This is a genomic window from Erwinia rhapontici (assembly GCF_012271765.1).
Classification (GTDB): domain Bacteria; phylum Pseudomonadota; class Gammaproteobacteria; order Enterobacterales; family Enterobacteriaceae; genus Erwinia; species Erwinia rhapontici.
On sequence record NZ_VRKO01000013.1, the window covers coordinates 1 to 56,769 of the forward strand.

Annotated in this window: 55 protein-coding genes, 1 tRNA gene and 1 pseudogene (1 of these 57 only partly in view); 32 read left to right on the forward strand and 25 right to left on the reverse strand. The window is 54.4% G+C overall.

The features are described from left to right. The 4 genes from FVB43_RS10985 to btsR all read left to right on the forward strand — a co-directional run. Positions 1-794, forward strand: a 794-nt coding sequence (locus tag FVB43_RS10985; RefSeq protein ID WP_167864011.1) for a FecCD family ABC transporter permease, incomplete at its 5' end; no start/stop codon positions are given. Further along, complete coding sequence (locus FVB43_RS10990; RefSeq protein ID WP_133843588.1) at positions 791-1,576, forward strand: ABC transporter ATP-binding protein; 786 nt, start codon at positions 791-793, stop codon at positions 1,574-1,576. The genes FVB43_RS10985 and FVB43_RS10990, both read left to right, overlap by 4 nt. Positions 1,577-1,732: 156 nt before the next feature. Further along, the gene (locus FVB43_RS10995) at positions 1,733-3,418 is read left to right on the forward strand and encodes a sensor histidine kinase (protein ID WP_133843586.1); all 1,686 of its coding nucleotides are present in this window, start codon (positions 1,733-1,735) and stop codon (positions 3,416-3,418) included. Next, complete coding sequence (gene btsR / locus FVB43_RS11000) at positions 3,415-4,134, forward strand: two-component system response regulator BtsR (protein WP_133843584.1); 720 nt, start codon at positions 3,415-3,417, stop codon at positions 4,132-4,134. The genes FVB43_RS10995 and btsR overlap by 4 nt, the downstream gene beginning before the upstream one ends. A 1-nt stretch (position 4,135) precedes the next feature. On the opposite strand, the gene yjiA is transcribed toward btsR, so the two are convergent. The 5 genes from yjiA to FVB43_RS11025 form a co-directional block, all read right to left on the reverse strand. Then, positions 4,136-5,095: a GTPase gene (gene yjiA / locus FVB43_RS11005; RefSeq protein ID WP_167864012.1), complete on the reverse strand. Its 960-nt coding sequence runs from the start codon at positions 5,093-5,095 to the stop codon at positions 4,136-4,138. A 29-nt stretch (positions 5,096-5,124) separates the two neighbouring features. After that, the gene (locus tag FVB43_RS11010) at positions 5,125-5,328 is read right to left on the reverse strand and encodes a YbdD/YjiX family protein (RefSeq protein WP_133843580.1); all 204 of its coding nucleotides are present in this window, start codon (positions 5,326-5,328) and stop codon (positions 5,125-5,127) included. A 65-nt stretch (positions 5,329-5,393) separates the two neighbouring features. Continuing rightward, the gene (locus tag FVB43_RS11015) at positions 5,394-7,547 is read right to left on the reverse strand and encodes a carbon starvation CstA family protein (RefSeq protein WP_167864013.1); all 2,154 of its coding nucleotides are present in this window, start codon (positions 7,545-7,547) and stop codon (positions 5,394-5,396) included. Positions 7,548-7,828: 281 nt separating this feature from the next. Continuing rightward, positions 7,829-8,314, reverse strand: a complete 486-nt coding sequence (locus FVB43_RS11020; RefSeq protein ID WP_167864014.1) for a GNAT family N-acetyltransferase — start codon at positions 8,312-8,314, stop codon at positions 7,829-7,831. 73 nt (positions 8,315-8,387) lie between these two features. Next, complete coding sequence (locus FVB43_RS11025) at positions 8,388-8,699, reverse strand: chorismate mutase (RefSeq protein WP_167864015.1); 312 nt, start codon at positions 8,697-8,699, stop codon at positions 8,388-8,390. 257 nt (positions 8,700-8,956) lie between these two features. Here FVB43_RS11025 and FVB43_RS24880 point away from each other — a divergent pair. Together FVB43_RS24880 and FVB43_RS11035 are read left to right on the forward strand one after the other, a co-directional pair. Continuing rightward, positions 8,957-10,537: pseudogene (locus FVB43_RS24880) on the forward strand (DUF4034 domain-containing protein). Positions 10,538-11,256: 719 nt separating this feature from the next. Continuing rightward, positions 11,257-12,060, forward strand: coding sequence for a DUF4225 domain-containing protein (locus tag FVB43_RS11035; RefSeq protein WP_167864016.1), 804 nt, complete (start codon positions 11,257-11,259; stop codon positions 12,058-12,060). Positions 12,061-12,108: 48 nt separating this feature from the next. Here FVB43_RS11035 and FVB43_RS11040 read toward each other — a convergent pair whose 3' ends face one another. Next, the gene (locus FVB43_RS11040) at positions 12,109-12,480 is read right to left on the reverse strand and encodes a hypothetical protein (protein WP_167864017.1); all 372 of its coding nucleotides are present in this window, start codon (positions 12,478-12,480) and stop codon (positions 12,109-12,111) included. 465 nt (positions 12,481-12,945) lie between these two features. Here FVB43_RS11040 and FVB43_RS24625 point away from each other — a divergent pair, with 465 nt between their 5' ends. The 3 genes from FVB43_RS24625 to FVB43_RS11055 all read left to right on the forward strand — a co-directional run bounded on the left by FVB43_RS24625 (position 12,946) and on the right by FVB43_RS11055 (position 17,476). Continuing rightward, positions 12,946-14,223: a lysozyme inhibitor LprI family protein gene (locus tag FVB43_RS24625; protein ID WP_242462143.1), complete on the forward strand. Its 1,278-nt coding sequence runs from the start codon at positions 12,946-12,948 to the stop codon at positions 14,221-14,223. 296 nt (positions 14,224-14,519) lie between these two features. Then, entirely contained in the window at positions 14,520-15,794 is a 1,275-nt protein-coding gene (locus FVB43_RS11050) for a putative bifunctional diguanylate cyclase/phosphodiesterase (protein ID WP_167864018.1), read from the forward strand. 95 nt (positions 15,795-15,889) lie between these two features. Next, positions 15,890-17,476, forward strand: coding sequence for a methyl-accepting chemotaxis protein (locus FVB43_RS11055; RefSeq protein ID WP_159338617.1), 1,587 nt, complete (start codon positions 15,890-15,892; stop codon positions 17,474-17,476). A 56-nt stretch (positions 17,477-17,532) separates the two neighbouring features. Here FVB43_RS11055 and FVB43_RS11060 read toward each other — a convergent pair whose 3' ends face one another. Beyond that, positions 17,533-18,333 carry an isocitrate lyase/PEP mutase family protein gene (locus FVB43_RS11060; protein ID WP_167864019.1) on the reverse strand — a complete coding sequence of 267 codons (801 nt, stop codon included), beginning with the start codon at positions 18,331-18,333 and terminating at the stop codon, positions 17,533-17,535. A gap of 92 nt (positions 18,334-18,425) precedes the next feature. On the opposite strand from FVB43_RS11060, the gene FVB43_RS11065 reads away from it, so the two are divergent. Further along, positions 18,426-19,316, forward strand: a complete 891-nt coding sequence (locus FVB43_RS11065; protein WP_167864020.1) for a LysR family transcriptional regulator — start codon at positions 18,426-18,428, stop codon at positions 19,314-19,316. 450 nt (positions 19,317-19,766) lie between these two features. Here the strand turns inward: FVB43_RS11065 and FVB43_RS11070 are convergent, their stop codons facing one another. The 4 genes from FVB43_RS11070 to FVB43_RS11085 form a co-directional block, all read right to left on the reverse strand. Next, complete coding sequence (locus FVB43_RS11070) at positions 19,767-20,030, reverse strand: immunity protein (protein WP_133843546.1); 264 nt, start codon at positions 20,028-20,030, stop codon at positions 19,767-19,769. Between the two features lie 131 nt (positions 20,031-20,161). After that, positions 20,162-20,425, reverse strand: coding sequence for an immunity protein (locus tag FVB43_RS11075; RefSeq protein WP_167864021.1), 264 nt, complete (start codon positions 20,423-20,425; stop codon positions 20,162-20,164). Further along, the gene (locus FVB43_RS24745; RefSeq protein WP_277950372.1) at positions 20,425-22,401 is read right to left on the reverse strand and encodes an S-type pyocin domain-containing protein; all 1,977 of its coding nucleotides are present in this window, start codon (positions 22,399-22,401) and stop codon (positions 20,425-20,427) included. The genes FVB43_RS11075 and FVB43_RS24745 overlap by 1 nt, the downstream gene beginning before the upstream one ends. A gap of 129 nt (positions 22,402-22,530) precedes the next feature. After that, positions 22,531-23,709, reverse strand: a complete 1,179-nt coding sequence (locus FVB43_RS11085) for an aminotransferase class I/II-fold pyridoxal phosphate-dependent enzyme (protein ID WP_133843542.1) — start codon at positions 23,707-23,709, stop codon at positions 22,531-22,533. Positions 23,710-23,925: 216 nt separating this feature from the next. On the opposite strand from FVB43_RS11085, the gene FVB43_RS11090 reads away from it, so the two are divergent. Genes FVB43_RS11090 through FVB43_RS24885 form a run of 8 tightly spaced genes read left to right on the forward strand, consistent with a single transcriptional unit; the run spans position 23,926 to position 31,255 of the window. Beyond that, positions 23,926-24,732, forward strand: coding sequence for a MetQ/NlpA family ABC transporter substrate-binding protein (locus FVB43_RS11090; RefSeq protein ID WP_133843540.1), 807 nt, complete (start codon positions 23,926-23,928; stop codon positions 24,730-24,732). 8 nt (positions 24,733-24,740) lie between these two features. Continuing rightward, positions 24,741-25,754, forward strand: a complete 1,014-nt coding sequence (locus tag FVB43_RS11095) for a methionine ABC transporter ATP-binding protein (protein ID WP_167864022.1) — start codon at positions 24,741-24,743, stop codon at positions 25,752-25,754. Then, on the forward strand, positions 25,747-26,415 hold the full coding sequence (locus FVB43_RS11100; RefSeq protein WP_133843536.1) for a methionine ABC transporter permease: 669 nt from the start codon (positions 25,747-25,749) through the stop codon (positions 26,413-26,415). The genes FVB43_RS11095 and FVB43_RS11100 overlap by 8 nt, the downstream gene beginning before the upstream one ends. Before the next feature lie 34 nt (positions 26,416-26,449). Then, entirely contained in the window at positions 26,450-26,905 is a 456-nt protein-coding gene (locus FVB43_RS11105) for an S-ribosylhomocysteine lyase (RefSeq protein ID WP_133843534.1), read from the forward strand. 6 nt (positions 26,906-26,911) lie between these two features. Beyond that, on the forward strand, positions 26,912-27,673 hold the full coding sequence (locus tag FVB43_RS11110) for an SDR family NAD(P)-dependent oxidoreductase (RefSeq protein WP_133843532.1): 762 nt from the start codon (positions 26,912-26,914) through the stop codon (positions 27,671-27,673). Then, complete coding sequence (locus FVB43_RS11115; protein ID WP_242462144.1) at positions 27,673-30,006, forward strand: molybdopterin-dependent oxidoreductase; 2,334 nt, start codon at positions 27,673-27,675, stop codon at positions 30,004-30,006. Before FVB43_RS11110 ends, FVB43_RS11115 begins: the two co-directional genes overlap by 1 nt. A 24-nt stretch (positions 30,007-30,030) precedes the next feature. Further along, positions 30,031-31,095: an iron-containing alcohol dehydrogenase family protein gene (locus FVB43_RS11120; RefSeq protein ID WP_167864151.1), complete on the forward strand. Its 1,065-nt coding sequence runs from the start codon at positions 30,031-30,033 to the stop codon at positions 31,093-31,095. A gap of 1 nt (position 31,096) precedes the next feature. Beyond that, entirely contained in the window at positions 31,097-31,255 is a 159-nt protein-coding gene (locus FVB43_RS24885) for a TonB family protein (RefSeq protein WP_133843530.1), read from the forward strand. Between the two features lie 44 nt (positions 31,256-31,299). Here FVB43_RS24885 and FVB43_RS11130 read toward each other — a convergent pair whose 3' ends face one another. Together FVB43_RS11130 and FVB43_RS11135 are read right to left on the reverse strand one after the other, a co-directional pair. Continuing rightward, complete coding sequence (locus tag FVB43_RS11130) at positions 31,300-32,448, reverse strand: glycosyltransferase family 9 protein (protein ID WP_167864023.1); 1,149 nt, start codon at positions 32,446-32,448, stop codon at positions 31,300-31,302. Between the two features lie 374 nt (positions 32,449-32,822). Next, complete coding sequence (locus FVB43_RS11135; protein ID WP_167864024.1) at positions 32,823-35,204, reverse strand: beta-glucosidase family protein; 2,382 nt, start codon at positions 35,202-35,204, stop codon at positions 32,823-32,825. A 188-nt stretch (positions 35,205-35,392) separates the two neighbouring features. Between FVB43_RS11135 and FVB43_RS11140 the strand changes: the two genes are divergently transcribed. Beyond that, on the forward strand, positions 35,393-35,878 hold the full coding sequence (locus FVB43_RS11140) for a nucleotidyl transferase AbiEii/AbiGii toxin family protein (RefSeq protein WP_259151115.1): 486 nt from the start codon (positions 35,393-35,395) through the stop codon (positions 35,876-35,878). A 251-nt stretch (positions 35,879-36,129) separates the two neighbouring features. Here the strand turns inward: FVB43_RS11140 and FVB43_RS11145 are convergent. Next, positions 36,130-36,205, reverse strand: a tRNA-Phe gene (locus FVB43_RS11145). A 275-nt stretch (positions 36,206-36,480) separates the two neighbouring features. On the opposite strand from FVB43_RS11145, the gene FVB43_RS11150 reads away from it, so the two are divergent. From FVB43_RS11150 to FVB43_RS11170, 5 genes are all read left to right on the forward strand, one after another. After that, a complete protein-coding gene (locus FVB43_RS11150) occupies positions 36,481-37,713 on the forward strand; it encodes a SpoIIE family protein phosphatase (protein ID WP_133846140.1) in 1,233 nt (410 codons plus the stop codon). A gap of 29 nt (positions 37,714-37,742) precedes the next feature. After that, a complete protein-coding gene (locus FVB43_RS11155; protein WP_133846141.1) occupies positions 37,743-38,297 on the forward strand; it encodes a SiaB family protein kinase in 555 nt (184 codons plus the stop codon). Between the two features lie 17 nt (positions 38,298-38,314). Beyond that, the gene (locus FVB43_RS11160; protein ID WP_133846142.1) at positions 38,315-38,713 is read left to right on the forward strand and encodes a DUF1987 domain-containing protein; all 399 of its coding nucleotides are present in this window, start codon (positions 38,315-38,317) and stop codon (positions 38,711-38,713) included. Further along, positions 38,710-39,441 carry a GGDEF domain-containing protein gene (locus tag FVB43_RS11165; RefSeq protein WP_133846143.1) on the forward strand — a complete coding sequence of 244 codons (732 nt, stop codon included), beginning with the start codon at positions 38,710-38,712 and terminating at the stop codon, positions 39,439-39,441. The genes FVB43_RS11160 and FVB43_RS11165 overlap by 4 nt, the downstream gene beginning before the upstream one ends. A gap of 434 nt (positions 39,442-39,875) precedes the next feature. After that, positions 39,876-42,017, forward strand: a complete 2,142-nt coding sequence (locus FVB43_RS11170) for an ornithine decarboxylase (RefSeq protein ID WP_159337575.1) — start codon at positions 39,876-39,878, stop codon at positions 42,015-42,017. Between the two features lie 269 nt (positions 42,018-42,286). On the opposite strand, the gene FVB43_RS11175 is transcribed toward FVB43_RS11170, so the two are convergent. Beyond that, positions 42,287-42,937 (reverse strand): TetR/AcrR family transcriptional regulator, encoded by a 651-nt coding sequence (locus tag FVB43_RS11175; protein ID WP_133846145.1) that lies wholly within the window; start codon positions 42,935-42,937, stop codon positions 42,287-42,289. Positions 42,938-43,203: 266 nt separating this feature from the next. Here FVB43_RS11175 and FVB43_RS11180 point away from each other — a divergent pair, with 266 nt between their 5' ends. The 4 genes from FVB43_RS11180 to FVB43_RS11195 all read left to right on the forward strand — a co-directional run bounded on the left by FVB43_RS11180 (position 43,204) and on the right by FVB43_RS11195 (position 46,030). Next, complete coding sequence (locus FVB43_RS11180; protein ID WP_167864025.1) at positions 43,204-44,424, forward strand: Tm-1-like ATP-binding domain-containing protein; 1,221 nt, start codon at positions 43,204-43,206, stop codon at positions 44,422-44,424. 2 nt (positions 44,425-44,426) lie between these two features. Then, positions 44,427-45,257 carry a phosphoenolpyruvate hydrolase family protein gene (locus FVB43_RS11185; protein WP_133846147.1) on the forward strand — a complete coding sequence of 277 codons (831 nt, stop codon included), beginning with the start codon at positions 44,427-44,429 and terminating at the stop codon, positions 45,255-45,257. A gap of 138 nt (positions 45,258-45,395) precedes the next feature. Then, the gene (locus FVB43_RS11190) at positions 45,396-45,671 is read left to right on the forward strand and encodes a type II toxin-antitoxin system HicA family toxin (RefSeq protein ID WP_133846148.1); all 276 of its coding nucleotides are present in this window, start codon (positions 45,396-45,398) and stop codon (positions 45,669-45,671) included. Continuing rightward, positions 45,668-46,030 carry a type II toxin-antitoxin system HicB family antitoxin gene (locus tag FVB43_RS11195; protein ID WP_133846149.1) on the forward strand — a complete coding sequence of 121 codons (363 nt, stop codon included), beginning with the start codon at positions 45,668-45,670 and terminating at the stop codon, positions 46,028-46,030. Before FVB43_RS11190 ends, FVB43_RS11195 begins: the two co-directional genes overlap by 4 nt. A 47-nt stretch (positions 46,031-46,077) precedes the next feature. Here FVB43_RS11195 and mltC read toward each other — a convergent pair whose 3' ends face one another. Genes mltC through mutY form a run of 3 tightly spaced genes read right to left on the reverse strand, consistent with a single transcriptional unit; the run spans position 46,078 to position 48,569 of the window. Then, positions 46,078-47,157 carry a membrane-bound lytic murein transglycosylase MltC gene (mltC, locus tag FVB43_RS11200; protein ID WP_133846150.1) on the reverse strand — a complete coding sequence of 360 codons (1,080 nt, stop codon included), beginning with the start codon at positions 47,155-47,157 and terminating at the stop codon, positions 46,078-46,080. 54 nt (positions 47,158-47,211) lie between these two features. After that, positions 47,212-47,484, reverse strand: a complete 273-nt coding sequence (locus FVB43_RS11205) for an oxidative damage protection protein (protein WP_133846151.1) — start codon at positions 47,482-47,484, stop codon at positions 47,212-47,214. Then, positions 47,484-48,569, reverse strand: a complete 1,086-nt coding sequence (gene mutY / locus FVB43_RS11210; RefSeq protein ID WP_133846152.1) for an A/G-specific adenine glycosylase — start codon at positions 48,567-48,569, stop codon at positions 47,484-47,486. The genes FVB43_RS11205 and mutY overlap by 1 nt, the downstream gene beginning before the upstream one ends. A gap of 321 nt (positions 48,570-48,890) precedes the next feature. Here mutY and trmB point away from each other — a divergent pair, with 321 nt between their 5' ends. From trmB to FVB43_RS11225, 3 genes are all read left to right on the forward strand, one after another. Further along, positions 48,891-49,610: a tRNA (guanosine(46)-N7)-methyltransferase TrmB gene (gene trmB, locus FVB43_RS11215; RefSeq protein ID WP_133846153.1), complete on the forward strand. Its 720-nt coding sequence runs from the start codon at positions 48,891-48,893 to the stop codon at positions 49,608-49,610. Then, positions 49,610-49,936, forward strand: coding sequence for a YggL family protein (locus FVB43_RS11220; protein ID WP_133846154.1), 327 nt, complete (start codon positions 49,610-49,612; stop codon positions 49,934-49,936). The genes trmB and FVB43_RS11220 overlap by 1 nt, the downstream gene beginning before the upstream one ends. A 152-nt stretch (positions 49,937-50,088) precedes the next feature. Beyond that, positions 50,089-50,805, forward strand: a complete 717-nt coding sequence (locus tag FVB43_RS11225; RefSeq protein ID WP_133846155.1) for a YggN family protein — start codon at positions 50,089-50,091, stop codon at positions 50,803-50,805. Positions 50,806-50,907: 102 nt separating this feature from the next. Here the strand turns inward: FVB43_RS11225 and hemW are convergent, their stop codons facing one another. The 4 genes from hemW to FVB43_RS11245 all read right to left on the reverse strand — a co-directional run bounded on the left by hemW (position 50,908) and on the right by FVB43_RS11245 (position 54,046). Next, positions 50,908-52,044 (reverse strand): radical SAM family heme chaperone HemW, encoded by a 1,137-nt coding sequence (gene hemW, locus FVB43_RS11230; RefSeq protein WP_167864026.1) that lies wholly within the window; start codon positions 52,042-52,044, stop codon positions 50,908-50,910. Beyond that, entirely contained in the window at positions 52,037-52,630 is a 594-nt protein-coding gene (gene rdgB / locus FVB43_RS11235) for an RdgB/HAM1 family non-canonical purine NTP pyrophosphatase (RefSeq protein WP_133846157.1), read from the reverse strand. Before rdgB ends, hemW begins: the two co-directional genes overlap by 8 nt. A 154-nt stretch (positions 52,631-52,784) precedes the next feature. After that, positions 52,785-53,324 (reverse strand): YggT family protein, encoded by a 540-nt coding sequence (locus FVB43_RS11240; RefSeq protein ID WP_133846158.1) that lies wholly within the window; start codon positions 53,322-53,324, stop codon positions 52,785-52,787. A gap of 8 nt (positions 53,325-53,332) precedes the next feature. After that, positions 53,333-54,046 carry a YggS family pyridoxal phosphate-dependent enzyme gene (locus tag FVB43_RS11245; protein WP_167864153.1) on the reverse strand — a complete coding sequence of 238 codons (714 nt, stop codon included), beginning with the start codon at positions 54,044-54,046 and terminating at the stop codon, positions 53,333-53,335. 15 nt (positions 54,047-54,061) lie between these two features. On the opposite strand from FVB43_RS11245, the gene FVB43_RS11250 reads away from it, so the two are divergent. After that, on the forward strand, positions 54,062-55,054 hold the full coding sequence (locus tag FVB43_RS11250; protein ID WP_133846159.1) for a type IV pilus twitching motility protein PilT: 993 nt from the start codon (positions 54,062-54,064) through the stop codon (positions 55,052-55,054). 90 nt (positions 55,055-55,144) lie between these two features. On the opposite strand, the gene ruvX is transcribed toward FVB43_RS11250, so the two are convergent. The 3 genes from ruvX to gshB form a co-directional block, all read right to left on the reverse strand. Continuing rightward, positions 55,145-55,567, reverse strand: a complete 423-nt coding sequence (ruvX, locus tag FVB43_RS11255; RefSeq protein WP_191933856.1) for a Holliday junction resolvase RuvX — start codon at positions 55,565-55,567, stop codon at positions 55,145-55,147. Then, a complete protein-coding gene (locus FVB43_RS11260; RefSeq protein ID WP_133846161.1) occupies positions 55,567-56,130 on the reverse strand; it encodes a YqgE/AlgH family protein in 564 nt (187 codons plus the stop codon). Before FVB43_RS11260 ends, ruvX begins: the two co-directional genes overlap by 1 nt. Positions 56,131-56,220: 90 nt before the next feature. Then, positions 56,221-56,769: the 3' portion of a glutathione synthase gene (gene gshB / locus FVB43_RS11265; RefSeq protein ID WP_133846162.1), read on the reverse strand. Its footprint extends 396 nt past the window's final position; only the last 549 of its 945 coding nucleotides appear in the window; its start codon lies off the right edge, out of view; the stop codon is at positions 56,221-56,223.

The window sequence follows — 56,769 nt, forward strand, 5'->3', positions numbered from 1 at the left end:
CGCTGGGGGCGGGCGGGGCACAGATGCAAACCCTGCTGAATAACCCGATGGCCAGCCCTTATACCCTGGGGATGGCGGCGGCGGCAGGCTTTGGCGCGGCGTTAAGCCTGGCCTTTGGCGGCTTTGGGTTGAATCCCATGATTGCTGTGCCGATTGGCGCTTTTATCTTCTCCATGCTGGCGGCACTGTTCCTGTTTATGCTGGCCTCAATGCGTCGGGTGCGTACCGAAACCATCATTTTGGGCGGCATCGCGCTGCTGTTTCTGTTCCAGTCGATGCTGTCGCTGATCCAGTTCCTCTCCTCCCCGGAGTTGTCGCAGCAGATTTTATTCTGGCTGTTTGGCAGCCTGACGAAAGCGACCTGGCCCACGCTGACGCTGACGGCGGCAGTCACGCTGGTGTGCTGCCTGCTGTTGATGGCGGACTCGTGGAAGCTGGCTGCGCTGCGTATGGGGGAAATGCGTGCGCTCAGCCTGGGGGTTAACGTGCGGCAACTGCGGATGAAAGTGCTGGTGATTGTCGCGGTCATGACCGCCACAGCCACCAGTTTTGTCGGTGTTATCGGGTTTATCGGGCTGGTGGCACCGCACATTGCACGCATGATGGTGGGGGAAGATCAGCGATTTTCCCTGCCGATGTCGGTGCTCAGTGGCGCACTGATGCTGTCAGCGGCGTCGGTGCTGTCTAAATCCATCGTGCCCGGTGCGCTGTTCCCGGTCGGGATCGTCACCGCCATTGTCGGCGTGCCTTTCCTGCTATGGCTGATTTTTTCTCCCCGGAGGAGCGCCCTGTGATCCAGCTTGATAATGTCTCTGTTCATCGCCAGGGACGGCCGATTATTGATGCAGTGAGCGCCGGGCTGGAAGCCGGTAAAATCCATGTGATTATCGGCCCGAACGGCACCGGAAAAACGACGCTGTTGAGTGCCATCTTTGGTGAGCTGGCGCTGGCATCCGGGCAGATCGGCTGTGGTGGACATCATCTGGCGGCAGGAAAACAGCCTGGCCGGGTGCTGCATGCCTGGCGTGAGATCTTCGCGTATTTACCGCAGGACAGCAGCGCCGATATTGGCCTGACGGTGCTGGAAGTGGTGGTACTTGGGCGGCTGGGCAAACTCTCGCTGCATATTGATGATGAAACGCTGGAAGCTGCCATGCAGCGCCTGGCGCAGGCCGGAATTGCCCATCTTGCCGGGCGCGACATCGCTTCGTTAAGCGGCGGTCAGCGCCAGATGGTGCTGTTTGCTCAAGTCATGATGCGTGAGCCTCTGGCGATGTTGCTGGATGAGCCGGTCAGCGCACTGGATCTCAAGCATCAGCTGGCGCTGCTCGACCTGGTCCGGCGTGAAACCCGGGCACGGGGTTGGGTGACGGTGATTGTGCTGCACGATCTTAACCTGGCCTGCCAGTATGCGGATAACCTGCTGGTGGTCGCGCAGGGGAAAATTCAGGCTGCCGGGAATCCGCGTGATGTGGTGACCGCCGAACTGATTGCCGCCACGTACGGCGTTGAGGTTGAGATCTTGCGCGATCGTGCAGGTAATCCGGTGATCCAGCCGCTCAGCACGGCGGTGTGATAAATCCTCAGGCAAGGGCACGGTGATCCTTTCGTGCCGCTGTCTGAGGTATTTTTAAAAAAATTCAGTACCAGCTCGCATTTCAAGGAATGATGGAGGGAAAGATCGCTCCGTCCGGTGTACGCTGCTCCCACAGGAGAATGTGGATTACAGGGCATGTACGAATTTACGTTGATTTTATTGTTACTACAGCAGATGTGTGTGTTTCTGGTCATCGCATGGCTGATGAGTAAAACCCGTCTGTTCATCCCTCTTATGCAGGTTACGGTGCGTCTGCCCCATAAGCTGCTGTGCTATATCACCTTCTCCATTTTCTGCATTATGGGCACCTATTTCGGTCTGCATATTGAAGACTCGATTGCTAACACGCGCGCCATTGGTGCCGTGATGGGCGGCCTGCTAGGCGGCCCGGTGGTCGGCGGTCTGGTGGGGCTGACGGGCGGATTGCATCGCTATTCTCTGGGCGGCATGACGGCGCTCAGTTGCATGATCTCCACGATCGCCGAGGGGCTGCTGGGCGGCCTGATGCACAGTTTTTTGATCAAACGCGGACGCAGTAACAAAGTCTTCAGCCCGCTGACGGCGGGCGTCATTACGTTTGTCGCTGAACTGGTGCAGATGGCGATTATCCTGCTGATTGCCCGACCCTTCCAGGATGCTTTGCATCTGGTGCAGAGCATTGCGGCACCCATGATGGTGACCAATACCGTGGGGGCAGCGATGTTTATGCGCATCCTGCTGGATAAGCGGGCGATGTTTGAGAAGTACACCACGGCGTTTTCGGCCACGGCGCTGAAGGTGGCTGCCTCGACCGAGGGGATATTGCGCCAGGGGTTTAATGAAGAGAACAGCATGAAGGTGGCGCAGGTGCTCTACAAAGAGCTGGATATCGGCGCCGTGGCCATCACTGACCGTGAACGCCTGCTGGCCTTTACCGGCACCGGTGACGATCACCATCTGCCGGGCAAGCCGATCTCCTCCTCCTATACCTGGCGTGCTATCGACAGCGGAGAAGTGGTCTATGCCGACGGTAACGAAGTGCCTTACCGCTGTTCGCTGCACCCCAATTGCAAACTTGGCTCGACGCTGGTGATCCCGCTCAGAGGCGAAAACCAGAAGGTGATCGGCACGATAAAGCTGTATGAACCGCGCAACCGCCTGTTCAGCTCCATCAACCGTACGCTGGGCGAAGGCATCGCGCAGTTGCTGTCTGCGCAGATCCTCGCCGGGCAGTATGAACGTCAGGAAGCGCTGCTGGCCCAGTCCGAAATCAAACTACTGCACGCTCAGGTAAACCCCCATTTTCTGTTTAATGCGTTGAATACGCTGATGGCGGTGATCCGCCATGACAGCGAAAAAGCCGGGCAACTGGTGCAGTATCTCTCCACGTTCTTCAGGAAAAACCTGAAGCGTCCGTCGGAGGTTGTCACGCTTGCGAATGAAATCGAACATGTGAACGCCTACCTGCAAATTGAGCAGGCGCGTTTTCAGTCGCGACTGAGCATCCGGTTGTGGGTGCCGCAGGAGCTGGCTTACTACCAGCTTCCTGCCTTTACCCTGCAACCGATTGTGGAAAATGCAATAAAACACGGCACCTCACAGCTGCCTGGCATCGGTGAAATTACCCTGAAGGCCAGCCGTGACGGGCAGCATCTGGTGCTGGATATTGAAGATAACGCCGGGCTTTATCAGCCCAAAGAGAGCGGTGGTGGGCTGGGGATGAGCCTGGTGGATAAACGTTTGCGCGTGCGATATGGCGACGCTTACGGTATCACCGTCACCTGTGAACCGGATTGTCTCACCCGCATTACACTGCGGTTACCGCTGGAGGAGCCCCTATGATCAGCGTATTGATTGTCGATGATGAACCCCTGGCGCGCGAGAACCTGCGCGTCATGTTACAGAAAGAGCCGGATATCGAAATTGTCGGCGAGTGTGGAAATGCTGTTGAGGCGATCGGCATGGTGCATAAACTGCGCCCTGACGTACTGTTCCTCGATATCCAGATGCCGCGCATCAGCGGCCTGGAAATGGTCAGTATGCTTGACCCGGAGGACCGTCCCTGGATTGTCTTCCTCACCGCCTATGATGAGTTTGCGGTGCAGGCATTTGAAGAACATGCTTTTGACTACCTGTTGAAACCGGTGGAGGTTCCGCGACTGGAGAAAACGCTGATGCGCCTGCGTCAGGATCGCCACGGGCAGGATGTCTCCGTGCTGCCGGATAATCAGCAGGATCTGAAGTTTATTCCCTGCAGCGGTCAGAGCCGTATCTATCTGTTACAGATGCAGGACGTGGTATTTGTCAGTAGCCGCCTGAGCGGGGTGTATGTCACCAGCCAGGAAGGGAAAGAGGGCTTTACCGAGCTGAAGTTACGCACGCTGGAAAATCGCACACCGCTGCTGCGATGCCACCGTCAGTTTCTGGTGAACATGGCGCATCTGAAAGAGATCCGCCTTGAGGATAATGGCCAGGGAGAGCTGTTACTGAGCAGCGGTCACACCGTGCCGGTGAGCCGCCGCTATCTGAAAAGCCTGAAGGAGGCCGTGGGCTTGTAAGCTACGGTTTTAAGCCGGCAAAGGCCGCACGGATTTCCTCTTCCGGTAGCTCAATGCCGATAAATACCAGCGTGCTGGCAGGCTGTTCATCAGCCTGCCACTCGCGATCCCAGTCAGCACTGTACAGTCGCTGTACGCCCTGGAACAGCAGGCGGCACGGCTGATCGGCAATCCACAACATCCCTTTGTAGCGCAGCAGCTTATCGGCAAAACCGGCCAGCAGATCCTCCATCACTTTCGACACCGCCTCCAGTGCCAGCGGGTAGTCCAGCTCCAGCACTATGGAGGAGATGGCATTCTGCTGCTGTGGGATAAATTGAAAACGCGGTTTTGGCGTGACGATCGCCTCTTCCAGCATAAATCCCCGGGTATCAAACAACAGCGCCAGGTCAATATCGCCATGGATCACCGGGTAAATCGGTGCACGCGCATTGATGCGTTGCAAACGCTCCATCAGCTCCGGCGGCGTGCCACTGATATCCGTCTTGGTCAGCAGAATGCGGTCGGCGTAGCCTATTTGCGACTGCGCCAGAGTAAACTGATCCATCTGCTGCCCGGCATGTACGGCATCAACCAGCGCGATCACGCCGTCCAGCAGATAGCGCTCGCACAGGATCTCATGGGAGAAAAAGGTCTGAATAATCGGGCCAGGATCGGCCATGCCGGTGCATTCGATGATTAAGCGATCGAAGGTGATGTCGCCGTTATCCCGGCTGTCCAGCAGGTCGAGCAAGGCGGTTTCCAGCTCCCCGGAACGGGTACAGCAAATACAGCCGTTAGTAAGGGTAGTGATTTGCGTGGCGCGATCGCCAAGTAGCTGATTATCGACGGCGACGGCACCAAACTCATTCTCAATCACCGCAATTTTGTAGTCCTGCTGTTCATGCAGAATATGACGTAACAGCGTGGTTTTTCCCGCGCCGAGAAAACCGGTCAGTACCGTGACAGCAATGGGGGTCATAGGTTATCTACCTTGATAGTCGTCTTGCATCAGCAGCAGCGCATGCCGCCTTTTCCATCTCCGCCATAGCGCGCCTGCTGGCGCTCTCGGAAGAACTCTTTATAGGTCATCACCGGTTTATCCGGGTGATTGGTCTGCATGTGTTCAACGTAGGTATCGTAATCAGGAATGCCGACCAGCATACGCGCCGCCTGGCCGAGGTATTTCTTCGCCGCGCCTAAGTTATCGAACATGATGTATTCCCTGTTGTACAGATCGGAGTAGGGGCGAGGCATGCCTCGCCCGTCTTTTAACAGGGTTAATGGCCGGATGACACCTTAACCCCTTCTTTCGGCACCGGAACGTAAGCGGTTTCCGTATCGGTTGGTTCACTGGACTGGCGTGCGTTCAGCCAGGCTTTAATGCCGTAGAAGATAATACTGTACACCACTATGAGGAACAGAATACTCAGACCCGCGTTAGTGTAGTTGTTGATCACAATATGATTCATATTGCTCACCTGTTGAGCCGTCAGCTCAGCGCCTCCGGCGGCCACTTTGGCTTTGTACTCGCTGGCCATATAGAAGAAACCTTCCATCTGCGGATTGGTGCTGAACAGCTTGAGCGCCAGCGCCCAGGTGGTACAAATCAGCAGCCATACAGCAGGTAGCATCGTCACCCAGATGTATTGCGTACGCTTCATCTTAATCAGCACCACGCTCGCCAGTACCAGCGCCACCGCGGCCAGCATCTGGTTGGAAATACCAAACAGCGGCCACAGGCTTTTCACGCCGCCCAGTGGGTCAACCACGCCCTGATACAGCAGGTAGCCCCACAGCCCGACACAGCCTGCGGTGCCGATAACACCCGCCAACAGTGAATCGGTTTTCTTCAGGAAAGGCACAAAGTTACCCAACAAATCCTGCAACATAAAGCGGCCGGAACGGGTACCGGCATCCAGCGCGGTCAGGATAAACAGCGCTTCAAACAGAATGCCAAAGTGATACCAGAAGCCCATATCGGCAATTGGCATAATTTTGTCAAACACATGGGCAATCCCGACGGCCAGCGTTGGCGCACCACCCGCACGGTTCAGCACCGACGGCTCACCAATATCTTTCGCGGTTTGCAGGATTTGCTCAGGAGAAATCACAAAGCCCCAGGAGCTGACGGTGGCTGCCGCCTGAGCGGTCACATCCTGCAGCTGCGCCATAATCATTGGCGCGTTGGCACCGCCGAGCTCATGCAGGTTTGGCATGACGATGCCGAGGCCTGCGGGGGGAGTGTTCATCGCGAAGTAGAGACCCGGTTCGATAATCGAGGCCGCGACCAGCGCCATCACCGCAACAAACGACTCCATCAGCATGGCGCCGTAACCGATAAAGCGCGCATCGGTTTCACAGGCCAGCAGTTTCGGCGTGGTGCCGGAAGCGATCAGCGCATGGAAGCCGGAAACGGCACCGCAGGCGATCGTAATAAACAGGAACGGGAACAACGCGCCTTTCCACAGCGGGCCAGTACCATCAATGTACTGTGTCAGCGCCGGCATTTTCAGTTCAGGATTCAGAATGACAATCCCGATGGCCAGGCCAACAATCACCCCAATTTTCAGGAAGGTGGCCAGATAGTCACGCGGGGCCAGAATCAGCCACACGGGCAGCAATGCAGAAATAAAGGCATAGCCAATCAGCGTGAAGGTGATGGTGGTGTCTTTAAAGGTCAGTGCCGGGCCCCAGTACGGATCGTGGGCAATCACGCCACCAAAGTAGATCGACGCTATCAGCAGGATCACGCCAATAACGGAGATTTCCCCGACCCGCCCCGGCCGGATAAAGCGCATATAGATGCCCATAAACAGCGCAATCGGCACCGTTGAGCAGACGGTAAACACGCCCCACGGACTTTCAGCCAGCGCTTTCACTACGATCAGGGCCAGCACCGCAAGGATGATAATCATGATCAGGAAGCAGCCGAACAGCGCAATGGTACCGGGAACCGGGCCCATCTCATTTTTGATCATCTCACCGAGTGAAGCACCGTTACGGCGCTGGGAGATAAACAGCACCATAAAGTCCTGTACCGCCCCGGCCAGCACCACGCCCGCCAGCAGCCACAGCACGCCGGGCAGGTAGCCCATCTGCGCCGCCAGCACCGGACCGACCAGCGGCCCCGCCCCGGCAATCGCCGCGAAGTGGTGCCCAAACAAGACGTTACGGTTGGTTGGCACATAGTTCAGGCCATCGTTATTGATCACCGCAGGCGTCGCGCGGGTCGGGTCGAGTCTCATCACCTTCTGGGCGATGTAGAGGCTGTAATAACGATATGCCACCAGATAGACCGACACGGATGCCACAACGATCCACAGCGCACTGATATGTTCGCCGCGTCTGAGTGCGACCACGGCCAGACAACACGCACCGATGATCCCGAGAATCATCCATGGTATGTGCTTGAATAGCTTGTTTTTATTCATAGGGAGACCTGGCTTTATACGAAGTTAGATGGTGTGCAATCGAAAGAGTTTTATACCAGCGATATGGTGGCGAATTTATACAGAAAGCAGGGGGATAATTCGTTGAGTGGCGATATGGGGGATTAAGCGGTAGCTTACCGACGTAAAGCGGTTTCGCCGGTAAACTTAAGGGGGGAAATATGTGACTGGGGTCTCACTGAGGCTGCCTGTTTTTTCAGGGGCCTGGAAACGTCTCGTAGCGGGTTGCATGCGAGACCGACGCTCGTCTCAAATGAATATCATCAGTTATTCTGGCCTGCGATAATCTTGCTCATGTTGATACCCGTGACGCCAAAACCGCTGGTCTCATAGATATGGCGAGCACGAGCATTATCTCCTGCAACGCGCAGTCTAATCTCTTTAAAACCCTTTTCCCGAAGATTATCTTCAAAGGCGCGAAGAGTTTGTTTACCCAGCCCTGTGCCCTGGAAAGAGCTGAAGATATGAAAATCGTAGATAAAAACTGTACGCATAATCGTATCTGGTTTATACCAGAGATAGCCTACATGCATTTCAGTCTTATCTAATCGCGCAACCAGGGACATTAAAACCTGCCCACAGGTATTAACGCCTTCCGCAAGCGCTTCTGTTATTTCCTGCTTTGCTCTCACAAGAGAAGCACTTGGGGATAGTCCATAATTTGCCCCTATCTCGTTGGCATAATCTGGAATAAAATATTCAAGATAAGCAGGGAACTCGTCTTCTGTCATTAAGCGGAAGGTGATCATCTCTTACTCCTTAGTGATGAATACAACTGATAAACAGGACAATATTAACAGCATACCACCCTACCACTCCCTGTTATCTGGAAGACGGCGGCGTCCTGCTTTCGCTCAGTTGTCGGTGCTGTTCCAGTTCATAATCAATAAATGCGCCAATCATTGCGCGGTACACTTTCTCGATAATCTCTTCCGGCAGATGGTGTGCTGCGGCCTGCTGACGCACTTTATCAATCACCTTCTGCACACGATCCGGCGCACGCACAGCATCGCTGTCTTTCTTAAATGCGGCGGCGGCTTTTACACATTCTCCCCGTTGGGCAATCAGTGCGACCAGGCGGATGTCGATCTGGTCGATGCTTTTTCTCACATCTTCAATACAGGTAAAGGTCATTGTTAATCTCTTGTACTAGTTTTGTGGATCAAGATTACCTAAAGTGATGCGCATTGACCAGCAGGAAAAGTCGTCAGATTCGTTAATGTAAATTTCTCATATCGGGATCATTTTTATCCTGATTTTGCCCAATATTGCTGATATAACGAAGACTCAAAAAATTGTCTTTTATGAAACTTTTCAATAGCTCAGGGACTTTTCGCTGAATTTGACTTAAAGGAAGGGCGATGAGCGTACACTCAGGAAGAACAGATAAAATGATCTCCGATTTTGAACCTCTGGCGTCGATTCTCGCACGCCGTGCGCACCTGCGTGCATTGTTTGTCAGCCAGCAGTTTGCGGCACTCGATGCGTTACTTGAACAGCAATCCCAGCCCTGGCTGAACGGTGTCAGTGAAGCGTACGACTATGAGTGGAGCATCGACATGCTGTTCGACCCGCTCCAGCCCGTAGCTGAGACTCTTGCGGCGCTGGAGGCGTGGGTCGCCCTTCATCCTGATTCCTACCATGCCCATCTGCTGCTGGGATGTTACTGGGAGCGTGCTGCGGGCCGTATCCGTACTCAAAATGGTGGTGATTACGTGACAGACGATCGCTGGATGGGGGCGGAACTGGCGCGTGATTCAGGCATTGCCGCCTATCTGCGCGCGCTACCTTTGCATCCGAAACCCGCGTATGCGCTGTTCCGTATTTTCCGTCTGAGCTGTTATCTGGGTGAGCCGCAGTGGTTATTCGCACTGGCGCTGGGTGAACAGCCCGACAGCTATACGCAGCGCCAGTCTGAGGTCGACCCGGAGGTCTGGGCCGCTGGCATGCAGTGGTTGCGCGAGGAAGGGGGCAGTGAGCTGGCCATTATCCCTCAGGCCCTGCCGGCATGTTTATCGCCGCGCAGTGAAGAGGAGCAACAGAACAGTAAGCTTTACTGGCTGCGCTTGACGCTGGACGCGCGCCCGAATCTGTACACCATCCTCAGTTCCTGGGTGCATTTCCTCTATCCGCGTTGGGGCGGGAGCCATCAGGAGATGTCGGCGTTTATCGACAGTGACTGGTGTCGTGGATTGACCGAAAGTGAACGTAACGGTTTACGCATGACACAGGCCTGGGATTATCTCGGCTATGTGGCGTTAATGCCGGAGGAGGATGATCGGGAGAACATTGCTTTTTGTCTGCGGCAATATGATGCCCTGTTAGCACTCAACCTGACTCCGCGCCAGCATGCCTCTGTGCTGCGCAGTTTTGCCAACTTCCTTTGTCACTACGCGCGCACGGAAGAGGACGGTGAGGTGCACTGGAACAAGCCAGAGATGCAGCGGGCCTACGATGCGCTGGTCAAGGCATGGCAGGTTGATCATCCGGTTGCCGATCCTGGGCTTCATGATGCGTTCAGCTCTTTACTCTCCTGCCTGGATTTTGCGGGTATTGAGGACAGCTTTGGTCTGCGCCCAATGTGGTTGGATCGCAGTCAGCAGTGGGGCGACTGCCAGTATGAGGTGCTGGTGGCGGGGCTGGCCAGCAAATATGGCTTTTATGGCATCCGTCAGGGGCAGTTTGACCATGAGCGACTGATCCCGCTGGGCCTGGCGCTGGAGTCCGATCTTGATATCGGCCAGGCAGGTGCCAACCTGTTTSAKKSKGYANTCYGMWGMNNCKSGGATTTWNNTRACGSRNGRCMGMRRYYGWYGCCGGKRAWSMYNTMYGCRATNGNCKGATTWNNNTAYGAMSKNTWWWCSRGMYGRWTRKMRCGYCGYTAWSKCYNGMRATRCYRSWKYCTGGKAANAANTYGMGRGYRRKYTCTGGCRTGRATKKNAAYRRKMAGYMSASGCCRNNGTWASNNGTRAWTTGCCANNNNGTANAASCNGKGGYWYRTTATTWYYNNTKWWWMYKWKWTTGTWMAYSCAYRRYWKTAWCMNCKWRCASKNCGRKSWRTWYRWCGGRNTGAKSANATRMYGMCAATGYMGRNGMTRNAAGKCNNTKSCWKCKMKYMWYKYSYRWGYTGKMKRSWYTKWTSMTRTKYAWKYRGYAYKCMAGMGAWRMNGSATSGTYRMTNTTNKMKRTRKRAKWRRTGMWRNGCTKSASYSYRGAWCKWTGAWCRNCCTNNCWMTCARSNGTNCKCMKCMKMMTMTWAYGCNTYAYNCMYYCTYKACCKGYTCWKNCTKNGTTKCRMNCCGTTMTCTGGCMMWNNTCTGRGTKKWTYSMRNNNGTYTKNCSMTMARMCCGYWGGMNGARTAWWTSCTKKWMYRNTKCRGKCRWGRTTYMNTCMKYKYRKTSMMYYRTYCKKSKSATTSCSTTNATCARNTSGCKYTKCGKYGMGANTARAGSRYRMRTNGGWTGANNAMGRCAGKSCWRKGAYWWKWRAWKYCRTMKRMNAWSATRAAAARTNGNNGNANTRYWRRSKMWKYMWYKYTCWYKAWGMWTRATNTCNCWTMNAKCAMANAMRGWGYARWTACYAWRWRWATMKYGATAWTMNGWAYCTSYWCYGSKTRANCNAWMRWAWAAWTRATWWRNTAWTAWNNTCCKRATGNGAWAGTWAATGTACTTCAAGGAGAASAAGTAATTTATGGATATTTATCTAAACAGAAGAAGTAACGATAACAAGTATTTCGCTGCCATGGGGCAGTCTGCTGCCTCGGATTTATACCGGGTGGCAGAAATCGTTGCCGGAAAACATATACGCGATCACTTTATCCGCGCCCGGTTTCTTGACGAGGTGAAAGCGTTTGCTAACGCTAATCTTCATGAAATCAATAAGTCTAAAAGTGATGCTCAGTGCAAAGCCGCCATTAATAATATCAGGGAGGAGAGCAATAACATCAGCACTCAGGGCGACCGGCTGACGATGGGGCGGGCAAAGATATTTCTTACAGTCAGCATGGAGAAGTATAATAAAGAGCTGGGTTATACCATTGATGCTGTGAATCTTGTCGTGGGTACTGTGCAGCTAGCAGGCGGGGTTTCTATAGCAAGGAGTGCAATTAAAGCGGGATCCATGGTGGGGAAAATTGCTGGCTCTTACATTATCATAAGCAGTGGGACTTCAATGTTAGAAAATATTTTAAAATTATATGGAAAAGAAGATCCACCAAATTTTTTAAAAGATGCTTATGTAGGTGTTGCTAAATTTATGGGTTTTGACCGGAGGATAGGGCTTACAACTTATCATTCTATGGAGATTGTCAGCTCCGCCTACGGTGTCTTTAAAATGAGCCTCAAAGCAGATGCCTGGCGACTCTATAAATTCATTCCATCTGATTTTTATATTCAGGTTGGCAGGATGAGTAAAGCATCTTTAATGTTGGAAGTGGTTGTTTCAGGTAATAACTTGAGGTTTATTTATGGAATGCATTCAGGTGGTGAGCTGTAATATTTAATAATAATGTCTGAGTTGCCACGATTTTAATGTGTGGCATTTTTATTTATTATTTTTAAATCTTTTTTTGTATAAGCATGATTTTAATCCCAGTATTAATGGATTGGCAATGCTTGAACATAAATAAACAAACACGGTAATGATAAAACTTAGTGTCATCATCTCTAGTGTTGAGTATTCTTCTGATATTCGTGATGTATTAAAAAGAATGAGTATAACTAAAATAGCATATGTAATGCACAAGAAAGTTGAACCCAATACCTTGATCTCCTCTCTCAACGTATCATCATAATCTAACGCATTATCGCCCTCGACCTGCTCATCTTGTTTCGCCCGTTCTCTGGCCCTTCTGAGTTTTTTCAAATCGTTTTCGCTAAAACCGTTGGCGAGTAAATCCTTTTCTAATTCGGTCATGGTTCCCTCCTTTTATTCAATCATCCTTGTCATTCCCTTATCAGGTCGCGCTGTGGTGAGAGTAGAGGATACGGCGGTTGAAAGACAGGTTTGGGAGAGAGGAAACCATCAATACCCCTAAAAATGGATAATTAGCGATTTATGGCGAAATAAGCAGAAGGCGAGAAAGCAGGGCTGCAACAGCATGCAGCCCCGGAATATCGGATTACTGGCGTGGCAGATGGCAGCAGGTCAGCATGTCTATCTACCCACATCCCCCCGGCTGTCATTTAAGCGCGACAATCTTCTGAGCAAGTCGTTGTGAGTTAAGGTTAAAATAATTTATTGTTCCCGTGAGCAAATCCGGTCAGAATTTGCCTGGTAAAAAAGTCCCCTGCATCGTTCATTTCAGGGGGGCTCTAATCACCAGGCGCTATCGCCAGATCGGCGAACAGACAGGATAATTTTTTCCAGGGAATTACGATATTGAAAATAAAATACTTCATAGCCGCAAGCCTGATGTTCGCTGCGCAGAACGCGCTGGCCGCAGGTTTTGACTGCACGTTAACCGGGTTAAATGAAACGGAAAAAACTATCTGTGCGGATACGTATCTTTCCGGGCTGGATAACGTGACCAACGGTTACTTTGTGAAAGCGATGGACAACAGCTACGGTGTGGGGACGCTGGCCAGAGATCAGCGCAAGTGGCTGGCAGAAAGAAACCGCTGTGGTACCGACGCGGAATGCATTAAGCAGCGTTACATTGAGCGCAATAAAATTCTGTCGCGCGCCGGGGTTTATCACAAGATCAGTGATGTCTTTACCCGTCCCGGCGATAAGCTGGATAAACCTGTCGCCCCCGGATTAAAGAGTGAAGCCGGTTTCACGCTGTCAGAGGAGCCGTGGCGCGTCCGTCCGTTAATCACCTCCAGTGATGTTGCCAATCTGACCGTGGGCACCAGCGGGCATTATCTCAGCACCCTGACGCACCGCATCGTGAATAATGACCTGATTGTCTTTGTGGTGCTGTATGTCGAAAAAGATCAGAAGAAGGGCGCGTTTCTTCTCAGGCTGAAAGACGGAGAGAAACCCCGGGTAGAGGCGGTGTACGAGGGATATAACCTTGAGCTGTCACTGCTGGATAAAAACGGCGCAGCCCAAGGCGATATTCTCTATTCTGTGGCGGAATACCGGGCGCCGGGCGTGGCGGTGAACAGCGAAAGTGACTTTGCGACGCCGCAGGCTTTTGCGCTGAAGGTGTCTGCGAAAGAGATCGGTAATATCATAGAGGTGACCCCGCCAGCCAGCGAACCCGCCAACAAGAAGTGGGTGGGCTATTGTGGCAGTAACGAGTGCAACAGCCGGCTGACTTCCCCGGACGGCCAGTGGCGTCTGGCCTCCGCCGATCGCAGCAATAGCGAGATTGACGAAGGGATGTACGTCTTCCCGCATGACCGGCCGGATGCCGGTATGAACGTGTTCCTGCCGCAGGCGGATACCGCCAAAGGGGCGGATTACAGTTATGACCGCAATTATGTCTGGGGACGGGGTTCGTCATTCTATTTTGACAATGAGGGTGGTTATGCCTGCATCTGGAAAACCGATCTTGCAGACAAAACCACCAAGCGCATTCTTCCGGTCGAGGCCTTCTTACAGCCACATTATGTAAACTATAATGGCGAAGATATGATTATCGCGTCTTACACTTATTACAATGAAAATGGCGACTATCGGAGCGAAGAAGTCTATCTCGCTAAAAAATAATGCTTCCTTTTATCCCCCTCTGGTTTTTAACATCAGAGGGGGATTTCTCCGCTTTTTAAATATTATTTGTCTTATGATGATCCGTGAACGGCCTCCCTCTGCAGGATTTCCATGTAATGTATACTGTCAGGCCAGATAACTGGCTATCTGAACAGGTAATAATTAAGTTATAAAAGTAAAATAGAATACAAAATTATAATAAAATACGGATCCATTTATATGGAGTGATCTTCGTCATGCCAGGAAGAAGAGGGGGGACATCTCCCAATGATGAACACCTTGAATTTATATGCCGGATGGCCTTTCTCAGTGGCCTTGTGGTCATCGTGGGATGGCTGGCGGTGTTCATTGCCCTGGAGGAGTGGGGAATTGTCATCTCGCTGCTGGTGCTGGGAGGTGCGGCAGTTTGTAGCTGGCGAATTGCGATGCGTGGCAACTTTTCCACCGGGCTGATGCTGGCGCAGGGGGTGCATATGGCGTATGCGGTCGGCTATTGTCTGCTGTGTGATGTGCCGGATGACGGTATTCCCAGAACCACGCATCTCTATCTTCTTACCATCGCGCTGGTGGGATACATTAACTATCAACGCAAACCCACGCGGGTGCAGATGGCGCTAATAGCTGCCAGCCTGTTGTCATTTATGGCCCTCAGCAGTGCTGACCTGATTTTCCCTTTCGCCAGCCCACTCCCGCACCCGTTGCGCTTCTTTATTTCGCTGGTGAATGCCATTTTGGCGACCGCTATTCTGTGTGGTGGCATCGTGGCGATGCATGCTGACTTCTCCCGTCGCAACGAAAAAATCAGGGCCATTCAGCATGCGCTGTACAATAACGAGTTTGTGTTGTTCTACCAGCCTTTGTTCAATTCATCCGGGCAGATCAACGGTGCAGAAGCGCTGCTGCGCTGGCAATGCCCTGGCAAGGGGATGGTCCCGCCGTCGGAATTTATTCCTGATGCACAACAGGCCGGGTTGATGCCCGCCGTGGGCGATTGGGTGATTGTCAGCGCCTTCCGGGAGCTGGCGCAGTGGCAGAATAACCCGGCGACCGCGCATCTGACCCTTTCCGTGAATATCACCGTTGATCATCTGATGAAGCCAGACTTCGTCCCCAATCTGATACGCCAGGCCGAAGTGACACAGGTGTCCCCTTCGCGCGTTAAGCTTGAGCTGACAGAAAGCGTTTTCGCCACGGATATTGAAACCGTGGTGGCGAAAATGCATGCGCTGGCCGCTGCCGGATTCCGCTTCTCCCTCGACGATTTCGGTACCGGATTTTCATCGCTCAGTTATCTGCGTCGCCTGCCGCTGGAGCAGATAAAAATCGACCGCAGCTTTATTTCCGGAGCAACGGAAGGACCAAAAGGAGCAGTGATCGCCATGAACATTGCGCGGATGGGGCTTGAGCTGAAGCTGGAAGTGCTGGCCGAAGGGATTGAAACGGCTGAACAGTGGTCGGTGATGCAGGCGTTCGGCTGCACGGCGTTTCAGGGCTTTTACTTTTCCCGTCCACTCAGCATGAGTGATTTTCGTGCATTTACTGCGAAACACGGTAGCGGAGTTACCGGCTGAATATTCTGCCGTCTTTGCCGATAACAAGATTGAGAATGGGCTCTCACTCAGTTGCCAGAGAGCCTGAAATTCCAATCTTTGCCTAAGGTGAAAACATGTTCAGAAAAAATAATATAAAACTCAGTGTGATGCTGAACCTGGCCTTTCTGGCGGTGATTGCTGGCGGAGTGATGGTGTCGGTCTTTGCGGGCATTAAACTTTCCGATGCCAACGATCAGCAGAAGTTAACCAGTGCGCGTCTGGATGACCTGCAGATACTGCGAACGGTTAAGGACAATACCAGCCTGCAATCCAAGCTGATGCTGCGGGCACTTGCCACGGAAAATGGCCCGATTGCGTCTGATACCCTGGTGAAAATTGAACAGGCTCAGGCCGATAATCAGGCGATCATTACCCATTTTCGCCAGTTGGTCGAGGGGGCGAAATCGCTGCCAGGCATTAACCTGAAAGAAGTGGAGGAAGCCTCCGGACTGCTGGCTGCAATTGAGAAAACGCAGCCGGAATTTGTCGCGGTTATGACCCGGCTTCTACAGCTTAAAAGTGCCAATGACATGCAGGGTGAACGCGCGCTGATTACCGGCCCTCTTCAGGCCACCCAGGATGCCTATCTGGCGGCGATTGATGACATGGTCAATTATCAGAGCCGGGTGACGAAAGGTACTGCCGTTCAGTCGCAGCAAAGCCTCTCCGGCGTATTTTTCACGCTGATCGTTCTGACGGTGGCTTCTGTCATGCTGGGGCTGTTGATGAGCTGGCTGATCACCCGCCACATCAAACGTCAACTGGGAGGAGAGCCTGCCCAGGCCCAGCGTCTGGCTTCGGCCATTGCCGATGGTGATCTGCATACCACGGTTGAACTGCGTGCCAGAGATACCACCAGTCTGCTGGCCTCGCTGGATGTGATGCAGACCCGTCTGCGTGGGCTGGTGACGCAGATTAAGGAAACCGCAGCATCGGTCTCACTGGCTTCGGATGAGATTGCCCAGGGCAATACCGAGCTGTCTTCGCGCACGGAACAACAGGCAGCGGCGTTGCAGCAGACGGCTGCCAGCATGGAGCAGCTCACGGCCACCATTAGAAATAACTCCCAGAACGCAACACAGACGGCAACGTCTGCACGTGGTGCAGCGGTACTGGCGCGGGAAGGTGAGGAACATGTCCAGGCAATGGGCAGCACCATGAAAGACATTGCGCACAGTTCTGGAAAAATTCGTGATATCACGGGCGTCATCGAGGGCATCGCCTTCCAGACTAACATTCTGGCGCTGAATGCGGCCGTTGAGGCTGCACGTGCGGGTGAGCAGGGGCGCGGGTTCGCCGTGGTTGCTGGTGAAGTTCGCATCCTTGCACAGCGAAGCGCAACGGCCGCGCGTGAAATCAAGTCTCTTATCGCTGAAGCCGTGGCAGAAGTCGAAAATGGTGTGACGGTGGCTGACAATACCGGGCGTAGTATTGTGGCGGTAGTGAGCATGGTAAGCGAACTGGCGGCCTCGATGGATGAAATCGCCCTGGCCTCCAGTGAACAAATGCAGGGTATTTCGCAAATCAGTACAGCGGTCAGTCAGATGGATAATGTCACGCAGAGCAATGCGGCGTTGGTGGAGGAGTCTTCAACCGCATCACATTCTCTGGCGGAACAGGTCCACAGTCTTCAGGCGATGACGGATACATTCCGCGTATGACCGTCCAGGGGGGAATGCCCCCTGGGTGTAACTGACTCTCTGGCGCTGTTTTTTCGTTAAAAAAGCGCGTTGATCGCGGAATAGGGCGTCGCCGTTGCCATCAGCGGCGCGGTCTCATTATCCGATAAGAAGCCACGCACTAACTGTTCGTTGTGCGCCCAAAGCGTTTGCGGCAACCACGATCCCACGCTGATGCGGCGCACACCGTATTCACTCAAATAATCTAACGATGGCAGACCGGGCCAGATACTCACGTTGAGCAGCAGGTTGCTGCTTTTGGCAATCGCCTGAATCTCCTGCGCTTCCACTAACCCCAGCACAAACAGCCCATCAGCCCCGGCGTGCCGGTAGTTCTGTGCTCTGAGGATCACTTCGCCCGCCCTATCCCCGGCCGGGACCAGATTGCGTGCGTAGACGTCCGTACGAACGTTGATATACAGCTCAACGCCTGCGCTTATGCTGGCGGCTCTGATGGCCTCAACCTTATGGCAGAGCCACTGTGGATCGGCGCTGCCGTCTTCGATATTGATGCCCACCACGCCCACATCAATCATCCGTCTTACCGTGTCGGCCACGGTGGCAGGATGTTCGTGATAACCCCCTTCGATATCGGCGCTGAGGGGGATGTTGATCACGCGGGCGATGGATGCGGCGCGGGCAACATACTCTGCGACCGGGAGCTGGTTGCCATCGCGATAGCCCAGCGACCAGGCAACGCCCGCGCTGGTGGTGGCAATCGCCTGTGCGCCGAGCATTTCGATCTGGCGTGCGCTCCCGGCATCCCAGGCATTGGGCAGACGCAGAGGGAGGGGCTGGTGGTGCAGGGCGTGGAACCGGGTGGCGGAAGAGGTGTTCATCAGATGTTCTCCAAAAAAAGAACGATTCTAATCATGCTTAATTTTCTTGATAATAGCTGCCAATATGATTCATTCGTTTATTGAGAGCAATAATGCCTGCGCCGCCTCTGCACTTAGTGCAAACCTTTATCGCTGTGGTTGAACACAACAGTTTTGCCCGTGCGGCGGAAGCACTGGCGATCACCCCTTCCTCCGTCAGTCGTTTTATCAAGATGCTGGAACACCATCTGGGCACCCAGTTGCTGAACCGCACCACGCGGGCGATGTCGCTGACCGACACCGGGCAGCGCTATTTTTCTGAATGCCAGCAGGCGTTAGGCCAGTTGCGCGATGCCGCCGATCGGGTGCGCGACGAACAGGTCAGGCCGCGGGGCAGGCTGGTGGTCAGCGCACCTGTTGCGTTTGGTCATACCCATGTGGTGCCACATCTGGCGGCGTTTCTTCAGGCCTGGCCTGAGGTGCAGCTGGATCTGCGTCTGTCTGATGGTTACGTCGATCTGGTGGCTGACGGGATAATGCTGGCGCTGCGTATTGGCCAGATGAAGGATTCTTCACTGGTTGCCCATAAAATGCTGGAGAACCGACGCATTCTGGTGGCATCGAAGGCCTACCTGGCGTTAAGAGGCACGCCCACAACGATTGATCAGCTTGGGCAGCACGCGTGTATTGTCTCTGCGGCCAGCCAGGATGGTCTGTGCTGGCGTCTGTTTTCTCAGGGTGAACAGCGCACGCTGGAACCCCGTGGGCGCGTTAACGTGGACAACGCAGATGCAGCCCGACGGCTGTGCATCGACGGCCTCGGCATTGCCTTTCACTCAGCGTTAACGATGGCGGCGGCGATCAATGCCGGGGATCTGGTGCAGGTGCTACCGCAGTGGACCGGGCGCGAAACCGGGTTGTACTGCGTGCGGCCCAACCGGCGCATTGGCCCGGCGGCACGTGCGTTTATTGAATTTTATTCAGCGCGCTGGTCGATCGAATAAAAACGCCATCCAGACGGATGGCGCTAAATTAAGGGAGCTCACTCAATGCCGTACTTCTTGTCAGTGACAAATTTCGGTTCTTTCCAGTTTGGGCCTTTKWCCRYWWRKMSKTTYWKNGTYYYSANNAGCWYKNCCTTCYTKRAYMAKKCGYTRKNASGTWRNCAGNAAGYTCYCYKNCTNNGGMTAYKWCGWMWNNNTACCGGWYATAMRTKMRNNCAAYYYATSKAKMWKWWKWTMRNCAGNTGYARRMYMCAGSARSRYWWMTWCMWCNCTNTWCAYTTTSATWWWTYACTATTTCGGTTAAAGACATAATTGTTACCTTATGAAAATATCATCGATATAGATTATCCCTTCAGATGTTGAGTTTTTTATTTTATTTCTCGGTATATCTATACGTAAAGGATATGAATAAGAACGCCATCCAGACGGATGGCGCTAAATTAAGGGAGCTCACTCAATGCCGTACTTCTTGTCAGTGACAAATTTCGGTTCTTTCCAGTTTGGGCCTTTTTCCATAAAGAGTTTTTTTGTTTCCATCAGCTTTCCTTCTTTGACCAGGCGCTGGCAGGTAAACAGAAGTTCCCTTTCTGCGGCTACTTCGAATTTGTACCGGACATACATTCGGTCAATCCATGGATAAGAAGTTCGCAGTGCAAAATACAGCAGCACATCTTCCACGCTTTCATTTTGATAAATCCCTTCAAGATCAAGCATTCGTCGCTCTCCTTTGCTTTGTAATATACTTTCCGCCCCGGTGCAGTACTGGACGTGTTTTCTTCCTGGTGTTGCCCCGTCTATTTGCGACAACACCTGAAAAATGCCCCCTGAGGGGCATTATAATACAGTCACGCAATACCGTATTTTTTGTCAGTGACAAATTTCGGCTCTTTCCAGTTCGGGCCCTTTTCCATAAGAGGCTTCCCTGTTTCGATCAGTTTTCCTTCTTTTACCAGTCGCTGGCAGGTGAACAGAAGTTCCCTTTCTGCCGCTACTTCAAATTTGTACTGAACATACATTAGATCAATGGTTTGGTAAGGGGTTCGCAGTGCGAAATACAGCAGAACATCTTCCACGCTTTCATTTTGATAAATCCCTTCAAGATCAAGCATTACCTGTTCTCCTCTTCTTTTCTGGATGCCTCTAACGCCTCTGGTGTATAGAGGGGATCGCTTTTTTCGTTGATTTTATAGTCTTCAAGTGTGGCCGTATGAGTGTTATTCCACACTTCTTTAGCATTATCAGGCACAGTATTATCTTTAACTCCAAGATTTCTGTACCGTTCCAGCTCCCGGATTTCATGCGTATAATAACGCTTATCGGTATCTGTCACCTGTAGCTCGCCTGTCAGAATTTTTTCCAGGCGTTCGATCATCACTTTATTGCTAGCTGATTCCCCAAAGCGCCCTGCGTGCAGTTTTACCTTGTCGACACCGGCACGGTCAATGGTTGCCTCTTTCCAGTCCAGGTTCTGAATGGGGCCACCCGCCTTGTCCTTATTGTAATCACGCCCGCTGTATTTACCTTTGGCATTGGTTTCGCCATACGGGCTGTTGTATATGATGTACTGCGGCTTCAGGCCTGATTCAGGGGGGAACACCAGAATGATATCGTGAATGCCTGGTGGTTCCGCCACCGGGGTGATCAGCACAGTGGGACCCTGTGGGACCGTCACCGGGCCACCGAAATGCGTGATCTGTTCAGGAACCGGGACCGGATCGGTCAGCGTTGCTGAACCCGCACCCGGCTGATTGACAGGGCTGACCAGAATGGTTGGGCCCTGTACATCAGCGACTTTGGGCAGGGTAACTCCCCAGTAGCCGGTGACGCTATCCTGAACCGCCCGTACCACCTGCACCTTTCCCGGTACTTTGCTGCGCACCAGCTGGGTTTCCAGCGTGCCGTCGTCGTGTACGATCAGACGTCCGCGCACTGCCATATCGATCGGGGTACCCGCGTCAGCCGCGCGGAGAAGTGCGCTTGCGTCCGGCAGGGACAGGGTATCGGTACTCAGCAGGGCACTGATGTCCCGGCCGGGAACCACATCGCTTCCCACACCCACTTTTTCAGAATACAACAACCCGGCAAGGGTCGCGGCCACCGGCCCGGCCAGACTGGCGGCGGCAATACCACGCAATTCTGTCAGTACCGCAGAAATGCGCGATAACAGGCTACCCGCTACGTCTTCACCTAGCGTAATGGCACCCGCTGAGGCGATGGCCCAACTGGCAGGTGCTGTGGATGCGGGCGTACCGATCTCAACGCCGCGTACGGCCTGTACACTGGCAGATCGAAGGCGGTTGGTTGCGGCTTCTCTCTGTGCTTTAGCCGCTGCCTCTGCTTTTGCGCGGGCTTCAGCTTCAACCTTCGCTTTAGCCGCTGCCTCTGTTTTTGCGCGGGCTTCAGCTTCAACCTTCGCTTTAGCCGCTGCCTCTGTTTTTGCGCGGGCTTCAGCTTCAGCCTTCGTTTTCGCCGCTGCCTCTGCTTTTGCACGGGCTTCAGCAGCCTGCTTCGCTGCCTTCTGCTTACGAGCCGCATTAATCAAGGCAAGCTCCGCCTTAGCCTGTTTTGTGGCTTTTACTGCATTACGTATCCGTTGCCCGGCCTGACCGCTGTTAGCCATCCGTGCATTATCGGCAATGATTTTATTCAGCGCGGCAATGCGCGCATCGGAGGTGTCACCTTTAAATGTCACAATCACCGCATTGAAAGGATTCAGTGTGTTAGCGCTATTGCCGTTACCACTATTGCCACCGCCGACAGCGGGATTTGCAGGCGCCGGGCCAAGGTTAACACCAAAGGCATCGCCACCGACAAGAGGGCTTATTCCTATGGCATTACCATCAGCATTAATAAAATAGCCGGTAAAATCCCCCGGATTCAGGCCCGCTTTCAGGGCCAGTGCATCACCGACCGATCGCGATATACCCGGTGTTGTGCCCGACCCCTTACCAGAAGTACTCCCTTTGCCTTTATCGTGATTGCCTGCATTTCCCTTGCTACCACCACCCGGACTCGGCTCATTTCCGCGCTCTGAACTCCATCCCGTGCCATCACCTTTGCCACCACCGTAGTTAAATCCTGGCATGATGTTCTCCTTTGCTCTTCCTGTCGTTAATGCTGTGCATATACACAGTAAAACAGAGGCTATGCCGGAATCATTCTTACGACCAGACTACCTTGTTGTGTCAGAGAGCAGCGTTACGATGCCAGCCCTTCAGCTAAACAGCTTTAAGGCGTCAATACGTGTCAGCGCCGTATTCAGCGCGGCATCATCGGCGGTCAGGCTGATGCGGATATAGCCTTCGCCGCCCTGACCAAACCCGCTGCCGGGGGCCACGATAATATGCGCCTCCTTCAGCAGCCGCTCGGCGAACGGCTGGGCACGCTCTCCGTCAGGTACAGGCAGCCAGAGGAAGAAGGTGCCCTGATTAGGCGGTACAGGCCAGTTCATGGCGGCCAGCTTTTGCAGCACCCACTCGCGGCGCTGGTGATAGACGTTGGCCAACTGCTGAATCTGCGATGCAGGCAGCGACAGCGCTGTGATGGCGGCATCCTGAATCGCGCCGAACACGGTGCTGTAACTGTGGGTGTGCAGTTTTTTAAACGCCCGGATAATCGAGGCATTTCCCACTGCAAAGCCAAAACGCCATCCTGCCATGCAGAACGTTTTCGACATCGTATAGGTTTCCACGCCCCATTCTTTCGCTCCCGGCTGTGCCAGCAGGCTGGCCGGGATGTCGGCGGCATGGCTGCCAATCGCCGCGTAGGCAAAGTCATGCAGCACCGGGGTGTGGTACTCGCGGGCAAAGGCGAGCGCCGCGTCGAACAGTGCCGGCGTGGCCATCGCGCCGGTCGGGTTGTGCGGATAGTTCAGGATCAGCAGCCCGCTCTGGCGTGCCACCTCTTCAGGGACGCGTGAGAAGTCGGGCAGGAAATTATCCTTCTCCTCCAGCGGGATGCCGTAAAACTGCGCCTGTGACTGCACTGCCGCTGAGCGGTACATCGGGTAGCAGGGATCGGTGGAAATGATCGTTTGCCCCGGGCTGACCACCGCACGCGGGATGCCGTTCACACCGATGTGCGACCCCTGAAACACGGCGATTTCGCTCTCCGGGTCCAGCTCAACGCCATAGTGGTTCAGGTAAAAATCTGCGATCGCCTGGCGCACCTGCGGCTTGCCCCAGAAGGAAGGATATTCATGGTTGGCGGGTGATGCCGCCGTGGTTTGCAGCGTAGCGATAATCGCAGGCGGTGTTGGCTGTCGCGGGCTGCCGCTCGACAGGTCAATCAGTGACAGTTCCGAGGTATCCACCTCTCGTGCCAGTTTTTCCAGCACGCTAAATAAGTTCTCTTCCAGGGCATTAACCAGAGGGGAGGCAGCGAAATCAGGCATTGTATTCTCGAATTAAACAGTGATGGCTCAATATGACATTAATGTTGATGTCGGCCTAAAAGATAAAAATCACTATCGATGTGCAATAAACAGATATGTGATGATTGATTATCCTTATCACAAAAAAGCAAAATTAAACGCCGCTGTTTTACTTACAACCGGAAGAGGGCTGTGATTTAATCAATTTTATTCGCACTCTTTTCAGGGAAAATATTTATGAAAAAGCCCGTTCTTCTCGGCGTTGTTGTTGCTTTGTTATCGACCTCTTCATTTTTTGCTAATGCTCAGGATAAATTAATTCGTGTCGGGTTTAATCCCGGACCTTATAAAGAGCAGTTCGAAAAAGGTGTTGCCCCTTATTTGATCAAAAAAGGGTATAAAGTCGAGTATAAAGATTTTAGCGATGGCATTCAGGTTAACGATGCCGTAGCACGCGGTAATATTGAAGCCAATATTATGCAGCATCCTGTTTACCTGCAATCGGTCAATGAACGCCTGGGCATTGATAACACCGGGATTGTTCAGGTGCCCACACCGCCGATGGGGCTTTATGCCGGTAAGATCAAACAGCTGGCAACCCCAAAACCGGGCACCACTATTTCCGTGCCCAATCAGGCGGCAAACGAGTATCGCGCAGCCCTGGTCCTGCAAAGTCTGGGCTGGATTAAGATCGCCGACAACAGCGATGCGGCCACTTTCTCTCAGCGTAACATTACGGAAAACCCGTATAAAATCGTGCTGAAAGAGATGGATAACGCACAGCAGGTGCGCGCACTTCCCGATGTCGATTACGGCCTGATTCAGGGGAACTTTGCGGTCTCCAACGGCATTAAACTCGACTCCGCGCTGAAACTCGAATCGGCCAGCAGTAAATTTATTAATGTGGTGACCGTCGCCGGTAAAAATAAACAGGCTGAGTTCGCTAAAGACATTATTGCCGGTTATCACTCTGCAGAATTCAAACAGTATATTCTCGGGCATGAGCAGTACAAAGGCTATCTGTTCCCTGACTATCTGAAGTGAATAATGCCATGATTGAGTTTCGCAAGGTCAGTAAAACTTTTTCCAGAAACGGTAATGATATTCTGGCGCTGGATAATATCAGCCTGAATATCGATAAAGGTGATGTGTTCGGGATTATTGGTTACAGCGGTGCCGGAAAAAGTACCCTGCTGCGTTTAATCAATCGTCTTGAATCACCCGGCAGCGGTGAGGTGGTGATTAACGGTGAGTCGTTACAGCACGTCAGTGGAAAACGCCTGAATACCGTAAAAAAAGATATCGGCATGATCTTTCAGAATTTCAATCTGCTGAATTCGAAAACGGTATTTCACAATATCGCCATCCCGTTAATTTTACAGGGACGCGACCGGGCGTTTATTCAGGCCCGGGTGACGGAGTTGCTGGCGTTCGTCAATCTCAGTGACAAAATCCACAGCTACCCTAACGAGCTGTCCGGTGGGCAAAAGCAGCGCGTGGGGATCGCTCGTGCGCTGGCCACTAACCCGTCGGTGCTGCTGTGTGATGAGGCCACCTCAGCGCTTGACCCGCATACCACGGTGCAGATCTTGCTGTTGTTGCAGGAGATCAACCGTCGCTACGGCATCACCATTGTGCTGATTACCCATGAAATGTCGGTGATCCAAAAAATCTGCAACAAGGTGGCGGTGATGGAAAACGGTCGGGTGGTCGAGCAGGGGGAGGTTTTCACCCTGTTTGCCGACCCCCAACATGCGGTGACCGCCAGCTTTGTCCAGTCGGTGATCCACGATCGCCTGCCGCAAAGCGTGGTCGATCTGTTGCAGCGTACCGGTAACGGACAAACGCTGCGGCTGGAGTTTGTTGGCGCTACCGCGCAACAGCCGATCATTAACCGCATTATCAAAGACTACGCCATCGAAGTGAATATCCTGTTCGCCAGTATGTCCGAGGTTCAGAGCACGATCCTCGGCTTTATGATCGTGCAGATCCTGGGCGAGGCAGAGCAGACCGACAGCGCCGTGCGTTACCTCCGCGAAGCAGGAGTGAAAATCACCCATGTTTGACTTTATCGATACCGCCGTGACCGGCGATCAGTTCCTGCTGGCGCTGCATGACACCCTGGTGATGATCGCCGTGTCGCTGGGTTTTGGTTCATTGCTGGGGGTCCCGCTGGGGATTGTGCTGGTGGTGTGCCGTCCTGGCGGCATCCTGCCGAACCGTTTTGTCCATCAGGTGCTGAACCCGGTGATCAACGTCCTGCGTTCGCTGCCGTTTATTATTTTGCTGATCACCATTCTGCCCTTCACCCGGTTGCTGGTGGGCACCACCATTGGGACGGCGGGCGCGATTGTGCCGCTGATTGTATTTATCGCCCCGTATATTTCGCGGCTGGTGGAAAGCTCCCTGCTGGAAGTTGATGAAGGCATTCTTGAAGCGGCCGATGCGATGGGCGCGACGGTCGGTCAGACCATCTGGCACTTTATGCTGCCGGAGGCCGCGTCTTCACTGATCCTCGCCCTGACCACGGCAACCATCGGGCTGCTGGGGGCGACCGCCATGGCGGGCACCGTCGGTGGCGGCGGGATTGGTGACCTGGCGATCACTTACGGTTACCAGCGGTTTGACGCCTTTGCCACGCTGGTGACAGCGCTGGTGCTGATCGTCATCGTCCAGCTAATTCAGACACTCGGCACCCGTCTGTCGCGCCGCATCCGACGCGAATAACGGCCCTCTTTTTAACGTTTTAAGGAGTTATAACATGCCAGTTGTAGAGAGCTTCACCCTCGACCACACCCTTGTCAAAGCGCCGTATGTGCGCCAGGCGGGTTATGAACGCCATGCGCTGGGCAGCGTGGTGCAGAAATTCGACCTGCGCTTCCTGCAACCGAATGCTGACGCCATTCCCACGGCGGCCTTGCATACGCTGGAGCACCTGCTGGCCTTTGGCCTGCGCGAAGAGCTGGAAGGCGTTATCGATATCTCGCCGATGGGATGCCGCACCGGGTTCTATCTGATCCTGTGGGATGAGCATCAGCCTGCGGAGATCGCCGCGGCATTAACACGTGTGCTGGAACGTGTGGTGACGGCAACGGATGTGCCTGCCGTGACGGCGCTGGCCTGTGGCAACTACCGTGACCATTCGCTGTTCTCCGCTCAGGAGTATGCGAAGCAGGTCCTTGCAGCAGGCATCAGCGACGACGCCTTCAGGAGGTAATCTGCGATGCTGATGCTCGATTTCAGTGGGCAGACCGCCGTGGTCACCGGCGGTTTGCAGGGGATCGGCAAAGCGATTGCCGATCTGTTATTCGAGGGAGGGGCGAATGTGGTGATTGGCGACATCGCTGCCCCCTCGCGCCAGCAGCAAGAGCGTCAGCTGATCGTGCCGGTGGACGTGGCATCACGCCCGGCGGCACAGGCGCTGATTGATGACGCTGTCGCCACCTTTGGCGGCGTCGATATTCTGGTGAACAGCTGCGGCGTCTCGGCAATGAGCCCGGTGGATGCGATGAACGATGATGACTGGCAGCGTATTCTCGATGTGAATGTCAAAGGCCTCAGTTATTTGTCCGAAGCCGCCATTCGCGTGATGAAGGTGCGACAGGCCGGGCGCATTATCAATATCGCTTCCCAGGCAGGAAAAAACGGCTACCGGCTGATGGGGCAATATGTTGCTTCCAAACATGCGGTGCTGGGCCTGACGAAGGTGATGGCGATTGAGCTGGCGCGTGACAATATCCTGGTGAATGCGGTGTGCCCCGGCATTGTGGAAACCGAAATGAAGTGGCGTGAACGGCGCGAAGGGGCAGAACTGCGCGGCCTGACGCCGGAAGCGATCTACGCGGAAGACTGCTCCCAGGTACTGCTGGGGCGCACGGCACAGCCTCTTGATGTCGCCAACGTGGTGGCTTTTCTCGCCAGCCCTCTCTCCTCTTATATGACCGGCCAGGCGATTAACGTCACGGGCGGCATGACGATGCACTGATGAGCACACAACCCGATAAACCCGACAACCACGACCTGGCGGTAATGCACTGGGGAACCTATCGCGTTGCCGTCACCGACGGTCAGCTCACCGGGATCAGCCCGGTGGAGTGGGATCGCAATCCGTCGAAAATCGGCCAATCCCTTCCGGGCGCCGTGCAGGGATCGTCACGCGTCCAGCGTCCGGCGGTACGGCTGGGTTATTTAAACAACCGCGCGGCCTCCCGTAACGGGCGCGGGCGCGAACCCTTTGTGGAGGTGAGCTGGGACGTAGCGCTGGCGCTGGTGGCAGATGAACTGCAACGGGTAAAAACGGAGCGCGGTAATGAGGCGATCTATGCCGGATCTTATGGCTGGTCGAGTGCCGGACGTTTTCACCATGCGCAGAGCCAGTTGCACCGTTTCCTCAATGGCTTCGGTGGCTACGCGGGCAGCACCAATACCTACAGCATTGCTGCAGGGGAGCGCATTTTGCCGCATATCCTCGGCGATCTGGATGATCTCCAGCGCCAGCACACCCACTGGCCGGTGCTGGCAGAGCACTGTGAGCTGTTTGTGGCGATCGGCGGCCTGCCGCTACGCAATGCGCAGGTTAACGGCGGTGGCGCGAACGATCACGCCCTGCAACACTGGCTGGACACCTTGCGCAGTAACGGCACGCGCTTTATCAATATCAGCCCGGTGAAAAACGATCTGTCGGCGGTTGATGATGCGCGCTGGCTGGCGATTAAACCCGGCAGCGACACGGCGCTGCTGCTGGCGGTGTGCCAGGTACTGGTGGACGAAGGTTTATATGACAGCGACTTTGTTGCCAGCCACACGGTGGGATTTGAACCGTACCGTGCTTATCTGCTGGGAGAGCATGACGGCGTGGTGAAAACCCCGGCGTGGGCCGCGCCGCTCACCGGCTTAAGCGCTGACAGCATTCGCGAACTGGCGCGCGAGATGGCGCACCATAAAACCATGATCAATGTTGCCTGGTCGGTGCAGCGTGCACGCCAGGGCGAGCAGGCATTCTGGGCGGTGGTGGCGACCACGGCGCTGCTGGGGCAGATCGGCACCCCCGGCGGCGGGCTGGGGTTTGGCTATGCCTCAACGAATCTTGCCGGATCGGACCGCCATCGCTTTTCCGGGCCACGCCTGCCTGCGGGCGTGAATGCGGTGACCACCCGCATCCCGGTCGCACGCATCGCCGATATGCTGCTGCATCCCGGCGAATCTTATCAATTTGATGGTAAAACGCAGACCTGGCCTGATATCCGCCTGGTGTACTGGGCGGGCGGCAACGTGTTTCATCATCACCAGGATCTGAATAAGCTGACCCGCGCCTGGCGTCGCCCGGAAACGATTATCGTCCATGAGCAGTACTGGACGGCGCAGGCCAAATTTGCCGATATCGTGCTGCCTGCCACCACCTCGCTGGAGCGGGAAGATATTGGCAGCGCCAGCAATGACGGCTTTATGATTGCCATGCGCCAGCACCTTGCGCCAGTCGGACAGGCTCGCGATGACTACGCGATTTTCAGCGATCTGGCTAACCGGCTCGGTTTTGGCGACGACTTTACCCAGCAGCGTGATACGCGCGGCTGGCTGGAAGCGATGTACAACGAGGCCCGGCCGCGTGCGCAGGAAGAGGGCATTGAGCTGCCGCTGTTCGACGCGTTCTGGCAGCGCGGCAAGCTGGAGTATCCGCGCCCGGAAACGCCGCAGATCCTGCTGGAGGCGTTTCGTGCCGATCCGCAGCGTGCACCGCTCAGCACGCCTTCCGGCAAAATTGAACTGTTCTCGTCCACTGTCGCCGGGTTCGGCTATGCGGAGTGCCCGGGGCATCCGTTCTGGCTGGCGCCGGAGGCTGACGACCCGCGCTGGCCGCTGCATCTGCTTTCCAGCCAGCCACGCACGCGGCTGCACAGCCAGTACGATCACGGCAAAATCAGCCAGCAGACAAAGATTGCCGGGCGCGAACCGCTGTGGCTGCACCCGCAGGATGCCGCGCAGCGCGGCCTGTCGGAGGGCGATATCATCAACGTGTTTAACGCACGCGGCTCACTGCTCGCCGGGGTGCATCTCAGTGACGGCATAAGGCCGGGTGTGGTGCAGATGTCGACGGGTGCCTGGTATGACCCGATCAATACCCGCGATGTGCAGCCGCTGGATAAACACGGTAACCCGAACGTATTAACCGACGATCGGGGCAGTTCGCGGCTAGGCCAGGGGTGTACGGCGCAGAGCTGTCGTGTGGAGATTGTCCGCTTCGATGCGCCGCTGCCGCCGATCACCGCCTGGGACCCGCCGGAGTTTATCCCCGACCCCGAAGCCTCACCTGCGCGATAAATCTTATTTGATCCGGAGTTTATGATGCTAACGATTACCGCGCCCACGGCGTATCTGCAACAGCCCGGCCTGCGCAAACAGGCGGGCGAACACATCAAACCTTATGCCCGCGAGCTACGTATTCTGACGTCGCCACGCGCCTGGCAGGCGGTGAACCCTGAGTTGTCTCACAGCCTGGAGAGCGCGGATATACGCTGGCAGCTGGAGTACCTTGACGGTGAATGTACTGACGAGGCCATCGAGCGGTTGCGGGAAAACGTGGTTACCCAGGGCGCGCAGGGCATTTTAGCCCTGGGCGGTGGCAGGGTAATGGACTGTGCCAAAGCGGCGGCAGACACACTGGATGACGTGGTGCTGATTAACTTTGCCACCCTCGCGGCGACCTGTGCGGCATGGTCGCCGTTCGCCATCGTCTACAACGCCCAGGGCGGCCATCATCACGGCCTGCTGGTCACCAAAAAACCTGCATTAGTGCTGGTGGACAGTGAAGTGATTGCTCACACCGATGTGCGCTATCTGAAGGCGGGCATTGTCGATGCGCTGGCAAAATGGTTTGAACTGGAACCGTATCAGCGCCAGAACCCGGGGCGTCTGGGGCTGGATTTGAAGGTGTCGGTGGCCCGCCAGGCGCTGGAGGTGTATGCGCAGTGGGGCAGTGAAGCGGTGATCGCCAATCAAAACCAGCAGGTGACCCCGGCGCTGGAGAAGGTGATTGAGGCCAATATCGTACTGGCCGGGCTTGCCAACAGCGTGCATGACGACCTGCCCACGCCGGGCGTGGCGCATGAGATCCACAACCGCCTGACCCACGAACCGGAGCTGCACGATCTGCTACACGGTGAGAAAGTGGGGTACTGCCTGCTGATCCAGTCACTGCTTGAGCGCGGGCAGCAGCCCGATGACAATCTGCTGAGCTTATTACAGCAGTACGACAGCCCGCTGACGCTGAGCGCGCTGACGGGCGATGTTGCTGCGCGTTTCCGCCAGATTGCCCATGAGATTCATTTCCCCGCCGTCAGCCTCACCCATCTGCCGTTCACGATTACGCAGGAGAAACTGGAGCAGGCATTGGTGGCGACGATAGAATGATGTGATCAATGCGCGAGTGGCATCCTCAGAACCTGCGGGAATATTTGATGAGGAAGCGTTAAGAGCAATCAGGAAGTGGAAATTTACCCCGCATAAACCCTGGCAGGGATTAACGAAGGACTTTACCTTTAGCATTAATATGAAATCGTCGGTTGAATAGCGCGTTATCTTTCATCCCGGCCTGAGGGCCGGGATTATCATTTCTTAGTCAAGAAGATGTCGGCGTTTTATCTCCTGAGCGATCAATTCAGGCACCTCTTTCACTTGTGAAATTGCCCGGTTGTTAACGATGATCTGGCTGGCATTGTCGTAACCAGGTGCCCATAAATCATTGTTGTCGACAACATTTTTATATACGGCAATAAGATTTTTTTTCCATGCGGCTGAGATATGCACGATAGCCGTATCCGGGGAGATAATAAGATCACACTCATGAATTAATGCCATAACGTGATGCAGCGTGTTGAAGGGATTAATGACGACATTATCGGGGAGAGGAATATCGATCTCTTTCCTGTGGTCGAGGAGGATAATGTTGAGATTATCATATTTTTCATTAAGGCCTGCTATTATCTCTGCCAGCTGTTCTTGTGAAAAATTCCGCTCTTTACTTCCGGTAAAAACATTAATGATGACTTTTTTGTTATTAAATGCACTGAGGAAGCTTCTGACATCATCGAAAAAAGCATCAGGGAAATGCAGACTATAAGCGTCATGAGTGATTGGTTTTTTTATCAGAAACTCAGAAATAAGTGAAGCTGCCTGAGTGACATGCTCTTTGTCTCGTTCAAAGAAATTAAGTGATTTACTGTAATGATTGAAACGCTTTTTCTTGTTGAATGCCAGCACTGACTTAGGATTTATTTCACGCAATAGCCGCATTCTGTGAACGGGAGTATCAAACAATGATGGATCAATGACCAGGTCATACTGGTTATTTTTCAATTTTTCAATGGTTATTTCCGAAACAGTATGGTTGAAGCTTTTCAGATAAACCTCTGTGCTGGCATCATCTGCTTCATAAATATTTCTGATAAATGGATTATACTTCACCACAACACTGCTGGACTTCGTCAGTAATATATCAACTTTATAACCTGCCGTATGCAAATTTTTAATAAGAGGAGAGTAAACAACGGTGTCGCCGATGGTCCCTTCATTACGTATAAGTAAGATCGTTTTTATGGAATCTACGTTTAATGTGTTTTTTTTATACTTATCCCATATGATCTTTGCAACGAGTAATTTGGCATCTAATCTTACTTTTTTCATAAAGTAATTTTTGCGTCGATTAAGTTCTCTTAGTTTTTTAAAATGCCCACTAGATACTGAAATGGCAAGTTGTTCGGTCATGGCGAATATCCTTATAAAGTAGATGTGAAAAGTGTAATGTTGTCATGTTTTATTTCAACTTTAATTAATTACAAATGCAATTAATTCAGTGAGTAATTTTTACTTTTTGAATGAATCAGTTTCAGAGGAAATGGTTTGGCAGGTTGGTCACATGTTGTGTGCCATAGTTTATCACTGCTGCGCAGGAAAATCACCGGGCAATTGGCTGTCAGTCTGTTTCATCCCCAATGATTCGAATGGTGGTATCTAAAATTCATCTCAGCTTGTTTAGTGATTTGACTGCATGAGAATGACGTGGCCTGAAAGGCTAATGATTATCGATAGAAGAATAACGGCCGATGTAACCGGCCGTCCATTTTTACCGCCCTGGAAAATTACAGCGCATTAATTTGCCGTAAGATCTCCTGCTTGATCGCCTTCCCTTTAGCTTCATCCTTCACCGGTTCGGGTTGCTGCTGCAAAGCGGCATCCAGCTTCTCACCCAGCGTGGGAGCACCCTGAATCCACGCGTTTGTCTCCTCATCACCGATGATGTTTGCCACAATCGCGGCGGCTTTTTCATAGGTTTGCACGTCGATCCACGGTGTCTCCAGAGAGAATGCCGGGGTCGATGAGGTGACGATCAGCGGAACCTCGGTACGGATATCGCGCGACGAGCTGCCAATGCGAAGCGTGAAGCGGCCTGGCTCAAGCACCCAGTCATTTTTGTCCTCATCAAAATAGGAGAAGGAGCGCTTATCAAGTTTCAGCGTGACCTGCTGCTCTGCGCCTGCTGCCAGGCTGACTTTTTCAAACGCTTTCAGCTCCTGAACCGGCCTGTCGAGGCGCGAAGCTTCATCGTGCACGTAAAGCTGAACCACCTCTTTGGTGTCTCTCTGCGACAGGTTGCGCAGCGGGAGGCTGATCGCAATGCTGCCCTGCTGATCAATATTGAATACCGGCTTATCCGGGCTGGCCTTGCCATACTGTACGCCGGAGTAGGAGAGGCCATAGCCAAACGGATACATCGGCGCGACTTGCCGGATGTCAAAAGCACGGTAGCCAACATAAATCCCTTCACCGTAGATCACCGTTTTTGCGCTGCCCGGATAATTGCCAAAACCCGGTGAGTCTTCCAAACGTTTAGGGAAGGTGAGCGGCAGCTTACCGGAAGGGTTCACTTTTCCGCTCAGGATATCCGCTACCGCATTACCCGCCTGTTCACCGGGTTGCCAGGTAAGCAGAATCGCGTCTGCGTGATGCTCCCACGAGGCCATCTCGACAGGGGCACCAATATTCAGCAGCACCACCACCTTTTTATTCTGCTGATGGAACGCCGCAGACACCCTGGCAATCATCGCCACCTCATCCGCATGCATCGCCATGGAATAGCGATCCGCCCCCTCGGTAGAACTGCGCCCGATTGAAATCAGGGCAATATCACTCTGCTGCGCCGCGCTGGTGATAGCGGCATCGCTGGCCTGCTCATCCAGCGTTTGTCCCCCGGCGGCATCGATCAGCGTTAACCCGGCGTTTTTCAGCCCCTGCGGTAACGTCACCAGCCGTTTAGGATCGATATTGACCTCCGCGCTTCCCCCGCCAACCACGAAGAAATTACTGATGTTATGGCCGAACGTTGCCACACGCAGCGAAGTAGTGAGCGGCAGCGTTTCTGCATCGTTTTTCAGCAACACCATGGCATCGGCCGCCGACTGACGCGCCAGTAACGCATGATCGGCAGGCATAGGATCGCGGGTGGGTTCGCCACCTTTAAAGCGGTGGGTTTTGATCACCACACTCAGGATATTGCGGACGTTTTCGTTGATCTGATCCTGCGTGATCTCGCCGGATTTGATGGCCGCGAGGATCACGTCTTTCGGGTCGGTATTGCGGCGCAGGAACGGCGTGTCCTTTTTCGACAGCCCGCCCGGCATATTAAGATCGTTGCCATTCTGCAATGCCCTGACTGGATCGCTGACACCGTACCAGTCCGACATCACCAGGCCGTTAAACTTCCACTGGTCGCGCAGCACGTCTTTCAGCAGCCAGGCGTTTTGTGAGGCGGGGGTGCCGTTAATCGACGGATAAGAACTCATCACCGCCCAGGGCCGGGCTTTTTCCATGGCGTATTCGAAACCGGGGAAATAGATTTCCCGCAGCGCACGCGGAGAAATAATTTCGTTCACCGTCTGTCGGCGTGTTTCCTGATTATTCGCAGCAAAATGTTTCACCACTGCGCCCACGCCCTGCGCCTGCATCCCGTTGATATAGCTCACCGTGATCATGGCATTCAGCCACGGATCTTCGGAGAAGTATTCAAAGTTGCGGCCGTTCAGCGGGTTGCGCTGAATATTAATCGCCGGGCCGAGCATTAAGTCGACGCCATACTGTTTCGCTTCATTGCCTATCGCGCCGCCGACCTGCTGGATCAGCGCCGGGTCCCACGTGGCTGCCATGGCGATGGACACCGGGAACGCGCTGGCGAAACGCTTCTCACCGCCGGTGGGGCCTGCCCCGAGCCTGACGCCAACCGGGCCATCGGCAAAGACAATTTGCGGGATGCCCAGCCGGGGGATGGCGAAGGTTGAACCCGCCGCGCCCGCCACTTTTTCGGCATTGTTCATGCCGGTGCCCGTCACCAGAGCAGCTTTCTCTTCCGGCGTCATGGCGGCAATGACCGCAGATATCGACTCAGCATCTTTTAACTGTGGAGCGGCCCAGGCGGGTGTAGACAGGAGGATAACGGCAGCCGACAGTCCGGCCTTATGTGATTTCATACTCATCCCTTAGCATTTTTACGGAGGCTAAAAAATGAGATTACCAAAAATGTTGATATATTTTAGTGACGTAGGTTGCAGGTTGTTAGCATGCCTTTGGATGAGTAAATTTTGATGCAGCCTGTTTATGTTTACAAAAAAGACGCTATTTGGTGTTATTTTTGTAGAGTTAACCGTGCAAGATTGAAATCGCTAATATTACTGCCTATACCCGCACCGTCAGACAACTGGTCCGTAACTATTCTATTTTACCCGATGGATACAGTGACATATTAATTAACGTTGAAACGTTAGATGAAGTGATGGCGGATAAACTTGTCGCTTTCCCTGCATCAACGAAGTATATCCGCTATCGTGATATGTGGGATCTTGTATGGCTTAAACAACAGGGGGCGAGTGTGAATTCCGCTCTGGTAAGTAAAAAGTTGTTGGATTATCACATTGAGGATTTTTGTGAAAAAATCCAGGCGCGAGTTGATTCCTTGCCGAATATTATCTCTGGCGGTGATTTTCATCAGGAAATGAAACGATTTATTCCCGCTCCAGTTTATGAAACCTCGCTAGCCAGAGAAGGGTTCTCACTATTTTTACAGGCTACGTTAACGGAGCTATTGGTGCAGTTGAAAAGTGAGCTTTATGAGGGGAACGATAATCCAGATCTATTCATTCTGTAAGATATATTCAAGTTATCCTTACCTGAAATCTACCCAACCCCCCAAACGCAAAAAAACCGCCACAGGCGGGTTCTTCTAAATAGTGGTGCCCGGACTCGGACAAAAACGCCGGGAGCGTTTTTGCATGGTGCTTTAGCGCCAGCCCCGTAGGGGCGAGTCTCATGGATGAGACGAGTCATCGAACGGAGTTCGATGGAGAGTCCGTAATCCAGAAAGCAAAAAACCCGCCATAGGCGGGTTCTTCTAAATAGTGGTGCCCGGACTCGGAATCGAACCAAGGACACGGGGATTTTCAATCCCCTGCTCTACCGACTGAGCTATCCGGGCAACGGGGCGCATTAAACCTTATGCCACTGCCAGCGTCAACGGCTTTATGGTGAAAAGCCGACTGATTGCACTCTTTTCCACCAGTCTGTTGTGAAAGCCCCTCTTTTAGCCTGTTTTATCACCCATCCTGACTGCATTTTATGCCCTGGTTTATGCTGGGTTTTTCGCTTTATACGCGATAAAACCGGGTTGTTAGGATTATTCTCAATGCTGGCATGAAACTGTCACAATCGCCTGTCAGGCTGGGGCTAACTGAGGATTACTGGCCGCGTATCATGCACTTAGACTTACCGCCTTTAACACCCCAACGTCTGCCATCGCCGCATCTTACCGCGCGCGATCTCTGTATTGAGGTGCCTTTTGTCACACCGGATGCCGATAACCTGGCCGTGATGGAGCTGTTTACCAAACAACCGTCACTGACCAGCCTGCCGGTGGTGGAGCAACGCCATCCGCTGGGGCTGATTAACCGTCATCTGTTTTTATCGCAGATGTCGCGGCCGTTCTTCCGTGAACTGTATGACCGCAAAAGCTGCATCGCCTTTATGGATAAAATGCCGCTGGTGATCGATGCGGCCAGCACGCTGGATAGCGTGGCGCAGCAAATGGTGGCATCGGGCGATAAGTCACTGACAGATGGCTTTATTCTCACCAGTGCGGGTGAGTATATCGGCATCGGGCTGGGTATTGATCTGATCAAAACCGTCTCGGATCAGCAGGCGCGTCAGCATCAGCAAATTATGCAGAGCATTGAATATGCGCGGGTGATCCAGGAAGCGATGCTCGACCAGTCACAGCGCTTACTGGTGCAGCAGCTACGTGATAGTTGCCTGTGCTGGCAGCCGCGTGACTGCGTTGGCGGTGACTTTTACGCCTTTCACACCTTTCCTCACGGCTGGCTGCTGTTAATGGCAGATTGCACCGGGCACGGCGTACCGGGCGCGTTTATGACGGTCATCCTCTCTTCGGCGCTGGAAAAGGCGCTGACGCAGTGTGAACCGGAGCAGCCGGAGCAGTTACTCCAGCATATCAATCGCTACATTAAACAGACGCTGGGGCAGTTGCAGCAGTCGGAGCAGACCTCGTTGTCGAACGACGGCTGTGATGCGCTGGCGCTGTTTGTTGATACCCGCGAAGACCGCATGATCTGGGCCGGTGCGCGTATCTCCGGTTTTCTGCTCTCGACGGTGAGCGAGCAGGCCATTCTGCTGAGCTGCGATCGCATGGGCGTGGGTTACACCGATACCCCGGTGGACTACGAGTGGGCGCGCCATGAACTGCCGCTAAAACCCCAGGATCTGTTCTTGACCTTTACCGATGGTCTGACCGATCAGATCGGGGGCGAACGCCAGATTATGTTTGGCCGCAAGCGTATTCAGGCAGAGCTGGAACGCAACCGGACGCGCCCGATGAGCGAGCTGGCGGAAGGGCTTCAGCAGACCTTGCTCGCCTGGCAGGGGCAGCAGCTGCGGCGCGATGATATGACATTTTTAGGGTTTCGTTACTGATGAACCGGGGCAACGGGCAAAAGAGCACTATGAACACTGATCCGATAATCAGCGGGCTGCTGGCGGACACGCCGCACGATGTGGTGGCGCTGCGTTACACCGGTTTTTTCTCCCAGCACAATATTACGGCGATGGGGGAGGTGATCCGCCTCTATCTGGAGCAGAACGAGGCATCGTTTGTCACCCGGCGTAAGCTGTTCTCCACTTTTGTGGAGATGGTGCAAAATATCCTGCGCTACTCCTCAGACAGCCGGGCGCTCTGCAAAGATAATGACGAAATGCGCTTTGGCGCGATCTGTTTTGGTCTGCATGACGGTAAGTATGTGCTGGAAAGCGCTAACCTGGTGCGACCGGATGAATCCGCGCGCCTGAGTGAATGCCTGCTGGCGCTGCGCAATATGAGCGCGGAAGAAATTAAAGTGACCTACAAGCAGTCACTGCGTACAGAAAGTCCGGCCTGGAGCAAAGGGGCGAATATCGGCCTGCTGACTCTGGCGCGGGACGCCAGCCAACCGCTGGAATTTACTTTTCACCAGGTTGCATCGACGGATCTCTCGGCGTTCTACCTGAAAGCGACTATCTGACAGGGCACACCTTAGCTATGAACAACATCTCCATGCCTGCAACCAGCAGCACTCCCGCCGTGGACTTTGATTTCGCCAGCGGCAGGCTGTCGCTCAGCGGGGAATCCTGGCCAGAAAATGCCGCCGCTTTTTACCGTCCGCTGATGGCCGCGGTGGAAGAGTGGCAGGGCAGCGCCTTTTTCCGCAACCTCAGCCTGGTCAGCATCCATGTGGCACTCAGCTACTTCAACAGCTCCAGCACCAAAATGTTATTCGGCCTGTTTGGCGTGTTGAACGAAGCGGCCGTCAACGGGGTTCGCACCGAGCTGCACTGGTATTACGACAGCGAAGACGATATTTCCGAAGAGTTCGGTCAGGAGCTGAGTATCGATTTTTCAGCGATCACCTTCCATATGCATCCGGGGGGCGCGGAATGATGAGCATCGATGAGCTGTTCACGCATGAAAATGCCATTCTTGAGCAGGCGCGGGATATTGCCGCACGCGAGCACCTTGATGCGGAAACCTGTCGTGCGGCGTTACTGACCCTCAGCGGCCACTATCAGCGCATGATGCGTGAGTCGTGGCGCCTGATTTCCCGCAGTGACCGTGCTGAGCGCGAACTGACGCTTCTCAACGAGCAACTGCGCCAGCTGGCGTTACGGCTGGAGTACGAAGCCACGCACGATCCGCTGACCGGCGTGTATAACCGCAGCGCCATCATCAACCAGATCGGCAGCGCACTGCATCAGGATGACGCCTCCCTGATCCTGCTCGATATTGACCATTTCAAAGCCATTAATGACCAGTACGGCCATCCCACCGGCGATGCGGTGATCAGTGAACTGATCAAACGGATTGAGAACTCGGTGCCAGAGAGCGGCAGTGTGGGGCGCGTGGGGGGCGAGGAGTTTACCATCCTGCTGCCGGGGACCAGCATGGGGCAGGCGGCGGTGGTAGCCGGTTATATTCATGCCTCGCTGAATGCGTCCGTGCTGAACTCCCTGCCGGATCGGTTGGTGACCGTCAGTCTGGGCGTCAGCTGGGGGGCTTCACGCAGTAGTTTTGACACCCTGTATGCCGAGGCGGATGCCGCCTTGTATGAGGCGAAGCGTGCCGGGCGTAACCGGATTCATTATGCCAGCCAGCGTGCCGCCCTGGGATAAACCCGACATTTTTTTCTGCGGGTATCCGCTATTCTGCCGGGCCGCTGGCATTGAACCCGGTACTAAAAAATGCCATTATTGCGCAAATTTTGACAACCCCGTCATCCCTGCACACTGAGGTCACCGCCATGAGAGGTTCACTGCTGTTGTTCAGCATCTGTAACCCGCATCTGCCGATGCAGCCTGGTCGATCTTATTGCTGTCATACCTTGTCGATAAATTCTCTCACCATGCGGTGAGGTCTTTCTACGCTTAACTGTTGGCCATGCGTAAAAACAGACGAGATCTGATTTTACTGATGTCTATCGGTTGAAGCTGAAGTCATTCTGCTGAAAACCCAACATGACTGTTCGCCGGGAACGCGTGCGCTTTGCTGCCGTTCCTATTGCTGTGCCTCTGGCACCCACTCATCCTTGACCGTTAGGGATTTGTGCATGACTCCTCTTAAAATTGCAGCCAGCACCACTGTGGCAATCCATCTCCAGACCGGGCGCGAAGTCGTTACGCTGGATAATACTGATTTCACCGATGTCGCCGCGGTGGTTCTGTCCGTTTCTGACTCACGCTCAGGCGTGCTGGCGCTGCTGCGTCATACCGGTTTTAACCTGCCGGTGTTTATTGCCCTCGACGATGCCGCGCAGGCGGTTGACCTGCCTGAAGTTGATGGCGTGCTGACGGGGGAAGAGGGCGATGCTTCGCTGCTGGAAACCGCCGCAGCCGGGTATCAGGCCAGGTTGTTACCGCCGTTTTTCCAGACGCTGACCAAATACGTAGCGATGGATAACACCACCTTTGCCTGCCCGGGGCATCAGGGCGGTGAATTCTTTAAAAAGCATCCGGCCGGACGTCAGTTCTTTGACTTCTTTGGTGAGAACGTGTTTCGTGCCGATATGTGCAACGCTGACGTGAAACTCGGTGATTTGCTGATCCACGAAGGTTCAGCCAAACATGCGCAAAAGTTTGCAGCGAAAGTCTTCAACGCGGATAAAACCTACTTTGTGCTGAATGGCACCTCCAGCGCCAATAAAGTGGTGACCAATGCGCTGCTGACCCGTGGCGATCTGGTGTTGTTCGATCGCAATAACCATAAATCTAACCATCATGGTGCGCTGATCCAGGCCGGTGCGACGCCGGTATATCTGGAAACTGCCCGCAACCCGTTTGGGTTTATTGGTGGCATTGATGCGCACTGCTTTGATGAAGCCTATGTGCGTGACCTGATTAAACAGGTGGCACCGGAACGTGCCGGGGATGAACGTCCGTTCCGTCTGGCGGTGATCCAGCTCGGCACCTACGATGGCACGGTGTATAACGCGCGCAAGGTGCTCGACAGCATCGGCCACCTGTGCGACTACATCCTGTTTGACTCCGCCTGGGTGGGCTATGAGCAGTTTATTCCCGTGATGGAAGCCTGTTCGCCGCTGTTGCTTGACCTGAAGCCGTCCGATCCCGGCATTTTTGTTACGCAGTCCGTGCATAAACAGCAGGCCGGGTTCTCGCAGACTTCGCAGATCCACAAGAAAGATAACCATATCCGTGGCCAGCAGCGTTTTTGTAGCCACAAACGCCTGAACAATGCGTTTATGCTGCATGCATCTACCAGCCCGTTCTACCCGCTGTTTGCTGCGCTGGATATCAACGCCAAAATGCATCAGGGCGAAGCGGGACGACGTCTGTGGCATGAGTGCGTGGTGCTGGGCATTGATGCACGTAAGGCGATTCTGGCGCGCTGCGAGATGATTAAGCCGTTTATTCCCGATGAGGTTGACGGCAAACCCTGGCAGGATGCGCCGACGGCGACGATCGCTTCCGATGCGCGCTACTTCAGCTTTGCACCGGGCGCGTCGTGGCATGGCTTTGGCGGTTATGAGAAAGATCAGTATCTGGTCGATCCGTGCAAGCTGCTGCTGACCACGCCGGGCATTGATGCTGCCAGCGGGAAATATGCCTCTTTCGGTATTCCGGCAACGATTCTGGCGAACTATCTGCGTGAAAATGGCGTGGTGCCGGAGAAGTGCGATCTGAACTCCATTCTGTTCCTGCTGACACCGGCAGAGAGCATGGAGAAGATGGCGAAGCTGGTGGCGAAACTGGCCCAGTTCGAACAACACATCAAAGAAGATGCGTTACTGCGCGATGTGCTGCCGACGATCTACCGGAAAAATGCGGCGCGCTACGAAGGTTACACCTTGAAGCGACTGTGCCAGGAGATGCACGACCTGTATGTCAGCCATGATGTGAAGGATCTGCAAAAGGCGATGTTCCGCCAGCAGAGCCTGCCAAAAATGGTGATGAACCCGCAGGATGCCAATATCGAATTTATTCGTGGCAATGTGGAGCTGGTGCCCATTTCACAGGCAGCCGGGCGTATTGCGGCTGAAGGCGCGTTACCGTATCCACCAGGCGTGCTGTGTGTGGTGCCGGGTGAAGAGTGGGGCGGGGCCGTGCAGCAGTATTTCCTCGCGCTGGAGGAGGGCATTAACCTGCTGCCGGGCTTCTCGCCGGAGTTGCAGGGGGTGTATGCCGAAACCGACGAGCAGGGTGTTAAGCGTTTGCAGGGATACGTTTTGGTGTAAAAAAACCGGGTCGGGCGTGCCCGACCCCTACTAAACGCGGTATCACTTGGCAGCATTGCGTGCCCGACCCCTACGAAATGCGGTGTTATCTTGCCGCGTCGCGTGCCCGACCCCTACTAAACGCGGTGTCATCTGGCAGCATCGCGCGCCCGACCCCTACGAAATACGGTGTTATCTGGCAGCGTCGCGTGCCCGACCCCTACTAAACGCGGTGTCATCTGGCAGCATCGTAGGGGCGAGGCATGCCTCGCCCAGGTGTGTATCCGACCTCAGGTATTGAGCGCTTCTTCCCGTGCCTGGCGCACAATCGCTTTCGCGATCCATTTGCCAATATCCTGCAGTTCGTCGTTATCACAGCCCCAGATATCTTTCATCACCAGAAAAATCTCCGAACCGTAAACCAACGACAGTGAACGCACCACGCGATCCATCAAATCGGGTGTCAGCTCTTTGTTGAGCGGTTCCACCACCTGCATCAGCATCGCTTTGCGATTTCCGCGCACCAGCTTCTCTTTCAGTGGCACGGCATCAACCGACTGCGACTGCGCCCACTGCGTCAGCGACAAATGCAGCGCCGCACGCAACGTTCCCTCGTGTTTCAGCATACGCGGGAAGGCAAAACTCAGCAGCTCATCAATGCGTGCGTTGGCATCTTGCTGAGTGGGCTGCCAGTTTTTGATGGGGCTGAGTGTTTCAGACACAATGGCCGAGACCAGCGCACTCTGCGTGGGGAAGTAGCGATAAGCAGTGGCGCGTGACAGCTGTGCCTCCTGCGCAACTTCGGTAATCGATGGAAATGCGCCGTTATCAAACATCTTCATCGCGGTATCAATTAGTAAGCGGCGCGTTCTGGCTCGTGTTGATGTGAGCCCCAAAACGCTAGCGGAATCCCTTTGCTCCACAATAACCTCATTATCCAGTTTAACCTGTTTCTTTATCGGGCTGGTGGGCGTGACAGCACGTTCACCAGTGTTGACAACGGGGGGCGGCCTGCGCCATTCCCCGCTGTTATAAGCGTAGTCAAAACTCGACGAGACTCATATTTCATTCAATTGATTTATCAATCTTGAAGGTGCTACTGTGAGTTTTCCAGACTCAATCTCTTCAGTGATTCAAAGTTATTTACGTTTTTATATCAAGATTATCAACTCTTTATTGATCTAAATAACAGGTTATCGTAACGCCCATGAAAAATGATACTGGATCTATCTACGTTGTTGCTACAGCGGATACTAAAGGAAGGGAACTGTTTTATGTGCGCGATCTGATTGCTCAGGTCGGCGTACCCGTGGTGACAGTTGACCTGTCTACTCAACCACTTAGCCGCGCTTTTGAGGGGAATATCCCGGCCGCCATGGTGGCGGATTATCATCCCCAGGGGCGCGATGCTGTCTTCTGTGGCGACCGCGGTAAGGCGATTAACGCCATGGCACAAGCTTTTGAGATTTTCCTTAGTCAGCGTAATGATGTCGCGGGGATTATTGGGCTGGGTGGCTCAGGCGGTACGGCGCTGATCACACCAGCGATGCAGGTGCTGCCCGTCGGTGTACCCAAGCTGATGGTTTCCACGATGGCCTCTGGCGATGTGTCTGGCTATGTCGGTGCCAGCGATATTGCCATGCTCTATTCGGTGACCGATGTTGCCGGGCTGAACCGGATTTCCCGCCGCGTGCTGGGGAATGCCGCCCACCAGATTGCCGGCGCAGTCCGCTTCCCACTTCCTCCTGATGAAAATGATAAACCTGCCATAGGCCTGACGATGTTTGGCGTCACCACGCCGTGCATAGAGGCCGCCAGTGCCGCGCTGGAAGCCGATTATGACTGCCTCGTGTTCCATGCCACCGGCAGCGGGGGGAAAGCGATGGAGAAACTGGCAGACAGCAATATGCTGTCCGGGATGCTTGACCTGACAACCACTGAAGTCTGTGATTTGCTGTTTGGCGGTGTGCTGGCCTGCGGTGAAGATCGCTTCAATGCGCTGGCCCGCAGCAGGCTGCCTTGCGTGCTCTCCTGCGGGGCGCTGGATATGGTGAACTTTGGTCATCCTGCCAGCGTGCCGCAGAAATACGCCTCACGCCTGTTCTACCATCACAATGCTCAGGTGACGCTGATGCGTACTACCGTGGAGGAGAATATTGAGATGGCACGCTGGATCGCTGAGAAGCTGAACCGCTGCGAAGGGGAAGTGCGTTTTCTGATCCCTGAAGGGGGCTTTTCTGCGCTGGATGCGCCTGGCCAGCCATTCTGGTCGCCCGAGGCCAACCAGGCGTTTATCTCCACGCTGGAGGCAAGCTGTATACAGACCGCACAGCGCCAGATTATTTGCCTGCCCTGGAACATCAACGATCGGCAGTTCGCCGCTGAAGCCGTTGCTCAATTTCGCCAACTGGCGTCGAAAGGAAGATAACCATGCCTGCTTTTAGCCGTCAGCAGATGCTGACGAAATTCAGAGAGATGATTGCCCGTCGTGAACCGATTATCGGCGGCGGCGCGGGCACTGGGCTGTCAGCAAAATGCGAAGAAGCCGGGGGGATCGATCTGATCGTGATCTATAACTCCGGGCGCTACCGGATGGCCGGACGCGGCTCACTCGCCGGGTTGCTGGCCTACGGCAATGCCAATGAGATCGTGGTTGATATGGCCAAAGAGGTACTGCCAGTGGTGAAACATACCCCGGTACTGGCGGGCGTGAATGGCACCGATCCTTTCTGCAATTTCGATAAATTCCTCGATGACCTGAAAGCCCTCGGCTTTTCCGGTGTACAGAACTTCCCGACCGTCGGGCTGATTGACGGTAACTTCCGCGCCAACCTGGAAGAGACCGGCATGGGCTACGGCCTGGAAGTGGAGATGATCGCCCTGGCACATCAGAAAGAGATGCTGACCACGCCCTATGTGTTCAGCGCCGCCGACGCAGAGGCGATGACCGCCGCGGGTGCGGATATTATTGTGCCGCATATGGGGCTGACCACCGGAGGGAATATCGGTGCCTCGACGGCGTTGCAGTTGAAGGACTGTGTGCCGCTGGTGAATGCCTGGGCCGCAGCCGCTAAAGCGGTGCGCGAGGACGTGATCGTGCTGTGTCACGGCGGACCGATCTCCAGCCCGGAAGATGCGCAGTACATTATGGATAATTGCCCGCAGTGCGATGGTTTCTACGGCGCCAGCTCAATGGAGCGCCTGCCAACCGAAGTGGCACTCACCGAAACCACACGTAAGTTCAAGAATATCAGTCGGTAATACCTCACCCGAGATTCCCCAGGCGCAGCTTACTGCGCCTTTTTTATGCGTAGCGCTGCGCAAGTCCAGGCATCTGACATTGCGTCAACGTCATTGAAGTGTATTTTGACTTCAAAAAATGACTTCAAGGATGATGCAATGAGGAATAGAATAGCGGCATTAAGAAAACGACATCGGGATACGTTGCGGCAAATTTTTACCCGCCCGATACCCACGGATCTGAAGTGGCAACGAATAGAAACCTTGATCATTGCTCTTGGAGGTGAAGTCCGTGAAGCACAAGGATCCCGTGTCAGGTTTCTGCTTAATGGCTCACTGGCACGTTTTCACCGCCCACATCCGTCACCGGAGACAGATAAAGGGGCGGTAGTGGCAGTGAAGGAGTGGCTGGAAGAGACAGGAGTTGAACCATGAATAAAGTGATGGCTATACCTAACGTGATGGTGATTGGCGGCCAGCCTGCCGCAGTCAATTTTGTTGCTGAGCTGGGCGCGTTTCGCGGTAAGTTTCTTGGGTTATCGGGTTACTGTGATTTTGTCGCTGACAGTATTACAGGGTTAAAGTGCGAAGGTGAAATCTCCCTGCGTGATTATCTGGCGGACTGCCATGAGAGTGGCATCGATCCCTATGAGCATGAGGAGAAAGTGAAAACCTTCACATTGCGCTATCCAGAGTCTTTTGGCGAACAACTGGCACAGGCCGCCGCAGAACATCAGCTCTCGCTGAATAGCTATATTGTCGCGGCATTAAGCGCGCAAATGAAGAAATGTTGAGGTGAGTCAGGGGCGACCTTTATTGCTGGTCGCCCCTGGCCGATTCATTAATAGCGGTGGTAGCTCTTCTGCGCGTTGTTAACCTTAGACAGGTAACGACGCGATTCTGCCGACGGGTGACTGGTGGTCAGCTTCTGGTAGACCTCAGCAGGCGACAGGTTGTTAATCGCGCTGAAGGCACGGTCTTTATCGCTGGAGAACACCCGCAGTACGCTTCCTGCACCGCCGTTATAGGCGGTGATCACCGCATAGCGGCGCGAGGTGGTGTTATTGATACCGGCCAGGTAGTTGCCCTGTAACAGAGACAGATAGGCGGTGCCCGCATCGATATTGTTTTCCGGGTCGAGCAGATAACTGCGGCTTGGTTTGCCCCATTTCCCTTTCATCCGGAACACATCCACCCCGGCGGTATGCTGTACCACCTGCATCAGGCCCAGTGCATCCGCATGGCTGACTGCATAAGGGTTGAAGCTGGATTCAATCTGCATGATCGCCAGGATCAGCGACTGATCGACGCCATAGCGCTCGGCGGCTTTGCGCACCATCGGCAGATACTTATGCGCGCGTTTGTCGAGGTGGTTTGGCACCATCGGAATGGTGACCGACCAGATCACATGCAGACCGGAATTACGGCGTTGCAGCTTATTCTGGATCAGATAGTCAGCAAAGCTGGCGGCGCGCCCCTGCCAGCGGATCGGCTGGCCGGTATTATCCAGCACCTGGCCATACAGCAGCGGCTCTTTACTGATCTGAATATCTTTGGCGTCGGAATAGAGATCGACATTACCCGGATCTTCCCCGATCAGCAGGGTGGTGATAATCGCCTGACGCAGACTGGCCGTCGGATCGGTTCCTGCGATCGTCTCGATAGTGATGCTACCGGCATCAAAGTTAATGTGGCTACGGGTGTAGTATTGATCGCTGTACTTCACATAGTCTTTTGGACCGGCGATCAGGACTTCATTCATTCCCCAGATATTTTCGATGTTGTGGGCAAACTGTCCCATCAAAATATCAAAACCGTTGGTGTCTTTAATCCACTCTTCATGAGAGGCGTTTTGCTTCTTGCCTGAGCAGGAAACCAGCAACGGCGCAATAATCAGCAAACTTATCAGTTTTTTCTTCATTTTCTCGTGCATCGCCCACAATTTGAGAGGGCCTCATCAGTGAGGCCCAACGACTTATTCTTCCGGCGGGGTATAACCTTCGATATGAACCTCGTGGCCCTCGAACAGGAATTTAATCATCTCTTGTTCCAGTAGCTTACGGTCATCAGGGTTCATCATACTGAGTTTCTTCTCGTTGATCAGCATGGTCTGTTTCGCCATCCATTTTGACCAGGCTTCTTTTGAAATCTCGTTATAAATGCGTTTGCCTGTATCCCCAGGGTACAACTGGAAATCCTGCCCTTCGGCATCACGTTGCAGGAACGTACAAAAAATGGTTCGGCTCATTACTCTTCCTCTTCTGTTACGCGAGCATTCAACGCCATCTGTTGTGGCTGGCGTAACTGCTGTAGCAGGCGCTCTACCGGCGCGGCCAGCCCCACGGCGGGCGGCTGCGCTAAGTTATACCAGAGACCCGGCACATCATCCATTGCCGCACGGGCAGAAGGCAGCTCAAGCCACATTGGCACAATATCCAGATGGAAATGGCTGAAGGTATGGCGGAAGGCGATCATCTGCTGCAGTTTGCTGTCATCAAGCCCGCGCAGCCGCAGTGCCTGGCGCAGTTCTGGCTCAGTGCTGTACTGGGGAAAACAGAACAGCCCGCCCCACAATCCAACCGGGGGACGCTGTTCCAGCCAGACATCCTGCCCTTGCTGCATCAGTAATAAGAAGCCGGTGCGTTCCGGAATGGTCTGCTTCGGTTTTTTTCCCGGGTACTGCGCCCAGCTATTATTTGCGTAAGCAATGCAGCCGAGATTAAGCGGGCAAATTTCACATTTAGGTTTCGAGCGGGTACACACCATCGCGCCGAGGTCCATCATTGCCTGGTTAAACTGGCTGACGCCCTCCGCGGGGGTGACATCTTCACTGATTTGCCACAGGCGCTTTTCCACCTCTTTCTTACCCGGCCACCCACCTACCGCATAGCAGCGGGCCAGCACGCGTTTGACGTTGCCATCCAGAATCGGGAAGTGCTTGCCCAGCGCCAGAGAGAGAACCGCGCCAGCAGTGGAACGCCCGATGCCGGGCAGGGCTTCAACCTCTTCCAGGGTTTGCGGAAAAACACCGCCATGCTTTTCCACCACGGTTTTCGCTGCTTTATGCAGATTACGCGCACGGGCGTAATAACCGAGACCGGTCCACAGGTGCAGCACTTCATCAAGCGGGGCGGCAGCGAGGTCGCTGACGGTAGGAAAACGTGCCATAAATCGTTCGAAATAGGGGATAACGGTTGCGACCTGCGTCTGTTGCAGCATCACTTCAGAGAGCCAGACCTTATACGGTGTTTTCTCTAGCTGCCACGGCAGGGTTTTACGCCCATAGCGCTGATACCACTCCAGTACCTGATGTGAAAACTGCGCTGCCTGCATGTTGTGAATCCCCGTTCTGCCAATCTGAAAACCAGGCAGGGATTCCAGCACAGAGATTAAGGGCTGTAAACCGGATAATCACTGCATTTGATTAACTGCTGCGAGACGCTATGCTGTCAGCGTATTTTTTGGCAGCGATACCCTTCATACTTCATTGCCGCCTTCCTGCACCAAAAGTAGGCCCCCTGAGGGGACTCGAATTATTTTGGGTCTATACTGCAAACCAGTTACGCAGGCGTCTCTGCAACAGGCGGCCTTTATGTTTTCACTTCCTGAAGGCATAATGCCCGCTTTCTACAGTGCACAGCCGCAGGCAGAATCATGAAAAACGATGTTATCTCACCGGAATTTGACGAAAATGGCCGCGCTATGCGCCGGATCCGCAGCTTTGTACGTCGCCAGGGCCGTCTGACCAAAGGTCAGCAGCAGGCGCTGGAGACACTGTGGCCGGTGATGGGCGTTGAGTATCAGCCGGAACCGGTCGATTTAACTGCTCTGTTTGGCCGTGACGCACCGCTGGTGCTGGAGATTGGCTTCGGTATGGGCGCTTCGCTGGTGGCGATGGCTGCCAGCAATCCGCATCAGAACTTCCTGGGTATTGAAGTGCATTCACCGGGCGTGGGTGCCTGCCTGGCGACGGCGGAAGAGGCGGGCGTCAGCAATCTGCGGGTGATGTGTCATGATGCGGTTGAAGTGCTGAATCTGATGATCCCGGATAACTCGCTGGGTATGGTGCAGCTGTTCTTCCCGGATCCGTGGCACAAGGCGCGCCACAATAAACGCCGCATCGTGCAGGTGCCGTTTGCCGAACTGGTATTGCGTAAGCTGAAGCTGGGTGGCGTGTTCCATATGGCGACCGACTGGGAAGCCTATGCAGAGCATATGCTGGAAGTGATGAGCAGCATTGACGGGTATAAAAACCAGTCGCAAGAAGGTAACTGGGTGCCGCGCCCGGAATCGCGGCCGTTAACGAAATTTGAGCAGCGTGGTCAGCGTCTTGGCCACGGTGTATGGGATCTGATGTTTGAGAGGGTTAAATAATGGCTACACAACGCAGTCGTCGTCTTCGTAAGAAAATGCACATTGATGAGTTTCAGGAGTTAGGCTTCTCCGTGGGCTTTACCTTCCCGGAAGGCACCAGCGAAGAGACTATCGACAGCACTGTTGATGCGCTGATCAACGAAGTGATCGACGCTAACGGCCTTGCCTTCGATGGCAGCGGTTATCTGCAGTGGGAAGGTCTGATCTGCCTGCAGAAAATCGGCAAATGCACCGATGAGCATCGTGAGCTGGTTAAAAATTGGCTGGAAGCGCGTAAGCTGAACGATGTGAAAGTGACCGAACTTTTCGACGTTTGGTGGGATTGACGGTCTGACCGCAACAGAAGGTCAGACCCTGCGAAAGTGGGGTAATCGCGCTGTAGAGGCCGATCATTTTTTCGATCGGCCCTCCGGGATGACCACATAAGGGGGGCGGCCATGTTTGTGGTTGCCCCTTTTTCATATCAAGGAGACGATTTATGCGTAAAGCGCTTTTGAGTGGTGCATTGCTGCTACTGGCCGCCGGCCAGGCACAGGCGGATTACCAATGCAGCGTTAATCCTCAGGACGATATCATTATCAGCCCGAATCAGGTCGAGGTCGTTGGCGCCAGCGGGAATCTGAGCATCTCCCCTGTGGGTGATGTACAGCGTAATGGTAAAGTGGCGAATATTGATGATGCCACACGCCAGAAAGCTATCGATTATCAGACTGCGCTACGCCGTGATTTGCCGTGGATTGATAGCGGGGCTAAACAGCGTCTGGAAAAAGGGCGGATTGCGCTGGACCGCGTTATTGTTCAGAAACTGGGGCAGAACAGTAATGTGCGTCAGCGTCTGACCACGCTGGACGGGCAGCTGAAGCAGCAGATGAACCGTATTATCGAGCAGCGTAGCGACGGTTTAACCTTCCATCATAAGGCGGTTGAGCAGGTGCGTCAGGATGGCGAGCGTCTGGTACAAAACGCGATGGGTGGGGTGGTGCAGGATAGTCTGAACGAGATGGGCAGCAAGCAGGCAGGAAACGGCGATAACCCGTTGCAGGCGATTATGGGTAATCTTGGTGGCTTACAGCAGGCGATTCAGGCCGAATGGAGCAATCAGGAGCAGGATTTCCAGAACTTCGGTCATGAAGTCTGTAATCGTGTGACCAGCCTTGAAGGCCAACGCAAGGCGTTGATTGCAGGGTTGAAGTAAACGCTTATGCCGGGCGAGGCTTGCCTCGCCCCTACGGGGATACGCGCGGGCGAGGCATTCGCGTAATTTCGTAGGGGTCAGGCATGCCTGACCCGAACCGCATTACTCCGCTAAAAACAGCTCCAGCAGCGAATTCAGGAACAATTTTCCCTTCTCCGTAATCTGCCACTCTTCAGCCGATTCCGTCAGATACCCTTTGGCGAGGGCGTCATCGATCTGCGCGCGAATGGTGCTTTCCGGCAATCCGGTATAGCGCGTATATTCCTCACGCGGTGCGGCTTCCAGCAGGCGAAAACGGTTCATAAAGAATTCGAACGGCTTCTCGGCATCGGCCACATTGTGGCGCTTATCGAGATATTTACCCGTCATAAAACCGCGCGGATGCTTGGTTTTAGCGGTGCGGATAATGGTACCGTCCGGCTGAGTCAGTTTACCGTGAGCACCGCAGCCAATACCGAGGTAATCACCAAAGCGCCAGTAATTGAGGTTGTGCTCACAGCGGTAGCCGGGTTTGGCATAGGCTGAGGTCTCATACTGCTGATAACCTGCCGCTGTCAGTAACGCATCGCCCTGTTCGAAAATATCCCACAGGTCATCTTCATCTGGCAGGCGCGGTGGCCGCGAGGCAAACAGCGTGTTTGGCTCGATGGTTAGCTGGTACCAGGACAGGTGCGGCGGATTGAGGGCAATCGCCTGGCGCAAATCGTCCAGCGCCTCTTCCAGCGACTGGTCCGGCAGACCGTGCATCAGATCGAGGTTAAAGCTGCGCAGCCCGAGGTTCTCAGCCAGCTGCGCTGCCCGCTTCGCTTCTTCAGGCCCGTGAATGCGCCCCAAACGCTCCAGCTTGGCCGCACTGAAACTCTGCACGCCAATGGAGATACGGTTGATACCGGCGCGCTGATAGCCGCTGAAACGCTCTGCTTCGACCGCCCCCGGATTGGCTTCCATGGTGATCTCAGCCGTGGGTGACAGCGGCAGGCGTGCACGAACTCCGTCCAGCAGCATCTGCATCGCTTCACTGCTTAACAGGCTTGGCGTACCACCACCAATAAAAATGGTGCTGACTTCGCGCCCGGAAGTCAGCGGCAGGTCAATATCCAGATCGTTCAGCAGGTGCTGCACGTACTCTTCGTGCGGCACCTCACCTTTTAATGCGTGGGAATTGAAATCGCAGTACGGACACTTCTGTACACACCAGGGAATATGGATGTACAGGCTTAACGGGGGCAGATTAACCATGTTTCATGGCGCTCAACAACAGCTCTAAGGCCTGCCCACGATGTGACACCGCGAGTTTTTCTGCCTTGCTCAGTTCTGCTGCGGTTTTACCCAGCGCAGGGACGAAGAAGATCGGATCATAGCCGAAGCCCCCTACGCCTGCCGCGCTGCGGGTAATTTCCCCGGCCCAGCTGCCGTGAAACACCAGTGGTGTCGGATCTTCAGCATGGCGCAGATAGACCAGCACGCAGTGAAACTGCGCCTGACGTTCCCCGTCCGGCACCGATTCCAGCGTCGTCAGCAGCTTTTCCAGATTCTGCTGGTCGCTGGCATCAAGCCCGGCATAGCGCGCTGAGTAGATCCCTGGAGCGCCACCCAGAGCATCGACAGCCAGCCCGGAGTCATCGGCAATGGCCGGTAACCCGGTGATGGCCGCCGCATGGCGCGCCTTAAGAATGGCGTTTTCAATAAAGGTCAGCCCGGTCTCTTCGGCAGACTCCACGCCCAGTTCCGTTTGCGCCACGATATCCAGCCCAAACGCGGCTAACAGGTCAGCCAGCTCACGAACCTTTCCGGGATTGCCGGTGGCGAGTACAACTTTTTGCATAGTAGATCCAAGAATATTATTAATTTATAACGTTTTAACCGAGAATTTTGCCCTACAGGAAGGCGGCAACTGAGTGAATCCCCGGGAGCTTACTGTAGTAAGTGACCGGGGTTCACAAGGGCAGCCAACGCATCTGTAGGGTAAAAGACGACAGTTAAAACTGGGCCCAGCCGGGGATGTATTCTAAGCCCAGGAAATTCAGCATATACAGAATCAGAATCACCGCCATTGCCGAGAAGTCGATACCGCCCATCGCCGGAATAATACGGCGCACAGGTGCCATCAGCGGCTCTGTTAACTGAATCAGCACGTAATCAACCGGGTTACGCCCCTGGCTGACCCAGCTCATCAGTGAACGCACGATAATGACCCAGAAGACCAGCACACCCGCCGCTTTCACCAGGATCACCAGACCCAGGTAGAGGAAAATTGGATCCGGCACGAACAGGCGCAACGTCACCGGCCCCAGCAGCACGCTGACGATATAAGCCAGCAGTAATGAAGCCGTATCAAGCGGCCCGATAGACGGGATGATGCGGCGTACAGGTTTAACGATCGGTTGGGTGATTTTCACCACAAACTGTGAGAATGGGTTGTAGAAGTCACACCGTGCCCACTGCATCCAGACGCGCAGTAACAACACTTTGATGTAAATCGCAATCACCGTTGTGACCAGAAAGATCAACGCTAGCATGAGGTTCCTCAGTTGTTGTGATGAACGGCGGTGTGACCGTAGTCGCGCGCGCCGAAAATTGCGGTGCCGATACGCACCATGGTACTGCCTGCCGCGATTGCGGCATCCATATCGTCACTCATTCCCAGCGAGAGGGTATCCACGCCGGGATAATCTTGTTGCAGCTGTTGAAACGCTTCGGCCATCTGCTGACATACCGCCAACTGGCGCGCGTAGTCGGCTTCGGGTGCCGGGATAGCCATCAATCCGCGCAGTGTGAGACGCGGCAGATCGGCTATCTGCTGTGCCAGCGCGGGCAGGTCAGCCAGCCTGATACCGGATTTACTCTGCTCATCGCTGATATTGATTTGAATCAGGACATTAAGCGGAGGCAAATCGTCAGGGCGCTGCTCGTTGAGGCGGCTGGCAATGCGCAGACGGTCAACGGTATGGCACCAGTCAAAATGCTCGGCGACCAGACGGCTTTTGTTAGATTGCAGCGGGCCGATAAAGTGCCAGGTCAGGGCAGAATTTGCCAGTAGCTGGATTTTATCCACGCCTTCCTGCACATAGTTTTCGCCAAAGCTACGCTGCCCGGCTGCCACAGCTTCTTCGACCGCGCTCGCAGGTTTGGTTTTGCTCACTGCAAGCAGATCAATCTCGTGTGGATCACGCCCGCATTGTGCCGCCGCCGCTGAGATCCGCTGGTGGACTTGCTGTAAGTTGTGCTCAATCGAAGTCATAGTCAGGGATGAAATATGGATATTGAGGAAATAGTGGCCCTTAGTGTAAAGCATAATGCCGGGGATCTGCACCTTTGCAGTGGTCATTCTCCATTCTGGCGCTGTGATGGCCGTCTGACAGCGATTGACGGCGAGCCTGAGGTGCAAAATGCATGGCTGGAAAGCGTGGCACAGCACTGGCTGAGCGCGGCCCAGCAGCAGGAACTGGCGCAGCAGGGGCAGGTGGACTTTGCCTTGACGATGCCAGAGGGTGTGCGCCTGAGGGGGAATCTCTTCCGCCAGCGGCACGGTCTGTCGCTGGCGCTGCGTCTTATTGCCCGTCACTGCCCGGCAATGGACGTGTTGCACCTGCCGGAGGTGACACGATCGTTGCTGCACCACAAAGAGGGGTTAATCCTGATAACCGGTGCCACCGGCAGCGGCAAGTCCACTACACTGGCGGCGCTGATTGGCGAAATTAATCAGCATCAGCAGCGGCATATCCTGACGCTGGAAGACCCGGTGGAATATCTGCATAGCAGCGCACAGTCGCTGATCCAGCAGCGTGAGAAGGGCCTGCACTTCAACGGCTTTGGCTCGGGGCTTCGTGCGGCACTGCGTGAAGACCCGGATGTGATCCTGCTGGGCGAACTGCGTGATGCAGAAACCATCCAACTGGCGCTGACGGCCGCTGAAACCGGGCATCTGGTGCTGGCAACGCTGCATACGCGTGGCGCAGCACAGGCTGTGGAGCGGCTGGTGGATGTGTTTCCCGGCAATGAAAAAAACCTGGTGCGTAGCCAGCTGGCAGGGAGTTTACAGGCGGTGATTGCCCAGCGTCTGGTGCAGGCAAAAACGGGCAGGGTCGCGTTGTTCGAGGTGCTGGTTAACTGCCCGGCGGTGGCGAATCTTATCCGCGAGGGGAAAACGCATCAGCTCCCGGCGCTGTTGCAGACGGGCAGCCAGCTGGGAATGCAGACGTTTGAGCAGAGCCTGGCGGAACGGCAAAGATTGGGGGTATTGAGTTAATGTTGTGCCGGGAACGGGCGAGTGATGCCACGCCCCTTCGGCGGGAGGGCGATTGTGTAGGGTCTGGCATGCCTGACCCGTTTAGCTCATTTACGTGTAATGGTTCTCGAACCAGCTTTCCAGAATGATGACCGCAGAAAGCGAATCGACGCTGCCTTTGCTCAGGGCGCGAAAACCCCCGCGCTCAAACAGTTCAGCACGAGCTTCGACAGTGCTAAGACGCTCATCATGCAGCTCAATCTGTACGCCAAAACGGCCATGCAGACGGTTGGCGAATTTACGTGCCCGTACGGTCAGCGGTTGTTCGGTGCCATCCATATTCAGCGGCAGGCCCACCACTACGCGGTCCGGCTGCCACTCTTTCAGCAGCGCTTCAATTTTGTTCCAGTCCGGTACGCCATCATTGGCTTTCAACGCTGTTAACGGGCGGGCTGTGCCGGTCAGTTGCTGGCCAATCGCCACGCCAATACTTTTCGTCCCAAAATCAAAGGACAACATGGTCATACTGCTCATCAGGCGTGTCCTGCTTCACTGGCGATATTATGGATATCGACACCCATACTTTTTGCTGCTTCGCGCCAGCGCTCGGCAATCGGGGTATGGAACAGGATATTGCTGTTGGCGGAGGTCGTCAGCCAGGCATTTTCCAGCAGTTCGCTTTCCAGCTGATCTTTTTCCCAGGCACAATAGCCCAGTGCAACCAGTACCTGTTCGGGTTGATCCGGCGTACCCAGCGTTTCCAGTACATCGCGGGATGTGGTGATCACCGTGTTGTCAGACACACGAATGCTGGAGGCAAATGTCCGCTGTGCGGAATGCAGAATAAAACCGCGATCCTCTGCCAGCGGGCCCCCGGCAAACACCGGTTTATCCAGTCTTGCGTCGGATTCACGTGGCTCTGGTGATATTTTTAGCTTGGTGAGAATGCCGTCAACCGTCAGATTTTCCATCGGTTTATTGACGATCAGCCCCATCGCACCATCATCATTGTGTTCGCAGATATAGACCACTGAACGTTTGAACAGCGGGTCCTGTAGCGTTGGCATGGCAATCAAAAAGTGATGCTGTAAATTCATACTTAGTGTTCTGTAGTCTGGTTAACGCCCGGGCGGTTCGCCACGGGCGTTAATGGGTGAGCGGAGGGCAGTCCGGCCCTGCCGCAACAATCAGGCCAGGCGTTTTTCAATCGCATCCATCAGCATGCCGGTGATAGAAATCGGGAATGCGGCTTCGATCTCGCGAACGCAGGTTGGGCTGGTCACATTAATTTCAGTCAGTTTGTCACCGATAATATCCAGGCCGACAAAGATCAGTCCTTTCTCTTTCAGGATTGGGCCAACGCGGCGGGCAATTTCCCAGTCGCTTTCGGTCAGTGGACGAGCTTCACCACGGCCACCCGCGGCCAGGTTGCCACGGGTTTCTCCCGCTTTTGGAATACGCGCCAGGCAGTAAGGCACCGGTTCGCCGTCCACCACCAGCACGCGTTTATCCCCGTCTTTGATGCCAGGAATAAAGTTTTGCGCCATGCAGTAGAACTCGCCGTGGCTGGTCAGGGTTTCGATGATGACTGACAGGTTCGGGTCTTCTTTCTTGACGCGGAAGATTGACGCACCACCCATGCCATCCAGGGGTTTAAGGATGATGTCGCCGTGTTCCTGCCAGAATTCACGGATCTGGCTGGCATTACGTGTGACCAGCGTATCCGGGGTCAGTTC

Excerpts from the sequence above, each read along its gene's own strand:
- FVB43_RS10995 (WP_133843586.1), top strand. The coding sequence starts at position 1,733 with ATGTACGAATTTACGTTGATTTTATTGTTACTACAGCAGATGTGTGTG.
- btsR (WP_133843584.1), top strand. The coding sequence starts at position 3,415 with ATGATCAGCGTATTGATTGTCGATGATGAACCCCTGGCGCGCGAGAAC.
- yjiA (WP_167864012.1), bottom strand. The coding sequence starts at position 5,095 with ATGACCCCCATTGCTGTCACGGTACTGACCGGTTTTCTCGGCGCGGGA.
- FVB43_RS11010 (WP_133843580.1), bottom strand. The coding sequence starts at position 5,328 with ATGTTCGATAACTTAGGCGCGGCGAAGAAATACCTCGGCCAGGCGGCG.
- FVB43_RS11015 (WP_167864013.1), bottom strand. The coding sequence starts at position 7,547 with ATGAATAAAAACAAGCTATTCAAGCACATACCATGGATGATTCTCGGG.
- FVB43_RS11020 (WP_167864014.1), bottom strand. The coding sequence starts at position 8,314 with ATGATCACCTTCCGCTTAATGACAGAAGACGAGTTCCCTGCTTATCTT.
- FVB43_RS11025 (WP_167864015.1), bottom strand. The coding sequence starts at position 8,699 with ATGACCTTTACCTGTATTGAAGATGTGAGAAAAAGCATCGACCAGATC.
- FVB43_RS11035 (WP_167864016.1), top strand. The coding sequence starts at position 11,257 with ATGGATATTTATCTAAACAGAAGAAGTAACGATAACAAGTATTTCGCT.
- FVB43_RS11040 (WP_167864017.1), bottom strand. The coding sequence starts at position 12,480 with ATGACCGAATTAGAAAAGGATTTACTCGCCAACGGTTTTAGCGAAAAC.
- FVB43_RS11050 (WP_167864018.1), top strand. The coding sequence starts at position 14,520 with ATGGCCTTTCTCAGTGGCCTTGTGGTCATCGTGGGATGGCTGGCGGTG.
- FVB43_RS11055 (WP_159338617.1), top strand. The coding sequence starts at position 15,890 with ATGTTCAGAAAAAATAATATAAAACTCAGTGTGATGCTGAACCTGGCC.
- FVB43_RS11060 (WP_167864019.1), bottom strand. The coding sequence starts at position 18,333 with ATGAACACCTCTTCCGCCACCCGGTTCCACGCCCTGCACCACCAGCCC.
- FVB43_RS11065 (WP_167864020.1), top strand. The coding sequence starts at position 18,426 with ATGCCTGCGCCGCCTCTGCACTTAGTGCAAACCTTTATCGCTGTGGTT.
- FVB43_RS11070 (WP_133843546.1), bottom strand. The coding sequence starts at position 20,030 with ATGCTTGATCTTGAAGGGATTTATCAAAATGAAAGCGTGGAAGATGTG.
- FVB43_RS11075 (WP_167864021.1), bottom strand. The coding sequence starts at position 20,425 with ATGCTTGATCTTGAAGGGATTTATCAAAATGAAAGCGTGGAAGATGTT.
- FVB43_RS24745 (WP_277950372.1), bottom strand. The coding sequence starts at position 22,401 with ATGCCAGGATTTAACTACGGTGGTGGCAAAGGTGATGGCACGGGATGG.
- FVB43_RS11085 (WP_133843542.1), bottom strand. The coding sequence starts at position 23,709 with ATGCCTGATTTCGCTGCCTCCCCTCTGGTTAATGCCCTGGAAGAGAAC.
- FVB43_RS11090 (WP_133843540.1), top strand. The coding sequence starts at position 23,926 with ATGAAAAAGCCCGTTCTTCTCGGCGTTGTTGTTGCTTTGTTATCGACC.
- FVB43_RS11095 (WP_167864022.1), top strand. The coding sequence starts at position 24,741 with ATGATTGAGTTTCGCAAGGTCAGTAAAACTTTTTCCAGAAACGGTAAT.
- FVB43_RS11100 (WP_133843536.1), top strand. The coding sequence starts at position 25,747 with ATGTTTGACTTTATCGATACCGCCGTGACCGGCGATCAGTTCCTGCTG.
- FVB43_RS11105 (WP_133843534.1), top strand. The coding sequence starts at position 26,450 with ATGCCAGTTGTAGAGAGCTTCACCCTCGACCACACCCTTGTCAAAGCG.
- FVB43_RS11110 (WP_133843532.1), top strand. The coding sequence starts at position 26,912 with ATGCTGATGCTCGATTTCAGTGGGCAGACCGCCGTGGTCACCGGCGGT.
- FVB43_RS11115 (WP_242462144.1), top strand. The coding sequence starts at position 27,673 with ATGAGCACACAACCCGATAAACCCGACAACCACGACCTGGCGGTAATG.
- FVB43_RS11120 (WP_167864151.1), top strand. The coding sequence starts at position 30,031 with ATGCTAACGATTACCGCGCCCACGGCGTATCTGCAACAGCCCGGCCTG.
- FVB43_RS11130 (WP_167864023.1), bottom strand. The coding sequence starts at position 32,448 with ATGACCGAACAACTTGCCATTTCAGTATCTAGTGGGCATTTTAAAAAA.
- FVB43_RS11135 (WP_167864024.1), bottom strand. The coding sequence starts at position 35,204 with ATGAAATCACATAAGGCCGGACTGTCGGCTGCCGTTATCCTCCTGTCT.
- FVB43_RS11150 (WP_133846140.1), top strand. The coding sequence starts at position 36,481 with ATGCACTTAGACTTACCGCCTTTAACACCCCAACGTCTGCCATCGCCG.
- FVB43_RS11155 (WP_133846141.1), top strand. The coding sequence starts at position 37,743 with ATGAACACTGATCCGATAATCAGCGGGCTGCTGGCGGACACGCCGCAC.
- FVB43_RS11160 (WP_133846142.1), top strand. The coding sequence starts at position 38,315 with ATGAACAACATCTCCATGCCTGCAACCAGCAGCACTCCCGCCGTGGAC.
- FVB43_RS11165 (WP_133846143.1), top strand. The coding sequence starts at position 38,710 with ATGATGAGCATCGATGAGCTGTTCACGCATGAAAATGCCATTCTTGAG.
- FVB43_RS11170 (WP_159337575.1), top strand. The coding sequence starts at position 39,876 with ATGACTCCTCTTAAAATTGCAGCCAGCACCACTGTGGCAATCCATCTC.
- FVB43_RS11180 (WP_167864025.1), top strand. The coding sequence starts at position 43,204 with ATGAAAAATGATACTGGATCTATCTACGTTGTTGCTACAGCGGATACT.
- FVB43_RS11185 (WP_133846147.1), top strand. The coding sequence starts at position 44,427 with ATGCCTGCTTTTAGCCGTCAGCAGATGCTGACGAAATTCAGAGAGATG.
- FVB43_RS11190 (WP_133846148.1), top strand. The coding sequence starts at position 45,396 with ATGAGGAATAGAATAGCGGCATTAAGAAAACGACATCGGGATACGTTG.
- FVB43_RS11195 (WP_133846149.1), top strand. The coding sequence starts at position 45,668 with ATGAATAAAGTGATGGCTATACCTAACGTGATGGTGATTGGCGGCCAG.
- mltC (WP_133846150.1), bottom strand. The coding sequence starts at position 47,157 with ATGAAGAAAAAACTGATAAGTTTGCTGATTATTGCGCCGTTGCTGGTT.
- FVB43_RS11205 (WP_133846151.1), bottom strand. The coding sequence starts at position 47,484 with ATGAGCCGAACCATTTTTTGTACGTTCCTGCAACGTGATGCCGAAGGG.
- mutY (WP_133846152.1), bottom strand. The coding sequence starts at position 48,569 with ATGCAGGCAGCGCAGTTTTCACATCAGGTACTGGAGTGGTATCAGCGC.
- trmB (WP_133846153.1), top strand. The coding sequence starts at position 48,891 with ATGAAAAACGATGTTATCTCACCGGAATTTGACGAAAATGGCCGCGCT.
- FVB43_RS11220 (WP_133846154.1), top strand. The coding sequence starts at position 49,610 with ATGGCTACACAACGCAGTCGTCGTCTTCGTAAGAAAATGCACATTGAT.
- FVB43_RS11225 (WP_133846155.1), top strand. The coding sequence starts at position 50,089 with ATGCGTAAAGCGCTTTTGAGTGGTGCATTGCTGCTACTGGCCGCCGGC.
- hemW (WP_167864026.1), bottom strand. The coding sequence starts at position 52,044 with ATGGTTAATCTGCCCCCGTTAAGCCTGTACATCCATATTCCCTGGTGT.
- rdgB (WP_133846157.1), bottom strand. The coding sequence starts at position 52,630 with ATGCAAAAAGTTGTACTCGCCACCGGCAATCCCGGAAAGGTTCGTGAG.
- FVB43_RS11240 (WP_133846158.1), bottom strand. The coding sequence starts at position 53,324 with ATGCTAGCGTTGATCTTTCTGGTCACAACGGTGATTGCGATTTACATC.
- FVB43_RS11245 (WP_167864153.1), bottom strand. The coding sequence starts at position 54,046 with ATGACTTCGATTGAGCACAACTTACAGCAAGTCCACCAGCGGATCTCA.
- FVB43_RS11250 (WP_133846159.1), top strand. The coding sequence starts at position 54,062 with ATGGATATTGAGGAAATAGTGGCCCTTAGTGTAAAGCATAATGCCGGG.
- ruvX (WP_191933856.1), bottom strand. The coding sequence starts at position 55,567 with ATGAGCAGTATGACCATGTTGTCCTTTGATTTTGGGACGAAAAGTATT.
- FVB43_RS11260 (WP_133846161.1), bottom strand. The coding sequence starts at position 56,130 with ATGAATTTACAGCATCACTTTTTGATTGCCATGCCAACGCTACAGGAC.